This is a genomic window from Streptomyces phaeolivaceus (assembly GCF_009184865.1).
Lineage (GTDB): Bacteria > Actinomycetota > Actinomycetes > Streptomycetales > Streptomycetaceae > Streptomyces > Streptomyces phaeolivaceus.
In genome coordinates this window covers 1662299-1719969 of the sequence record NZ_CP045096.1, presented here as the reverse complement: position 1 = coordinate 1719969, position 57671 = coordinate 1662299, and the positions used below count along the sequence as shown (strand labels likewise).

Annotated in this window: 50 protein-coding genes, 1 tRNA gene and 2 pseudogenes (2 of these 53 running past the window's edge); 22 read left to right on the top strand and 31 right to left on the bottom strand. The window is 71.7% G+C overall.

The features are described 5' to 3' along the window. From F9278_RS08170 to F9278_RS08140, 7 genes are all read right to left on the bottom strand, one after another. Positions 1–656, bottom strand: the 5' portion of a protein-coding gene (locus F9278_RS08170) for a phosphotransferase family protein (RefSeq protein ID WP_152173748.1). The gene continues 406 nt to the left of window position 1, outside the view; only the first 656 of its 1062 coding nucleotides appear in the window; it begins with the start codon at positions 654–656; the stop codon falls past the left edge of the window. Between the two features lie 151 nt (positions 657–807). Beyond that, positions 808–1716 (bottom strand): MBL fold metallo-hydrolase, encoded by a 909-nt coding sequence (locus tag F9278_RS08165; protein ID WP_152167688.1) that lies wholly within the window; start codon positions 1714–1716, stop codon positions 808–810. Between the two features lie 115 nt (positions 1717–1831). Beyond that, positions 1832–2128 carry a hypothetical protein gene (locus F9278_RS08160; protein ID WP_152167687.1) on the bottom strand — a complete coding sequence of 99 codons (297 nt, stop codon included), beginning with the start codon at positions 2126–2128 and terminating at the stop codon, positions 1832–1834. 101 nt (positions 2129–2229) lie between these two features. Next, entirely contained in the window at positions 2230–2562 is a 333-nt protein-coding gene (locus tag F9278_RS08155; RefSeq protein WP_152167686.1) for a DUF202 domain-containing protein, read from the bottom strand. Beyond that, positions 2559–2951, bottom strand: a complete 393-nt coding sequence (locus tag F9278_RS08150; protein ID WP_152167685.1) for a YidH family protein — start codon at positions 2949–2951, stop codon at positions 2559–2561. Before F9278_RS08150 ends, F9278_RS08155 begins: the two co-directional genes overlap by 4 nt. A gap of 10 nt (positions 2952–2961) precedes the next feature. Next, positions 2962–3489, bottom strand: a complete 528-nt coding sequence (locus F9278_RS08145) for an NUDIX hydrolase (protein WP_152167684.1) — start codon at positions 3487–3489, stop codon at positions 2962–2964. A gap of 142 nt (positions 3490–3631) precedes the next feature. After that, the gene (locus F9278_RS08140) at positions 3632–4540 is read right to left on the bottom strand and encodes a DMT family transporter (protein ID WP_152167683.1); all 909 of its coding nucleotides are present in this window, start codon (positions 4538–4540) and stop codon (positions 3632–3634) included. A gap of 311 nt (positions 4541–4851) precedes the next feature. Here F9278_RS08140 and F9278_RS08135 point away from each other — a divergent pair, with 311 nt between their 5' ends. The 3 genes from F9278_RS08135 to F9278_RS08125 all read left to right on the top strand — a co-directional run bounded on the left by F9278_RS08135 (position 4852) and on the right by F9278_RS08125 (position 7958). After that, a complete protein-coding gene (locus F9278_RS08135; RefSeq protein ID WP_152167682.1) occupies positions 4852–6507 on the top strand; it encodes an FAD-binding dehydrogenase in 1656 nt (551 codons plus the stop codon). Positions 6508–6589: 82 nt separating this feature from the next. Then, entirely contained in the window at positions 6590–7351 is a 762-nt protein-coding gene (locus F9278_RS08130) for a molybdopterin-dependent oxidoreductase (RefSeq protein WP_152167681.1), read from the top strand. Continuing rightward, positions 7335–7958 carry a cytochrome b/b6 domain-containing protein gene (locus F9278_RS08125; protein ID WP_152167680.1) on the top strand — a complete coding sequence of 208 codons (624 nt, stop codon included), beginning with the start codon at positions 7335–7337 and terminating at the stop codon, positions 7956–7958. The genes F9278_RS08130 and F9278_RS08125 overlap by 17 nt, the downstream gene beginning before the upstream one ends. Positions 7959–7995: 37 nt before the next feature. Here the strand turns inward: F9278_RS08125 and F9278_RS08120 are convergent, their stop codons facing one another. Together F9278_RS08120 and F9278_RS08115 are read right to left on the bottom strand one after the other, a co-directional pair. After that, positions 7996–9393, bottom strand: a complete 1398-nt coding sequence (locus tag F9278_RS08120; RefSeq protein WP_152167679.1) for a GntP family permease — start codon at positions 9391–9393, stop codon at positions 7996–7998. A gap of 70 nt (positions 9394–9463) precedes the next feature. Next, complete coding sequence (locus F9278_RS08115) at positions 9464–9982, bottom strand: gluconokinase (protein WP_193241404.1); 519 nt, start codon at positions 9980–9982, stop codon at positions 9464–9466. A gap of 143 nt (positions 9983–10125) precedes the next feature. Here F9278_RS08115 and F9278_RS08110 point away from each other — a divergent pair, with 143 nt between their 5' ends. Next, complete coding sequence (locus tag F9278_RS08110) at positions 10126–10851, top strand: FadR/GntR family transcriptional regulator (RefSeq protein ID WP_152167677.1); 726 nt, start codon at positions 10126–10128, stop codon at positions 10849–10851. Between the two features lie 9 nt (positions 10852–10860). Here F9278_RS08110 and F9278_RS08105 read toward each other — a convergent pair whose 3' ends face one another. From F9278_RS08105 to F9278_RS08090, 4 genes are all read right to left on the bottom strand, one after another. After that, entirely contained in the window at positions 10861–11313 is a 453-nt protein-coding gene (locus tag F9278_RS08105) for a YchJ family protein (protein ID WP_226966670.1), read from the bottom strand. 19 nt (positions 11314–11332) lie between these two features. Beyond that, positions 11333–12727, bottom strand: coding sequence for a M1 family metallopeptidase (locus F9278_RS08100; RefSeq protein WP_152167676.1), 1395 nt, complete (start codon positions 12725–12727; stop codon positions 11333–11335). Between the two features lie 77 nt (positions 12728–12804). After that, positions 12805–16680 carry a Pls/PosA family non-ribosomal peptide synthetase gene (locus F9278_RS08095; protein WP_152167675.1) on the bottom strand — a complete coding sequence of 1292 codons (3876 nt, stop codon included), beginning with the start codon at positions 16678–16680 and terminating at the stop codon, positions 12805–12807. Between the two features lie 282 nt (positions 16681–16962). Next, positions 16963–17047, bottom strand: a tRNA-Leu gene (locus tag F9278_RS08090). A gap of 198 nt (positions 17048–17245) precedes the next feature. On the opposite strand from F9278_RS08090, the gene F9278_RS08085 reads away from it, so the two are divergent. The 3 genes from F9278_RS08085 to F9278_RS48450 all read left to right on the top strand — a co-directional run bounded on the left by F9278_RS08085 (position 17246) and on the right by F9278_RS48450 (position 20084). After that, positions 17246–18571, top strand: coding sequence for a M20/M25/M40 family metallo-hydrolase (locus F9278_RS08085; RefSeq protein WP_152167674.1), 1326 nt, complete (start codon positions 17246–17248; stop codon positions 18569–18571). Positions 18572–18737: 166 nt separating this feature from the next. Then, the gene (gene chpH / locus F9278_RS08080; RefSeq protein WP_033531632.1) at positions 18738–18971 is read left to right on the top strand and encodes a chaplin ChpH; all 234 of its coding nucleotides are present in this window, start codon (positions 18738–18740) and stop codon (positions 18969–18971) included. A gap of 132 nt (positions 18972–19103) precedes the next feature. Then, the gene (locus F9278_RS48450) at positions 19104–20084 is read left to right on the top strand and encodes a chaplin (RefSeq protein ID WP_152167673.1); all 981 of its coding nucleotides are present in this window, start codon (positions 19104–19106) and stop codon (positions 20082–20084) included. 85 nt (positions 20085–20169) lie between these two features. Here the strand turns inward: F9278_RS48450 and F9278_RS08070 are convergent, their stop codons facing one another. After that, positions 20170–20358: a DUF5703 family protein gene (locus F9278_RS08070; RefSeq protein ID WP_005485166.1), complete on the bottom strand. Its 189-nt coding sequence runs from the start codon at positions 20356–20358 to the stop codon at positions 20170–20172. A gap of 48 nt (positions 20359–20406) precedes the next feature. Here F9278_RS08070 and F9278_RS08065 point away from each other — a divergent pair, with 48 nt between their 5' ends. Beyond that, positions 20407–21102 carry a hypothetical protein gene (locus tag F9278_RS08065; protein ID WP_152167672.1) on the top strand — a complete coding sequence of 232 codons (696 nt, stop codon included), beginning with the start codon at positions 20407–20409 and terminating at the stop codon, positions 21100–21102. A gap of 112 nt (positions 21103–21214) precedes the next feature. On the opposite strand, the gene F9278_RS08060 is transcribed toward F9278_RS08065, so the two are convergent. Continuing rightward, positions 21215–23422: a helix-hairpin-helix domain-containing protein gene (locus F9278_RS08060; protein ID WP_152167671.1), complete on the bottom strand. Its 2208-nt coding sequence runs from the start codon at positions 23420–23422 to the stop codon at positions 21215–21217. Further along, on the bottom strand, positions 23419–24402 hold the full coding sequence (locus tag F9278_RS08055; RefSeq protein WP_152167670.1) for an aldo/keto reductase: 984 nt from the start codon (positions 24400–24402) through the stop codon (positions 23419–23421). The genes F9278_RS08060 and F9278_RS08055 overlap by 4 nt, the downstream gene beginning before the upstream one ends. A gap of 304 nt (positions 24403–24706) precedes the next feature. On the opposite strand from F9278_RS08055, the gene F9278_RS08050 reads away from it, so the two are divergent. Both F9278_RS08050 and F9278_RS08045 read left to right on the top strand, forming a co-directional pair. Beyond that, on the top strand, positions 24707–25762 hold the full coding sequence (locus tag F9278_RS08050; RefSeq protein WP_152167669.1) for an LLM class F420-dependent oxidoreductase: 1056 nt from the start codon (positions 24707–24709) through the stop codon (positions 25760–25762). A 294-nt stretch (positions 25763–26056) separates the two neighbouring features. Continuing rightward, on the top strand, positions 26057–26845 hold the full coding sequence (locus tag F9278_RS08045; RefSeq protein WP_152167668.1) for a ferritin-like domain-containing protein: 789 nt from the start codon (positions 26057–26059) through the stop codon (positions 26843–26845). Positions 26846–26924: 79 nt separating this feature from the next. Here the strand turns inward: F9278_RS08045 and corA are convergent, their stop codons facing one another. After that, the gene (corA, locus tag F9278_RS08040; protein ID WP_193241402.1) at positions 26925–27917 is read right to left on the bottom strand and encodes a magnesium/cobalt transporter CorA; all 993 of its coding nucleotides are present in this window, start codon (positions 27915–27917) and stop codon (positions 26925–26927) included. Between the two features lie 89 nt (positions 27918–28006). On the opposite strand from corA, the gene F9278_RS08035 reads away from it, so the two are divergent. From F9278_RS08035 to F9278_RS08015, 5 genes are all read left to right on the top strand, one after another. After that, a complete protein-coding gene (locus tag F9278_RS08035; RefSeq protein ID WP_152167666.1) occupies positions 28007–28693 on the top strand; it encodes a histidine phosphatase family protein in 687 nt (228 codons plus the stop codon). Between the two features lie 96 nt (positions 28694–28789). Beyond that, complete coding sequence (locus F9278_RS08030; RefSeq protein WP_152167665.1) at positions 28790–29380, top strand: DUF3090 domain-containing protein; 591 nt, start codon at positions 28790–28792, stop codon at positions 29378–29380. Next, the gene (locus F9278_RS08025) at positions 29344–30207 is read left to right on the top strand and encodes an SCO1664 family protein (protein WP_193241401.1); all 864 of its coding nucleotides are present in this window, start codon (positions 29344–29346) and stop codon (positions 30205–30207) included. The genes F9278_RS08030 and F9278_RS08025 overlap by 37 nt, the downstream gene beginning before the upstream one ends. A gap of 136 nt (positions 30208–30343) precedes the next feature. Beyond that, positions 30344–31573, top strand: a complete 1230-nt coding sequence (mshC, locus tag F9278_RS08020) for a cysteine--1-D-myo-inosityl 2-amino-2-deoxy-alpha-D-glucopyranoside ligase (protein ID WP_152167664.1) — start codon at positions 30344–30346, stop codon at positions 31571–31573. A 276-nt stretch (positions 31574–31849) separates the two neighbouring features. Next, the gene (locus F9278_RS08015; protein WP_152167663.1) at positions 31850–32872 is read left to right on the top strand and encodes an SMP-30/gluconolactonase/LRE family protein; all 1023 of its coding nucleotides are present in this window, start codon (positions 31850–31852) and stop codon (positions 32870–32872) included. A 120-nt stretch (positions 32873–32992) separates the two neighbouring features. On the opposite strand, the gene F9278_RS08010 is transcribed toward F9278_RS08015, so the two are convergent. From F9278_RS08010 to F9278_RS07980, 7 genes and pseudogenes are all read right to left on the bottom strand, one after another. Then, the gene (locus F9278_RS08010; RefSeq protein ID WP_152167662.1) at positions 32993–34021 is read right to left on the bottom strand and encodes a PAC2 family protein; all 1029 of its coding nucleotides are present in this window, start codon (positions 34019–34021) and stop codon (positions 32993–32995) included. Positions 34022–34205: 184 nt separating this feature from the next. Beyond that, a complete protein-coding gene (locus F9278_RS08005; RefSeq protein WP_152167661.1) occupies positions 34206–34877 on the bottom strand; it encodes a FadR/GntR family transcriptional regulator in 672 nt (223 codons plus the stop codon). 85 nt (positions 34878–34962) lie between these two features. Next, positions 34963–36261: an amidohydrolase gene (locus tag F9278_RS08000; protein ID WP_152167660.1), complete on the bottom strand. Its 1299-nt coding sequence runs from the start codon at positions 36259–36261 to the stop codon at positions 34963–34965. Further along, positions 36258–37058: a nucleoside phosphorylase gene (locus F9278_RS07995; RefSeq protein ID WP_152167659.1), complete on the bottom strand. Its 801-nt coding sequence runs from the start codon at positions 37056–37058 to the stop codon at positions 36258–36260. The genes F9278_RS08000 and F9278_RS07995 overlap by 4 nt, the downstream gene beginning before the upstream one ends. Then, positions 37055–37960, bottom strand: a complete 906-nt coding sequence (locus tag F9278_RS07990; RefSeq protein WP_226966669.1) for an ABC transporter permease — start codon at positions 37958–37960, stop codon at positions 37055–37057. Before F9278_RS07990 ends, F9278_RS07995 begins: the two co-directional genes overlap by 4 nt. A 25-nt stretch (positions 37961–37985) precedes the next feature. Further along, positions 37986–38195, bottom strand: a pseudogene (locus F9278_RS07985) (heme ABC transporter ATP-binding protein); the annotation flags it as partial. 2 nt (positions 38196–38197) lie between these two features. After that, a pseudogene (locus tag F9278_RS07980) lies at positions 38198–39150 on the bottom strand (BMP family ABC transporter substrate-binding protein); the annotation flags it as partial. Positions 39151–39569: 419 nt separating this feature from the next. Here F9278_RS07980 and mtnA point away from each other — a divergent pair. Then, positions 39570–40601 (top strand): S-methyl-5-thioribose-1-phosphate isomerase, encoded by a 1032-nt coding sequence (gene mtnA / locus F9278_RS07975; RefSeq protein WP_152167658.1) that lies wholly within the window; start codon positions 39570–39572, stop codon positions 40599–40601. A 90-nt stretch (positions 40602–40691) separates the two neighbouring features. On the opposite strand, the gene mtnB is transcribed toward mtnA, so the two are convergent. The 3 genes from mtnB to F9278_RS07960 are packed head-to-tail and all read right to left on the bottom strand — an operon-like array spanning position 40692 to position 42618. Beyond that, positions 40692–41300, bottom strand: coding sequence for a methylthioribulose 1-phosphate dehydratase (mtnB, locus tag F9278_RS07970; RefSeq protein WP_152167657.1), 609 nt, complete (start codon positions 41298–41300; stop codon positions 40692–40694). Continuing rightward, on the bottom strand, positions 41297–42022 hold the full coding sequence (gene mtnC / locus F9278_RS07965) for an acireductone synthase (protein WP_152167656.1): 726 nt from the start codon (positions 42020–42022) through the stop codon (positions 41297–41299). Before mtnC ends, mtnB begins: the two co-directional genes overlap by 4 nt. After that, positions 42019–42618: a 1,2-dihydroxy-3-keto-5-methylthiopentene dioxygenase gene (locus F9278_RS07960; protein ID WP_152167655.1), complete on the bottom strand. Its 600-nt coding sequence runs from the start codon at positions 42616–42618 to the stop codon at positions 42019–42021. The genes mtnC and F9278_RS07960 overlap by 4 nt, the downstream gene beginning before the upstream one ends. A gap of 540 nt (positions 42619–43158) precedes the next feature. Between F9278_RS07960 and F9278_RS07955 the strand changes: the two genes are divergently transcribed. From F9278_RS07955 to mtnK, 4 genes are read left to right on the top strand one after another with little or no spacing between them, the layout of a single operon-like run. Then, positions 43159–44268, top strand: a complete 1110-nt coding sequence (locus tag F9278_RS07955; RefSeq protein WP_152167654.1) for a substrate-binding domain-containing protein — start codon at positions 43159–43161, stop codon at positions 44266–44268. Beyond that, complete coding sequence (locus F9278_RS07950; RefSeq protein WP_152167653.1) at positions 44255–45802, top strand: sugar ABC transporter ATP-binding protein; 1548 nt, start codon at positions 44255–44257, stop codon at positions 45800–45802. Before F9278_RS07955 ends, F9278_RS07950 begins: the two co-directional genes overlap by 14 nt. Before the next feature lie 52 nt (positions 45803–45854). Beyond that, positions 45855–46901, top strand: coding sequence for an ABC transporter permease (locus F9278_RS07945; RefSeq protein ID WP_152167652.1), 1047 nt, complete (start codon positions 45855–45857; stop codon positions 46899–46901). A 41-nt stretch (positions 46902–46942) separates the two neighbouring features. Beyond that, positions 46943–48115: an S-methyl-5-thioribose kinase gene (gene mtnK / locus F9278_RS07940; RefSeq protein WP_152167651.1), complete on the top strand. Its 1173-nt coding sequence runs from the start codon at positions 46943–46945 to the stop codon at positions 48113–48115. 297 nt (positions 48116–48412) lie between these two features. On the opposite strand, the gene F9278_RS07935 is transcribed toward mtnK, so the two are convergent. The 4 genes from F9278_RS07935 to F9278_RS07920 all read right to left on the bottom strand — a co-directional run bounded on the left by F9278_RS07935 (position 48413) and on the right by F9278_RS07920 (position 53570). Further along, positions 48413–50029 (bottom strand): glycerol-3-phosphate dehydrogenase/oxidase, encoded by a 1617-nt coding sequence (locus F9278_RS07935; protein ID WP_152167650.1) that lies wholly within the window; start codon positions 50027–50029, stop codon positions 48413–48415. Positions 50030–50084: 55 nt separating this feature from the next. Then, positions 50085–51623, bottom strand: coding sequence for a glycerol kinase GlpK (gene glpK / locus F9278_RS07930; protein ID WP_152167649.1), 1539 nt, complete (start codon positions 51621–51623; stop codon positions 50085–50087). Positions 51624–51723: 100 nt separating this feature from the next. After that, positions 51724–52512 (bottom strand): MIP/aquaporin family protein, encoded by a 789-nt coding sequence (locus F9278_RS07925; RefSeq protein WP_152167648.1) that lies wholly within the window; start codon positions 52510–52512, stop codon positions 51724–51726. A gap of 293 nt (positions 52513–52805) precedes the next feature. After that, on the bottom strand, positions 52806–53570 hold the full coding sequence (locus F9278_RS07920; RefSeq protein WP_152167647.1) for an IclR family transcriptional regulator: 765 nt from the start codon (positions 53568–53570) through the stop codon (positions 52806–52808). A 438-nt stretch (positions 53571–54008) separates the two neighbouring features. On the opposite strand from F9278_RS07920, the gene metH reads away from it, so the two are divergent. Further along, positions 54009–57536, top strand: a complete 3528-nt coding sequence (gene metH, locus F9278_RS07915) for a methionine synthase (protein WP_152167646.1) — start codon at positions 54009–54011, stop codon at positions 57534–57536. A 129-nt stretch (positions 57537–57665) separates the two neighbouring features. Beyond that, positions 57666–57671, top strand: the 5' portion of a protein-coding gene (locus F9278_RS07910) for an HAD family hydrolase (RefSeq protein WP_152167645.1). Its footprint extends 699 nt past the window's final position; only the first 6 of its 705 coding nucleotides appear in the window; the start codon lies at positions 57666–57668; its stop codon lies beyond the right edge, outside the window.

Below are 57671 nucleotides of genomic sequence, written 5' to 3'. Positions count from 1 at the left end.
AGCAGGACGTTGTCGAGGCGGTAGTCGCCGTGCACGACCGTCGCGGCGGGGGAGTGGGGCAGCTGTCGGCCCAGGGCCGCGTGCAGCTCGTCGATACCGGCCAGCTCGCGGTTGCGGGACGCGTCCAACTGCTTTCCCCAGCGCCGCAGTTGGCGGTCGAGGAAGCCCTCCGGGCGCCCGAAGTCGGCGAGGCCCACCTCGGCGGGGTCTACCGCGTGCAGTTCGACCAGGGTGTCCACCAGGCTCAGCACGGCGGCCCGGGTGCGCTCCGGGCCCAGCGGGGCGAGCTGCTCGGCGGTGCGGTAGGGGGTGCCCTCGACGAAGTCCATGACGTAGAAGGGCGCGCCGAGCACGGCGCCGTTCTCGGGGTTCTCGCAGAGCAGCACGGGGCGCGGCACGGGCACGTCCGTCGGGTGCAGCGCGCTGATCACGCGGTGCTCGCGCTTCATGTCGTGCGCGGTCGCCAGCACATGGCCGAGCGGCGGCCGTCGTACGACCCATCGCGCGGTGCCGTCCGTGACCTCGTACGTCAGGTTCGACCGTCCGCCCTCGATCAGCCGGCCGGTGAGCGGGCCGCCCACGAGTCCGGGCCGCTCGGTGTCGAGCAGGGCGCGGAGCCGGTCGAGGTCGAGACCTGGCGGGTGGTCTGGGTGCATCATCGCTCCTACGCGCGGTTACCGGGACCGTACCCACTCATGATGCCGACCGGTCGGTATGTCGTCCAGTGGGCGACGCGAAAGTGATCGGAGTCTCGACGGGATCCGGCCGGTCGCGGCCGGATCCCGCAGCGGAGAGCCGCCCGCGCCGTCACGCGTGGCAGGTCATCATCTCCCCGCCGTTCACGGTCGCCATGTCCATGAACCCGGCGAACGGGTCGACGCCCTCGCCCTCCGGATGCCCGTCCAGCTCGGCGTACGCCCGGCGCAGATTCGCCACCAGCCGCTCGCTCTCGCGCAGTTCGGCGAACTCCCCGAGGTCGGTCCCGAGCGCCGCCTCCAGCGGGGTGAGCCCGGCCGCGTGGGACTTCTCGGCGACCTCGGCCACGAACCGGATGTACCGCTCGGCGCGGTCGAACGCCGAGGGGTCGGTGACCGGACCGTGCCCGGGTACGACGGTCTCGGCGCCCAGCTCCCGCAGCATCTGCAGCGCCCGCAGCGACCCGCTCAACGAGCCCATCAGGAAGAACGGCGTCCCGCCCTCGAAGACGAGGTCCCCGGTGAACACGATCCGGCGGTGCGGCACCCAGACGAAGGAGTCGCCCACGGTGTGCGAGATGCCCGGGTGGATCACCTCGACCTCGATGTCGTTGACATGGAGGGTCGTACGGTCCGTGAACGTGATGTCGGCGCCCAGGATGGGGACGTCCCCGTAGTCGGTCCCCGGCCACAGCAGATGCAGATGCTGTCCGCTGGCCAGCGCCTCACGACGGCAGGCCGCGTGCGAGACGATCGTGGCCGGCATGAACTCGTTGTTGCCGTACGTGTGGTCCCCGTGGTGATGGGTGTTGACCAGCAGCGTCGGCGCCGGAACCGTCGTGTCCGCGAGGGCTCGGTACAGCGCGCGGGCGCGCGTCTGGGTCGCCGCCGTGTCCACGAGCAGGGTGCTCACGCCGTCGCTCACCCATCCGGCGTTGTTCAGGCACCACCCGCCGTCCGGCTGCACATACGCGTACACATCGCTCGCGAGTTCGACGGTGTACGGCTCTTCCGCGGTCATAGTGACCCCCTTCATCCCCCCGGATCGTCGTCAACTGGTGCTCAGAGCCTGCCAGTCGGCGACGACCCGGTGGAATCCGGGGTGTACGTAAACGGTGTGGATGGTGCCGTTGCCGTCAGTGGTCGTCCCAGTGCCCGTCGTGGGCGGCGTGCCGGTGGCCGTCGTGCACATAGTCCACATGGTTCCCGTGCGTGACCGCCTGGTGCCCGCAGTCCTCGCCGTGCTCGTGGGTGTGCCCGTCGTGCGCGGTGTGCCCGCCCGGCTCGCATTCGTCCCAGTGACCGGAGTGCTCGCGGTGCAGATGCCCGTCGTGCGCGTAGTCGGTGTGGTCGCCGTGCGCCACGGCGACGTGTCCGCAGGTCGGGCCGTGGTCGTGGTCGTGAACGGGGTGTTCCTGGTGCAGGAGCGTCATCGTGCTCACCTTCGGTGGGGTGGGGGTGACATATCCAGGCTAGTCACAGAAGTCCCAGATATTCCTTTTAGAAACTCCATGCACACACCAAGATCTGCCCTTCAGAACACCAGGACCGCGCCGCACACCGCGAGGGCGACCGTGCACAGCACGGCCGTCGTGGCGGTCCGGGGCGTGAGCGCGGACGGGCGGGACGCCGTCAGGGCGCGGATGCGGCGATGCGCGAGCGCGAGGAGGGCCAGCCACAGCATCGCGCACAGGGCCGCGGCCGTCACACCGGCCACCGACGGCCCACCGTGCAGCGCGGACTTCGCGGCGAGCACGGCGATCACCGCGCCCGTGAGGGTCGTACGCCGCCAGGCGAGCCGGGTGCGCTCGGGCTGGAGCCCGGGGTCGCGGCCGGTGGCCCCGGGGCGGGCGGGTGGCGGGGTCACCCCTCCCAACCGACCAGTACGACGACGACCATCGCGACGGCGACCACGGCCACCACCAGGCTCAGCACCGCCGGGAAGCGCGACACCGGCAGATCCTCCCCGCGCCGCATCGCCCGCTCGCAGCGCACCCAGTGGTTGACCGCCCGCAGCGCGCACAGCACCCCGGCGGCCAGCAGGGCGAGCGCGAGCCCCACCCGCCAGCCCCAGCGCAGGTCCGGCAGGAACTGGTCCACCGCGAACCCGCCGCCGATGAGCGCGAGCGAGGTGCGCAGCCAGGCCAGGAAAGTCCGCTCATTGGCCAGGGAGAACCGGTAGTCCGGGGTCCGGCCTTCCTCCCGGACCCCCTCGGGAGCGAACCAGAGCTGGACGTTCCGTACAAATTCGATCACGTGCAGGACATTACCGGTCGGCCTCGGGCCGCCGGTCGCCCTCCCTCAGCCGCTCGTACGCGGCCCTCCCGTCCGGCACCCACTCCCACTCGCCCAGCCGCCGTTCCACCTCGCCCTCCGCCAGGAACGCGTGCCAGGCGACCTCCTCCGCCTGCGGGCGCACCGGCAGCTCGCAGCGGACCTCGTACACGGCCGACCACCAGGTGCGGCCGGTCCCGTCGTCGTACAGGAACTTGAACAGCGGGTCGGGCCGGGGCAGCCCCGAGACCCCCAGTTCCTCCTCGGCCTCGCGCAGCGCCGCGTCGTCATAGGACTCGCCCGCGCCGACGACCCCGCCCACGAACATGTCGTACAGCGACGGGAAGACCATCTTCACGGCCGTCCGCCGATGCACGAACACGCGCCGCTCGGCGTCCCTGACCAGCACGAACACCGCGCGGTGGCGCATTCCCCGGGCGTACACCTCACCCCTGGGGGCCTGCCCGATGACCTGGTCGTTCTCGTCCACGATGTCGAGGATCTCGTCGGAGGCGCTCATGGGTCCATCCAAGCAGCGGGGTGGGCGCCGTGTTCGTCTGCGGGTCCGGTGGGGCTTCTCGCGCAGTTCCCCGCGCCCCTGCTTTGCTTTTCAGGCAGGGGCGCGGGGAACTGCGCGACCAGCCCCACCGGACCCGCACCCGCTAAGCGACCCGAACCCCCGAGCTCTCCCGCGTCCCCCCGGCGGAGCCACCCGCGGAGCCGCACGGCATGGCCGGATGCATCCCCAGCAACACCACCCCCACCACAACCCCCGCCAACCCCGCCGCCTCCCACGCGAGCGCCCCCGCGTCCATCCGCAGCCGGTCCCCCAGAAACCCCACCCCGCACGCGATCCCCGCGAGCGGCTGCGCCGCCGTCAGCGCGGGCAGCGACATCCGCAGCGACCCCGCCTCGAACGCGCTCTGCACCAGCAGCAGCCCGGTCACTCCGAGGAGCACCACCCCGTACGGCTGCCAGGAGGTGAACAGCCCGCCCCAGCCGGTCTCGCCGAACAGCTGCCCGCTGGCCCGGGTGAGCGCGTCCTGGACGCCGTACAGGAGCCCGGCGGCGACCGCCAGGAGCACCGGCGCCGCGCTGAGCCGCGACCGCTTCGCGTACGCCGTGAGCAGCAGCGCGAGCCCCACCATCACACCGATGATCAGCCACTGCCGGAAGGGGCCGCCGACCGCCGCCCCGCCCTCCGGCTGCCCGGCGACGATGAACGCGGTGACGCCGCCCGCGAGCAGCACCAGCCCGGCCCAGCCCTGGCGGCCCAGCGGCTGCCGGGTCTGCCGGCGGGAGAGGACGAGCGCGAACAGCAGGTTCGTGGCGAGCAGCGGCTCGACGAGCGTGACCTCGCCGTGGCTGAGCGCGATCGCGCCCAGGGCCATGCCGCACACCATCAGCCCGATCCCGCCGAGCCAGCGCGGCACCCGGATCAGGTCGAGCAGCAGCCGGGGCGACAGGAAGTCGCTCAGCGGGGCGTGCGCGGCGGCCTGCTGCTGGAGTACGAAGCCGAACCCCAGACAACAGGCGGCGCCCACGGAGAGAAGGAGAACGAGAACCGACACGCGGAATACCTCGGGTCGTCGGACGGGCCGCGGCGAGTGCCCCGAGGGGGCGACCGCTCGGAGAATCCCGGCCGGGGAGCGATTTGTGCCCCGACGGGCGGCCCGATACGTATTCGGACGACTGTAGCCGCCCCGCCGGAGGCTGTCCGTAAGAGGAGACACATCTCGGCAGTTGACTAGGTCACTCCTTCTGCCGAAGGATCTGATCCCTAAGCTGCTGACCGGCCGGTAACAAAGCGCGGGGGCGGTGCCCGGCCTGTCTCGGCCTGCCCCTCCGCTTGCCTGACCCGTTCCCGAGAGGACGTCCTCCAATGTCGTACGACGCAGATGTGATCGTGATCGGGGCGGGCCTCGCGGGCCTCGCGGCGACCGCGGAGCTCGTCGACGCGGGCCGCAAGGTGATCCTCCTCGACCAGGAGCCGGAGCAGTCGATCGGCGGCCAGGCGCACTGGTCCTTCGGCGGGCTCTTCTTCGTCGACTCGCCCGAACAGCGCCGGCTGCGGATCAAGGACAGCCACGCCCTCGCCCTCCAGGACTGGATGGGCACGGCCGCCTTCGACCGCGAGGAGGACCACTGGCCGCGCAAGTGGGCCGAGGCGTACGTCGACTTCGCCGCCGGTGAGAAGCGGTCCTGGCTGCACAAGCAGGGCGTCCGGTTCTTCCCGGTGGTCGGCTGGGCCGAGCGCGGCGGCTACGACGCCAACGGCCACGGCAACTCCGTCCCCCGCTTCCACATCACCTGGGGCACCGGCCCCGGCCTGGTCGCGCCCTTCGAGCGGCGGGTGCGGGAGGGCGTGGCCCGGGGGCTCGTCCAGCTGAGGTTCCGGCACCGGGTGACCGGGCTGTCGCGCAGCGCGGGCGCCGTGGACACCGTCACCGGCGAGGTCCTGGAGGCGTCGGGCATCGAGCGCGGCCAGGCCAGCAGCCGTACGGTCACCGGCGCCTTCGAGCTGAAGGCCCAGGCCGTGATCGTCACCTCCGGCGGCATCGGCGGCAACCACGACCTCGTGCGCGCCAACTGGCCCGAGCGCCTCGGCAACCCCCCGGAGAAGATGATCTCCGGTGTGCCCGCGCACGTCGACGGCCGGATGCTCGGCATCGCCGAGGAGGCGGGCGCGAACCTGATCAACCGCGACCGTATGTGGCACTACACCGAGGGCATCCAGAACTGGAACCCCATCTGGGAGAACCACGGCATCCGTGTCCTGCCCGGCCCGTCCTCGCTCTGGCTGGACGCCCGGGGCAAGCGGCTCCCGGTCCCGCTGTTCCCGGGCTTCGACACCCTGGGCACGCTGGAACACATCATGAGGACCGGCTACGACTACACGTGGTTCGTCCTCGACCAGAAGATCATCGGCAAGGAGTTCGCCCTCTCCGGCTCCGAGCAGAACCCCGACCTCACCGGCAAGTCCGTCAAGGACGTCTTCATCCGGGCCCGCGCCGACGTCCCCGGCCCGGTGAAGGCCTTCATGGACCACGGCGTCGACTTCGTCGTCGAGAAGGACCTCAGCTCCCTGGTCCGGGGCATGAACGCGCTCACCAAGGACCCGCTGATCGACGAGGCCGAGCTGCGCCGCGAGATCGTCTCCCGGGACCGCGAGGTCGCCAACCCCTTCACCAAGGATCTCCAGGTCATGTCGATCCGGGGCGCCCGCAACTACCTCGGCGACAAGCTCATCCGCACCGCCACCCCGCACCGCATCCTCGACCCCAAGGCGGGCCCGCTGATCGCGGTCCGGCTGAACATCCTGACCCGCAAGACCCTCGGCGGCCTGGAGACCGACCTGTCCTCCCGAGTCCTCACCGACGGCGGCGACCCGCTGGAGGGCGTGTACGCGGCGGGCGAGGCGGCCGGCTTCGGCGGCGGCGGTGTCCACGGCTACCGCTCCCTGGAGGGCACCTTCCTCGGCGGCTGCCTGTTCTCCGGCCGTACGGCGGGCCGCGCGGCGGCGAAGGCGACGGGCTGACCCCGTTCCGGCGGGGTGAGGAATTCCTGCGAATTTCCGCCGTTCCTGGCACGACGGGGGCGGCGGATGTTCGAATCAAGGGGTGAACCCTGAAGTACCCCCCGAAGTACCCGACGACTCCGCGGCACCCGAACCACCGGAGCGGGGCGCCCCCATCGGCCGCCGCGTCCTCCTCGGCACCCTCGGACTCGGCGCCCTCGGCGTGGTCTCCGCGCCCGTCCTCCAGCGCGGCATGGAGGCGTTCCTCGGCGAGGCCGCCCAGAAGGACCCCACCGGCCTGACCGGTCTGCTCCCCAACGGCGGCGGCTTCCGCTACTACTCGGTGACCTCGTCCGTCCCCCGCAGGACCGCGAAGAACTACCGCCTCGCCGTCAGCGGCCTGGTCGAGAGACCCACCTCGTACACCCTCGCCGAGCTGCGGGCCCTGCCGCAGACCCGGATGGTCAAGGACGTCCAGTGCGTCACCGGCTGGCGGGTCCCGGACACCCCGTTCGAGGGCGTACGGCTCTCCGCGCTGCTGGACGCGGCCGGGGTGCGCTCCTCGGCGGGCGCGGTCCGCTTCACCTGCTTCGACGGCGCGTACAGCGAGAGCCTCACCCTGGAGCAGGCCCGGCGCGCGGACGTCCTGGTGGCCCTGCGGATGCAGGACAAGGACATCGGCCACAACCACGGCGGCCCGGTCCGGCTGTACGTCGCCCCCATGTACTTCTACAAGTCGGCCAAGTGGCTCTCCGGCATCGAGCTGACCGAGGACGTCGAGCCCGGCTACTGGGAGGAGCGCGGCTACGACATCGACGCGTGGGTCGGCCGATCGAACGGGCGGGACGATGCACCGACCACTTGACGAGCCACTCGTGCGGGAGGCGGCCCGTCTCCGCCGCTTCACGGCCGCCGAACGCTGGATCCACCGCACCACGGCCGCCCTGATGGGCGTCTGCGTGGCCACGGCCGCCTGCCTGTACGTCCCCGCCCTCGCCGAGCTGGTCGGCCGCCGGGCCCTGGTGGTGACGGTCCACAAGTGGACGGGCCTGCTGCTGCCGCTGCCCGTCCTCGCGGGCCTCGCCTCCCGCGCCTTCCGCGCGGACCTCGGCCGGCTGAACCGCTGGGGCCCGCACGACCGTGTCTGGCTCCGCGCCGCCCGCCGCCGCACCCCCGGCCCGCGCCCGGCAGCCAAGTTCAACGCCGGCCAGAAGCTCTACGCCGCCTGGATCGCCGGCGCCACCCTCGTCATGCTCGCCACCGGTCTGATGATGTGGTTCACCCACCTCACCCCGCTGATGTGGCGCACCAGCGCGACCTTCGTCCACGACTGGCTGGCCCTGACCATCGGCATCGTCCTGGCCGGCCACATCGGCATGGCCCTGGGCGACCCGGAGGCCCGCCGGGGGCTGCGGACCGGTTCGGTGAGCCGGGAGTGGGCGGACAGCGAACATCCGCTGTGGCGGCCGTAGCGCCGGACACAGCGGACGCTCCCCGGTCCCGTACGGCCTAGATCACCAGGGACAGCAGCAGCACGAGCGCGCCCGCCACCACCGAGATGATCGTCTCCATCACCGACCAGGTCTTGACGGTCTGGCCGACGGTCATCCCGAAGTACTCCTTCACCATCCAGAACCCGGCGTCGTTGACATGGCTGAAGAACAGCGAGCCGGCGCCGATGGCGAGGACGAGAAGGGCCGTGTGCGTCGTCGACATGTCCGCGGCGAGCGGGGCCACCAGGCCCGCCGCCGAGATCGTGGCGACCGTGGCCGACCCGGTCGCCAGCCGGATCGCCACCGCGATCAGCCAGGCCAGCACGAGCGCGGGGATCGACCAGTCCTCGGAGATCTGCAGGATCATCTGCCCGACCCCGGAGTCGATGAGCGTCTGCTTGAAGCCGCCGCCCGCGCCGACGATCAGCAGGATGCCCGCGATGGGCGCGAGGGACTTCTCGACGGTCGACCCCAGCCGCTCCTTGGTGAACCCGGCCGCCCGCCCGAGCGTGAACATGCCCACGAGCACCGCCGCGAGCAGCGCGATCAGCGGTGAGCCGACGACGTCGAAGACCCGCTGCGCCATGTGCTCGGGATCGTCCACGACGATGTCCACCAGCGCCTTGGCCAGCATCAGCACCACCGGCAGCAGCACGGTCGCGAGGGTGGCGCCGAACCCGGGCCGCCTCTCCAGCTCCTCCGAGGCGCGCGTCGGAATCATCCGCTCGGGCACCGGCACGTCCACCCAGCGGGCCGCGTACTTCGAGAACAGCGGCCCGGCGATGATCACGGTCGGTATCGCGACGACCAGGCCCAGCGCCAGCGTGACGCCCAGGTTGGCGTCCACGGCGTCGATCGCGACCAGCGGGCCGGGGTGCGGCGGGATCAGCCCGTGCATCACGGACAGACCCGCGAGGGCCGGGATGCCGATGCGCATCAGCGAGTAGTTCCCGCGCTTGGCGACCATCAGCACGACCGGGATCAGCAGCACGATCCCGACCTCGAAGAACAGCGGCAGCCCGATCACGGAGGCGATCAGCACCATCGCCCAGGGCATCGCCCGCCCGCCGGCCTTCGCGAGGATCGTGTCGACGATCTCGTCGGCACCCCCGGAGTCCGCCAGCAGCTTGCCGAGGATCGCACCCAGCGCGATGAGCACGCCCACCCCGGCCACGGTCGTCCCGAGACCGGCGGTGAAGCTGGCGATCGCCTTGTCCAGCGGCGCCCCGGCGAACGCGCCGAGCGCGAGCGAGCCGATGGTCAGCGCCAGGAAGGCATGCACCTTGAACTTGGTGATGAGGACGACGATCACGGCGATACCCGCCAGGACGGCGATACCCAGCTGCGCGTGTCCCGCCGAGGTGATCGGCTCGACGGGATCCGCTGCCAGCAGCTCGACGTTGAGTCTGGTCACGGTGAAGGAATCCTTGTGTGGGGGAAGTTGAGGGGGACGAGAAGAGAAGGAGAACGGAAGGGGACGGGGGCTACGGCGTCGCGGGGTCGAACTCCCGCAGCGCGGCGACCGCCCGCCCGGTGATCTCCTCGGGCGTGCCCGCCACCCCGACCGTCACACCCGCCTCGTCCGCCCCGAGCGGCTCCAGCGTGGCGAACTGCGAGTCGAGCAGCGCGGTGGGCATGAAGTGGCCCTGCCGGTGGGACATCCGGTCCTCGATGAGGGCGCGGTCCCCGGCGAGGTGCACGAAGACGACCCCGGGCGCCGCCGCCCGCAGCCGGTCCCGGTACACGCGCTTCAACGCGGAGCAGCTGACCACTCCGCCGAGCCCGTCCCGGCCGTGGGCCCACGCACCGATGGCGTCCAGCCACGGCCCGCGGTCCGCGTCGTCAAGGGGTGTCCCGGCCGACATCTTGGCGATGTTGGCCTCGGGGTGGAAGTCGTCGCCCTCGGCGTACGGAACGCCGAGCCCGGCCGCGAGCAGGGGGCCGATCGTTGTCTTCCCGGTACCTGCCACGCCCATCACCACGACGACATGAGGGGTACGCATCACTACCTCGCTGTCTTCGTCGACATCTGAGACGTCTCCCGACGTCGACGCCACTGAAACCCATTAGGTACGACGAATTCAAGCCTCGGACATAAATAAGTCTGACTTTTTCTTCACGGTCGGCTCCTCGTACCCTTCTCCCCATGAGCACAGCGGGCCGGGGGCTGCACGGCCGAGTACTGGAGACCCTCGGACCGGCGATCACGGCGGGCGACTACCCGCCGGGGAGCGTGCTGCGCACGGACGAACTCGCCCAGACCTTCGAGGTGTCCCGCTCCGTGATGCGCGAGGCGGTCCGCGTCCTGGAGTCCATGCACCTGGTCGAGTCCCGCCGCCGGGTCGGTGTGATCGTCCGCCCGTCCGCCGAGTGGAACGTCTACGACCCCCAGGTCATCCGCTGGCGGCTGGCCGGCGCGGACCGCCCCCGCCAGCTGCGCTCGCTGACCGTGCTCCGGGGCGCCGTCGAACCGATCGCCGCGGGCCTCGCCGCCCGCAACGCCACGGCCGAGCAGTGCGCCGCGCTCACCGAGTGCGCCATCGGCATGGTGGCCCACTCACGTGGCCACAAACTGGAGGGCTACCTCCACCACGACGTCGCCTTCCACCGGCTGATCCTCGACGCCTCCGGCAACGAGATGTTCGCCCGCCTCGGCGACGTCGTCGAGGAGGTCCTCGCCGGCCGCACCCATCACGCCGTCATGTTCGACGACCCCGACCCCGCCGCCGTCACCCTCCACGTCCACGTCGCCGAGGCCATCCGGGAACGCGACGCCGTCCGCGCCGAGGAACTCACCCGGCAGATCACCGCGGGCGCCCTCCAGGAACTGGACATCCTGGCCCCGGGCGGCCACTCCCCGGCCGCCGGTTGACCCGGCCCCCTAGTCCAGGAACTCCCCGTCCACGTACACCCAGGCCCCGTCCACCCGTTCGAACCGGCTCCGCTCGTGCATCGAGCCGCCCCGGAACGAGGCGCGGAAGGTGACCGTGCCGGTGGTGTGGAAGGCCGAGCCGTCCCGGGTCTCCAGGATCTCCAGACCGGTCCAGCGCATCGTCGTGTCGAAGGCGACGTCGGCGGGCCGCGTCCGGGGATGCCAGCTGCGCAGCAGATACGCCTCGTCGCGCATCACGAACGCGCTGTAGCGCGACCGCATCAGCGCCTCGGCGGTCGGGGCGGCGGTCGGCGCGGCGCCCCCGCCCGAGTGGTAACGGCCACAGCAGGCCTCGTACACCTCGGACAGCCCGCACGGGCAGGTGCGCGGGGTCGGCGTGGAGGCGGCCCGGGAAGCACCACTCTTCGACCTGGCCTTGGGACTGCTGCGGCGCGACGACATGCCCGCCATTGTGCACGCCCTACGCCGGGCCCGCGTTCGTCGGCGGATAGGTCGGCGGATAGGCCGGGCGCGCCGGGAGCACATGGCTCCTGGGAACCGGCAGCGGCGGCAGTACGGGCTCCCGCAGCCACGCCCGGAACAGGTCGTCCAGCGGCCCGTCCGCGAAGCGCCCCGCGTGGGCGGTGAAGCCGGCCGTCGTCACCGCGCCGCCGCGGTGCACGGTCGCCCAGCCGCGCAGCATCCGGAAGAACGCCTCGTCACCGAGCGCGCAGCGCACCGCGTGCACGGTCAGCCCGCCGCGCTCGTAGAGCCGGTCGTCGAACATCAGCTTCCGGCCCGGATCGGCCAGCCGCAGATCCTGGGGCAGCGCGGAGAGCTTGCGGTACGCGGCGGTGGCCAGCTGATGCGCCGTACGCCCACCGGAACGCTCCGACCACAACCACTCCGCGTACTTGGCGAACCCCTCGTTCAGCCAGATGTGCCGCCAGTCGGCGATGGACACACTGTTGCCGAACCACTGATGCGCCAGCTCGTGCGCCACCAGCCGCTCCGAACCCCGCGCCCCGTCCACATGGTTGGCGCCGAACAGCGACAACCCCTGCGCCTCGACCGGGACATCGAGCTCCTCCTCGGTCACCACCACCGCGTACTCCCCGAACGGGTACGGCCCGAAGAGCTCCTCGAACAGCTCCATCATGGCCGGCTGCCGCGCGAAGTCCCGCGAGAACTCGGTGAGCAGATGGGCCGGTAGGTGCCCGTGCTGCGGTATGCCGCCGGGCCGCGGGTCGCCCAGCAGCACCGTCTGGTACTTGCCGATCGACAGACCGACCAGATAGCTCGACGTCGGCGCCGACTGCTCGTACACCCAGGTCGTCGTGGACGCCTTCGCCGTACGGGTCAGCAGCCGTCCGCCCGCCACCACCTGGTACGCGGACGGCGTGGTGATCGAGATCTGGTACGAGGCCTTGTCGGCGGGCCGGTCGTTGCACGGATACCAGGACGGCGCCCCCACCGGCTGGCTCGCCACCAGCGCCCCGTCGGTCAGCTCCTCCCAACCGAGCCCGCCCCAGGGGCTGTTCACCGGCTTGGGGTTGCCCGACCAGTGGACCTCGACCGTGAACGCGGCCCCGGGCCGGATCGGCTTCGCGGGCCGGATCCGCAGCCTGCCGCCCCGGTGCGAGTAGTGCGGTGCCCGGCCGTCCACCCGCACCCGGCCGATCTTGAAGTCGGCGAGGTTCAGCTGGAACTCGGCGAGCGCGCCCCGGCCCGCTATGGCGTTGAGCCGCGCGGTGCCCGACAGCCGGTTCGGCCCCGGCCGGTAGTCCAGCGCCAGCTCGTACCGATGCACCCGGTAACGGGAATCGCCGTTCGCCGGGAAGTACGGGTCCGGACCCACTGACTGCTGAACCGCCACTGCCGCTTCTGCTCCCCGCTCCGCTCTCGTACGCCGTCCATCGTCCCCCGAGTCCCCGGACGCCGCACGAGCCGCGTTCAGCGACGCCATGCTTCGATCGGGTTGCCCAGCCACCGGGTGTCGTCGGGAACGGACTCCGCGGCCATGACCAGCGACGCCGGACCCAATGTGGTGCGGGCCCCGACCACGCTGCCGGGCAGGACGATTCCGCCCGGACCCAAGGTGGCACCCTCACGGAGTTCAACAGTATCCGTCCGCAAGATCCGGTCGTGGAAGAGGTGGGTCTGCAGGACGCATCCCCGGTTCACCGTCGCCCCGTCCCCGAGCGTGACGAGGTCGGTCTCGGGTAGCCAATAACTCTCGACCCACACCCCCTTGCCGATCCGCGCCCCCAGCCCGCGCAGCCACACGTTCAGCACCGGCGTCCCCGGCACCGACCCGGCCAGCCACGGCACCGCCAGCACCTCCACGAAGGTGTCCGCCAGCTCGTTGCGCCACACGAACCCGCTCCACAGCGGATGCTCACCGGTGCGGTGCCGCCCCACGAGCAGCCACTTCGCCACCACGGACACCAGACAGGCCAGCACACCCGCCCCGAGCAGGACGACCCCGCCCAGCGGCCACGCCCAGCCGTCCAGCGCGCTCAGCGCCGCCACCGTCAGCAGCGCGAGCCCCGCCGAGCAGAACACCGGCACGATCCGGCACAGCTCCACCAGCGCCCGCGCCCACAGCAGCCGCGCGGGCGGCTCGTACGTCAGGCTCTGGTCGCCGTCCGCGGCCGACCGGGGCAGCCGCACCGGCGGCAGCCCCAGATACGAGCTGCCCTTCTTGGCCTTCTTCGGCGTCGCCGACAGCACACCCACCAGCCCGCCGTCCGGCACGGACCGGCCCGGAGCGGTCATCCCGGAGTTCCCGAGGAACGCCCGCCGCCCGATCTCCGCCCGCCCGATCCGCAGCCAGCCACCCCCCAGCTCGTACGGCGCGGTCAACGTGTCGTCCGCGAGGAACGCCCCGTCCCCGACCGTCGTCAGACTCGGCAGCGCGAGCACGGTCGACACCTCCGCGCCCCGCCCGATCCGCATCCCGAGCAGCCGCAGCCACACCGGTGTGACCAGGCCCGCGTACAGCGGGAACAGCGTCTGCCGCGACCGGTCCATCAACTGCGTCACCGTCCACGCCTGCCACCCGACCCTGCTGTGCGTCGGATGCGTGCCCTCCCGCAGCCCGAGGCTCAGCAGCCGTACGGCGACGACCAGCAGCAGCGCGTACACCGCCCCGAACGCCAGCGTGGCCGGCACCAGCCCGAGCGCCGCACCCCGCATGGCCACGGCGAGCCCGGCGTCCGGGTCCACGAACAGCGTCAGCACGGCCAGCGCGGCGGCCCCGGCGAGCACCGGCAGCGCGGTCAGCCCGACCCCGGTCACGCCGTACGACACCCGCCAGAACAGGCCACGCTGCGGGCGCTCCCCCGGCCAGTTCCGCTTGGCCTTGCCCAGCTTGCCCGCCGGCGCCCCGGCCCAGCGCTGCCCGGTGGGAATCTGCCCGGCCACGGCCGACCCGGGCGCCACCTCGGCCCGCTTGCCGACCCGGGCACCCGGCAGCAGCATGCTCCGCGTCCCGACGACCGCACCCGCGCCCACCTTGACGGACCCGATCTCCAGCCGGTCCCCGTCCAGCCAGTACCCGGAGAGATCCACCTCGGACTCCACCGCCGCGCCCCGCCCGAGCTTGAGCATCCCGGTCACCGGCGGCAGCGCGTGCAGATCGACCTCGGCCCCGACCTTGGCACCCAGCGCGCGGGCGTACCGTTCCAGCCACACCCCGGTCAGCGAGGTCGCCCCGCTGAACTCGGCCAGCCGCTCCGCCGCCCACAGCCGCAGATGGACGCTCCCGCCGCGCGCGTACCGCCCCGGCGTGACCCCGCGCAGCAGCAGCCGCGCCCCGCCCGCCGCGATCGCCAGCCGCCCCGGGGGCGTGTAGAAGAGCGCCGCCCCGGCCGCCACGGCCCACCAGGACGCGGTCGGCAGCCAGGCGTACGGCGTCAGCAGATTCCCGAGCGCGGCCAGCGGCACGATCCAGCGCAGCCCCAGCAGCGTGAACAGCGGGACGAGAAGGAGAAGCTGGACGACCCGTGCCCGTACGGCCACGGGTTCCACCGCCCGGCGGGGCCCGTCCTCCTCGCCGGACTCCTCCAGATACCGGGCCAGCTTCCGGAGCGTGGGCCGCTGGTAGATGTCCACCACGGCGACGCTCGGATACCGGCTCCGCAGCCGGGTCGTCAGCTGCGCGGCGGCCAGACTGCCGCCGCCGATCGCGAAGAAGTCGTCGCTCGCGCCGCCGACCGGGATGCCCAGCACCTCGGCCCACTGCTCGGCGAGCCAGGCCTCGGTCCCGTACAGGTCCTCGGCCGGACCGGCGGTCTCCAGATCCGCCAGCGGCCACGGCAGGGCGTTGCGGTCGACCTTCCCGGACGTCCGGGTCGGCAACTCCGCCACCGGCGCCAGCAGCGGCACCAGCGCGGCCGGCAGCTCGGCCCGCAGCTTCTCCACGGCCGCCGCCTGGTCCCAGCCGTCCTGGGTGACCACATAGCCGACGAGCAGCTGGTTCCCGCTCCGCGCGGTCCGTACGGCCGCCGCGGCGCCCGCGACGCCGGGCAGCGCCTGCAACGCGGCGTCGACCTCGCCCAGCTCGATCCGCCGCCCGCCGAGCTTGATCTGCTCGTCGGCCCGCCCGAGGAAGACCAGCCCCTCGGGCTCGGCCTTCACCAGGTCACCACTGCGATAGGCGCGCTCCCAGCCCAGCGACTCCAGCGGCGCGTACTTCTCCGCGTCCTTCTCGGCGTCGAGATACCGCGCGAGCCCCACCCCACCGATCACCAGCTGTCCGCTGCCGCCCATCGGCACCGGCTCACCGGCCTCGTCGACGACGGCCAGCTCCCATCCGTCGAGCGGCAGCCCGATCCGGATCGGCTCCTCGCCGGACATCAGCGAGGCACAGGCGACGACGGTGGCCTCGGTCGGCCCGTAGGTGTTCCAGACCTCGCGGCCCTCGGTCACCAGCCGCTGTGCCAGTTCCGGCGGGCAGGCCTCACCACCGAAGATCAGCAGCCGTACGTCGTTGAGCGTCTCGGGCTCCCACAGCGCGGCCAGCGTCGGCACGGTCGACACGACCGTGATCTCCTGCTCGACCAGCCAGGGCCCCAGATCGGCGCCGCTCCTGACCTGGGAGCGCGGCACCGGCACCAGACAGGCGCCGTACCGCCAGGCCAGCCACATCTCCTCGCAGGACGCGTCGAAGGCCACGGAAAGACCGGCCATCACCCGGTCCCCGGGCCCGATCGGCTCCTCGGCCAGGAACAGCGCGGCCTCGGCGTCCACGAACGCGGCGGCGCTGCGATGGCTGACGGCCACGCCCTTGGGCTTGCCCGTCGACCCGGAGGTGAAGATGACCCACGCGTCGTGCTCGACCCCGGGCCTGGCGGCGGGGGAGTCGGACGCGCCGTTCACCGTCAGTGCGTGCCCGGCCCCGACGACCGCCCGCACCCCGGCCTCGCCGAACACCAGCTCGGCCCGCTCGTCGGGGTCCTCGGCGTCCACGGGCACATAGGCGGCCCCGGCGGCGAGCACCGCGAGGACGGCGACGTACAGCTCGTTGGTGCCCGACGGCACCCGCACCCCGACCCGGTCCCCGAGGCCCACCCCGGCCGCCCCGAGGCGCCGCCGCAGCTGCTCCACCTCGACCGCCAGCGCGCGATAGGTCAGCCGCCGCTTCCCGTCGTCCAGCGCGGGCTCGTCCGGATACGACCGCACCGACGCCTCGAAGATGTCGACGAGCGTGCGCGGGGACGCCGCCGGACCGGCCGTGAACAGCGCCGCGCCGCCGAATCCCCCGGCTCCCTCCGCCAACTCTCCGTCGAGCAGCGTCAGGTCGGGACTCTCGTATACGGCGGCCATCGGATCCTCGCCTCTCGAACCCGGACCATCCGGGGGCACCGACGGGGCCACAGGTCTGCCTGGGGATATTTCCGTATCGGCACCGAACAAGCCCAATACTCTAGTGCTCGGGTGACTACGGCCTGTCGTGACGGCCAAGCGGGGGTGACCTCCGGGCGACCCGGAAGGGCATGAGCACGGGCCTTGACCTGGGGTTTTCCTGGTGGCGAGAGACGTCGCCCACATTTCGTCAGTCTAACGCGAGAAGGCCGCGACCCTGGGGTCGCGGCCTTCGCCACTGAGTGTCCGAGGGGGGACTTGAACCCCCACGCCCGATAAAGGGCACTAGCACCTCAAGCTAGCGCGTCTGCCATTCCGCCACCCGGACAAGGTGTCTGTCGCGCGGGTCTCCCTCGCGGCGACGAAGGAAACATTACCAGGCTTTCCGGGGCCCTCGATCACACCCCGTTCCCGGGCCGGACGGGCGTGAACGGCTTGTGACGGGCCGGTCCCGGTCTTGGGGCGGGAGGCCGGGCAGGAGGAGGATGAGGGGGAACCACCAGCAGCGACAGCGGGAGGAACCAGCGTGAGTGACACGGACACGGGCAGGCACGTGACCGGTGAGGACGAGGTCGTCGACCTCTGCCGCGAGCTGATCCGGATCGACACCAGCAACTTCGGCGACCACTCGGGCCCGGGGGAGCGCAAGGCCGCCGAGTGGGTCGCCGAGAAGCTCGCCGAGGTGGGTCTCGAACCGAGGATCTTCGAGTCGCACCCGGGCCGCGCCTCGACGGTGGCCCGCATCGAGGGCGAGGACCCGTCCCGGCCCGCGCTGCTCATCCACGGCCACACCGACGTCGTACCGGCCAACGCGGCGGACTGGACCCACCACCCCTTCTCCGGGGAGGTCGCGGACGGCTGTGTCTGGGGCCGGGGCGCGGTCGACATGAAGGACATGGACGCGATGACGCTGGCGGTCGTCCGTGACCGGCTGCGCAGCGGCCGCAAGCCCCCGCGCGACATCGTGCTCGCCTTCCTCGCCGACGAGGAGGCCGGCGGCACGTACGGGGCCAAGCACCTCGTCAAGAACCACGCCGATCTCTTCGAGGGCGTCACCGAGGCGATCAGCGAGGTCGGCGGCTTCTCCTTCACGGTGAACGAGGAGCGGCGGCTCTATCTGATCCAGACGGCCGAGAAGGGCATGCACTGGATGAAGCTCACCGTGGCCGGCACCGCCGGGCACGGCTCGATGATCCACCGCGACAACGCCATCACCGAACTGTCGGAGGCCGTCGCCCGCCTCGGCCGCCACCAGTTCCCGGTCCGGGTCACCAAGACCACCCGTGCCTTCCTCGACGAACTCGGCGACGCGCTCGGCACCACACTCGACCCGGAGGGCATGGAGGGCACCCTCGCCCGGCTCGGCGGCATCGCCAAGCTGATCGGCGCGACCCTGCGCAACACCGCCAACCCCACCCAGCTCGGCGCCGGTTACAAGGTCAACGTCATCCCGGGCGAGGCCACCGCCCATGTCGACGGGCGGTTCCTGCCCGGGTTCGAGGAGGAGTTCCTCGCCGACCTCGACAAGATCCTCGGCCCGAACGTGCGACGCGAGGACTCGCACTCCGACAAGGCGCTGGAGACCTCCTTCGACGGGGCGCTCGTCGACGCCATGCAGTCCGCGCTGCTCGCCGAGGACCCGGCCGCGCGCGCCGTCCCGTACATGCTCTCCGGCGGTACGGACGCCAAGTCCTTCGACGACCTCGGTATCCGCGGCTTCGGCTTCGCGCCGCTCAAGCTGCCGCCGGAGCTGGACTTCGCGGGAATGTTCCACGGCGTGGACGAAAGGGTGCCGGTGGAGGGCCTGAAGTTCGGCGTACGCGTGCTCGACCGTTTCATCGACGCGTCCTGACGCGTCCTGACGTGTTCGGCACTTGATTCGATACTTATTCGGTCGCGCGTACGAAGATCAACCGTGACGGGTGAATCCGACCATAAGCTCGTAGCTCCATTACTCCCTCCTCGTTACAGGTGATGCGACTCGCTACTTGGGGTCGCTTTGCCAACAAGGAGGAATAATGCTCAAGAAGGTCGTCGCCGCTGCGGCTGCCACCGGTGGTCTGGTTCTCGCGGGCGCGGGTCTGGCCGTCGCCGACGCCGGGGCCCAGGGTGCCGCAGTCGGCTCCCCGGGTGTCGCGTCCGGCAACGTCGTCCAGGTGCCGGTTCACGTGCCCGTGAACGTGTGCGGCAACACGATCTCGGTGATCGGGCTGCTGAACCCCGCCTTCGGCAACACCTGCATCAACAAGTGACGTTGTGCCTCACCAGGTGAGGGTCTGAAACAGCCGTCGGCCCCGGAGTGCGCGCCATGCACTCCGGGGCCGACCGGTATCCCGGCAAGGTGTAAAAGATCAGAACATAGGGCTAAGGCAGGTAATTCAGCAATGCGACAGGTCACCCGCAAAGGCCTCATGACGGTGGCGGCCGCGTCCGGAGTGTTCGCCGCGGCGGGCGGTGCGGCGCACGCCGACGCCGGCGCGCAGGGCTCCGCCACCAATTCGCCCGGCGTGCTCTCCGGCAACACCGTGCAGGCGCCGGTGGAGGCCGAGGTCAATGTCTGCGGCAACACGGTGAGCGTGGTCGGACTGCTCAACCCGGCGGCGGGCAACAAGTGTTCCAACGGCGGAGGCGGCAAGCACGCCCGCGGCGGCCACGGCGGCGGCCACGGCGGTGGTTACGGCGATGAGGGCCATGGCTCGTCCGGCTCCTCCCACGGCGGCTCCCGGGCCTCCGGTCACGCCGGTGACTCGCCGGGCGTGGCCTCCGGCAACCACATCCAGGTTCCGGTGCACATTCCGGTCAACGTGTGCGGCAACAGCGTGGACGTCCTCGGCATCGGCAACCCCGCCACCGACAACGACTGCCACAACGGCGGCGGCGGTTACGGCGACGACGGCTACGGCTCCTCGCACGGCGGCTCCCGGGCGGACGGCCACACCGGTGGCTCGCCGGGCGTGGGCTCCGGCAACACCGTGCAGATTCCGGTCGATGTGCCGGTCAACCTGTGCGGCAACAGCATCAGCGTGATCGGTGTCGGCAACGGGGTCTTCGGCAACGACTGTGGGAACTCGGGCGGCGGAGGGGCACCCGAGACCCCGGTCGGCCCCCAGAACCCGCCGGGCGACTCCGAGGAGGCGTCCCCGCAGGTACCGACCAAGCCGGCGCAGCCGGGCAAGCCCGACGGTGAGGTCTCCCGCGGCGACACCAACACCCCGGGCACGCAGAGCGTCGGCCGGCCCGACGGTGCGGCGCAGCTCGCCCAGACCGGCGCGGAACTGCCGCTGGGGCTCGCCCTGCCGCTGGGCGCGGGCGCGCTGATCGGGGGCGCCCTGATCTACCGCAAGGCTCGGGCCGCGGCGCTCTAGCGTCCGCCCGGCACCCGCGAACGGAGCGGGCCCCGCACCAGCGGGCCCCGCACCAGCGGGGCCCGCTCCGTTTCGTTCCGCCCACTCACCACGTGGCGCGCACCTGGCGGATGATCCGTCGGCGCAACCGCACCCTGCGGCTGCCATCACGCAGCAGGCTCAGTCGGTCCAACTCCCAGTGTCCGTACTCGGCATGGTCCGTCAGCAGGCGTGTGGCGTCCTTGCGGGAAACCCCGCGCGGTACGTACACGTCGACAAATTCGTATTCCGGCATCGGTATCTATTGTGCGGGCTGGGGCCCGGTACGGATAGCGTCTGCACTATGTCTGATGCTGCGCAGCCCACCGCTGCCGAGGTACGCGCCGCCGCCGAGGCGGTCAAGACCGCGCTCGACCGCCACCTGGCCGCGGTCGAACGCCGGTCGGGGGAGGACGACCCGGCCGTCTACGAAGCGTTCAACGAGCTTGCCGCCGCCGCCGAGGAGTACGACGAACTGCTCTACGACCGCTACGACGAGGTCACTCCCTTCGAGATCCCCGGCACCGAGGACATGCCGCCGTACACCGGTCCCGAGGAGCCCGGCGCGCTCAGTGTGCTGATCCGCCGCGACTACACGGTGGCCGAGCCGCAGCGGCTGCTGGCGCAGGCGCAGCGGGTGGAGGCGGCGGAGGAGCCGGCCGCCGTGGCCTCCGGCGGGGCGGCGGACACGGTGCATGGCGCGCTGGGGCTGCTGTTCGGTGAGTTCGAGCCGGACGAGATCGCCTCCCGGCACAAGGAGTTCGGCCTCGAAGAGGGGGACTCCACGCTGTGGGTGACCGCCGCGGACGACACCGCCGAGCCGGGTGAGTGGCTGGAGGCGCCGTTCGACCAGGTCGATCCACAGCGGGTGGTCTGCCGCTTCGACGTCAGCGCGGTCTTCGACGACGACACGGAGGACGACGACCTCGACGACGACGTCCCGCTCGTGGCGGAACTGGACGAGGACGAGGATCTGGAACCCCTGGACGCGGATCGGTAGGGCGAGGTTGCGGGCAGTCGTGCCGCTGGGGCGGCACAGGTGGGCGCAGGCGGCACCTCGTAGCGCCGAGTCGCGCAGCCCACCCGTGCTCAGCCCCACTCAGCGTGCACTGTCAATCCGCCGCCGGCACCAGGGCCTTCAGCAGCGCCGGCAACCGTGTCGTACGGGGCTTCGCCGGGAGTTCGGCGACGGCGTGGGGCAGGGCCTGCTCCACCCCGTGCACCACGGACAGGTGCCGCTCGGCCCGCCCGAACGCCGTGTAGACCCAGGGACGCGTGAGGACCTGCGCCGCGTCCCCCGGCAGCACCACGACCACCGCCGGCCACCGCTGCCCGACCGCCTGGTGCGCGGTCAGCGCCCACCCGTGCCGCACGGTCTGCTCGACCCGCTCCTGGGTCACGACGACGGCCGCGCCCGCGCACTCCAGATGCAGCCCCTCCGCGTCGGCCTTCACCACCCGGCCCGGTGTCGTACGCCCCGGCGCGGGGGAGTGGACCACGCGGTCACCGGGGTCGAACCCGCCGAAGCGGCCCGGCCCGGGGTTCAGCCGCTCCTTGAGCGCGGTGTTCAGCGCACGCGTCCCGGCCGCGCCCCCGTGCCCGGGAGTGATCACCTGCACCTGCTCGGCGGGCACCCCGAACGCCCTCGGCACCGAGTCCACGACGAGCTGCGCGGTCCGGTGCACCGCCTCGCCCGCGTCCCGCACCGGCACGATCACGACCTCCTTGCCGGGCGCGTCCACCTGGTTCAGCTCCCCGATCCCGATCCCGGAGACCAGCTCGCCGATGGGCCCGAAGTCGGGGGTCCGCGAGGCGACCTGGGGGCAGGTGCGGGCGGCGAGCAGATCCGCGAAGACCCGGCCCGGCCCGGCGGACCACAGCACCCCGGGATCGCCGCTGAGCACCAGCCGGGCCCCGTCGGGCAGCGACTCGGCGAGCAGGGCGGCGGTCTCCACGTCCAGCTGGGGCGCGTCCAGCACCACCAGCAGGTCGAGGTCGAGCGCGCCGTCCGCGTCCCGGCCGGGCCCCTCGGCACCGGACAGCAGCCCGGCGACGGTCACCGCACCGGGCCGGGCCCCCTCCTCGGCGTCACCGTCCCCGGCCGAGCCCGGCTGAGCGGCGAACCGCCGTCCGCCGTCCGCGCTGTGCGTCGCCGCGTACGCCCGCAGCCCGAGCGACCGGGCGGCCGTGACCAGCGCCGCCGGTTCCGCGCGGGCCGCCTCGCCGCCGGTGTGCAGCACGAGCCCGTGCCCGGCGACGGCACGGATCAGTTCGGCGGCGGAACGCGGCGCCGACGTGGCCGCCGATTCCCAGTCGGCCGGGTCCTCCTTCGGCAGGGAGTTCACGACACGGGCGAGTCCGTCGGCGAGGCTCTCCTCGGCGAGGGCGTAACGCTCCAGGCCGATGAGGACCCGGACCGGCCGCTCCTCCTCCGTCTCGTCGCCCCCCGCGTCGGAGCCGGTGTCCGCGGGGGTTGACCGTGGCGCGTTCGGGACGTCGTCCAGGGCGTCCTGGAAGACCAGGGCCTCCCCCTCGGCGACGGTGCTCTGCACGGCCTCGTCCGGGTCGGGCACGGCACGCTGGGCGAGCGCGGCGGCCAGGGCCGGGGCCTCCAGCGCCGTGTGCCCGGCGAGCGCGGCCTGCTCCAGCAGCCATACGGTGACCGCCCGGCCCCGCCGCTCGTCGTCCGGGCCGCACTCCGCGCCGAGCAGCGCCCGCGCGAACCCGTCCGCCTGTTCCGGCCGTACTCCCGGGACCCGCAGCAACTGCCAGGGATCCTCGCGCAGCAGAGTCCCCGCGCCCTCGCCGAGCGCCTCGGCGACCTGCGGCACCAGCGCCTCGGGGGCGCCGCCCTCGGCCAGCACCGCGCGCACCGCCTCGACGGTCTCGCCCGAGGGGGCCGCCGCACCGGCCACGGGCGCCACGGGCCGGGGCTGGCGCACCGGCTCCGGCGCGGGGCGGCGCGGCGCGGGCTCCCGCTCACCGAAGGCGCTGGCCGGGGGCTTCTGGCCGCCCTCCACGGCCCGTACGGCGGCCAGCAGATCGGCGGCCGTCCCGCTGAGCTTGGCTCCGCTGGTGATCGGCGCCGCCTTCTCCGCCTTCCGCCGCGCGATCCGCTCCCGCTCCAGCCGCTGAGCCGCCAACTCGGCCTGCGCCTCGGAGACTTCGGGCGCGGCTTCGGGCGCGGCTTCGGGCGCGGCTTCGGAGGCGGTGCCGGTGGTGGCGTCCTCGGCACCGGGCGCGGTGGTGCCGTCGGCGGGCGTCCCGTCGCCCCGTCCCCCCGGCTCGTCCGGCTCCGTGGTCGCGGGCTCCGTGCTCACAGCGTGCTCCAGTCGTGATCGGGATAGCGGTGCACGGGCGCCGACACATCGTCGAGAGCCCGGCAGATCTCGTCAGGAAGACTAAGGGTCTCCACTGACAACGCCCCCATGAGCTGCAGCGCGTTGCGCGCGCCGATGATGGGCGCGGCCACGCCGGGCCGGTCGCGCACCCAGGCGAGGGCCACCTGGATCGGGGTCACGGCGAGACCGTCCGCGGCGGTCTGCACCGCGTCCACGATGCTGGTCGCCGTCTCGTCGAGATACGGCGCGACGAACGGTGCCATGTGCTCCGAGCCGCCCCGTGAGTCCGGGGGCGTGATGTGCCGGTACTTGGCGGTCAGCACCCCCCGGCCCAGCGGCGAGGAGGGCAGCAGACCGATGCCCAGGTCCAGCGCGGCGGGCAGCACCTCGCGCTCGACGCCGCGCTGCAACAGGGAGTACTCCAGCTGCGTACTGGCCAGCCGGGTGCGTATGCCGGGGGCCGCGAGCTGCCAGGTGGCCGCCTTCGCGAGCTGCCAGCCGCAGAAGTTGGAGACCCCGGCGTAGCGGGCCCGGCCGCTGCTGACGGCCAGGTCGAGGGCCTGGAGCGTTTCGTCCAGCGGGGTTTCGGGGTCGTAGGCGTGGATGTGCCAGACGTCGACGTAGTCCGTGCCGAGGCGGGCGAGGGAGCCGTCCAGGGCGGCGAGGAGATGGCCCCGGGAGCCGTCGAAACGGCGGTCGGGGTCCGGGACACTGCCCGCCTTCGTGGAGATGACCAGGTCACGGCGGGGCACCAGACCGTCCATCAACTGCCCGAGCAGGTACTCCGCCTCGCCGTCCCCGTACACGTCCGCCGTGTCGACGAGGTTGCCGCCCGCCTCCCAGAACACCTTCAACATGTCCGCGGCGTCGTGCTCGTCCGTGTCACGACCCCACGTCAGGGTGCCGAGCCCGATCCGGGACACGCGCAGGCCGGTACGGCCGAGATGCCTCTGCTCCATGAACGCCGACATTACTGGCCGGGGTTCGCCGCGTGGGGGCCTGTGGACAACGGATTTCCCCAACGAGCGTTCGTCGGCCGCGGGCCCGGTGGGGGCTGGTCGCGCGGTTCCCCGCGCCCCTGAAAGACTCCGGGCGCGACCCATGCCTTCAAGGGGCGCGGGGAACTGCGCGAGCAACCACGACCGACCTGTACTCGCCCGACAGCCTCAACCTCCCGAGCTCCCCCGCCTCGCCCAGCGGAGCGCAAGGGTAGGGTCGGCGAAACAAGGACGTTACTGATCGGTAAGGGGAAGGCTGGTCTATATGAAGCTCGGGATCAACCTCGGCTACTGGGGCGCCGGAATGGACGCGGACAACCTGGCCGTGGCCCAGGAGGCCGACCGGCTGGGCTACGCGGTGTGCTGGGCGGCGGAGGCGTACGGCTCGGACGCCGCCACCGTGCTCAGCTGGGTCGCCGCCAAGACCGAACGTATCGACGTGGGCTCGGCCATCTTCCAGATCCCGGCCCGCCAGCCCGCGATGACCGCGATGACCGCCGCCACCCTGGACTCGCTCTCCGGCGGCCGTTTCCGCCTCGGCCTCGGCGTCTCCGGACCGCAGGTCTCCGAGGGCTGGTACGGGGTCAAGTTCGACAAGCCGCTGGCCCGCACCCGCGAGTACGTGGAGATCGTCCGCAAGGCGATGACCCGCGAGCGCCTGTCGCACGACGGCGAGCACTGGACGCTGCCGCTGCCCGGCGGCCCCGGCAAGCCGCTGAAGCTGACCGTGCACCCCACCCGTGAGCACATCCCGCTCTACATCGCCGCGATCGGCCCGAAGAACCTGGAGCAGACCGGCGAGATCGCCGACGGCGCCCTGCTGATCTTCCCCTCGGCCGCGCACCTGGAGGACACGGCGATCAAGTACCTGCGGGCGGGCCGGGAGAAGGCCGGCAGGACCCTCGACGGGTTCGACGTCTGCCCGACTCTGCCGCTCGCCGTCGGCGACGACAAGGACGTCACGACGCTCGCCGACACCTTCCGCCCGTACACCGCGTTGTACGTCGGCGGCATGGGCAGCCGCAAGCAGAACTTCTACAACCAGCTCGCCCAGCGCATGGGCTACGAGAAGGAGGCCGCCGAGATCCAGGACAAGTACCTGGCCGGCGACAAGACCGGGGCGGCGGCGGCCATCCCGCACGAGCTGATCGACCAGACCACGCTGCTCGGTTCCGTCGAGCGCGTCGCCGACCGGATGAAGGCCTACGCCGAGGCCGGGGTCACCACCCTCACCCTCGCCCCGGCCGGCTTCACCCTGGACGAGCGGATCGCCTCGCTCCGGGCCGGCACGGAGGCCATGGAGCTGGCCGGACTGGCATAACCTCGCGTAACCCGAACGGCGCAGCCGCCGACGAGAGCCGGAATCGGCCGAACAGCGGGGTCGGACGGAGGCGGCGGAAAGCACTACGGCCGTGGTGGGGGCTCGGGGGTCTTCCCCGCCACGGCCGTCACGGGGGACAACGCGCGCGGGCCTGCTCGGTTACGCCCCCGCGCCGCCCCGGCATCCTTCGTTCGGCGGATTTGTCCGACACAGCTGTTGCCCGGCTCCTGGTACCCCATTTGACTCGTTTTCTGCAGGACCCCTGCCAGGCCCCCCGCAGAGAGGTGTCTTTCGATGCTTTCGGCCAAGAGTCTGTTCCAGGAGATGGTCGACGACGACGAGTCGTTCCGGCTGTTCTGTTCCATCGCCGCCAGCGGGGAGACGCAGGGCGGCTGGGAGAACGCGCGCATCGCCGCGCTCGTCCCGCCCAGCGAGCGCGCGCTCGCCCCCAAGATCACCCGCCATGGCGCCGACGAGGACAAGCACGGGCGGATCTTCAACGCCCTGATGAAGAAGCGCGGCCTCCAGCCCACCGAGGTCCCGCCCGAGACCGACTACACGATGCTGCTGGAGCGCAACGGCATCGGACTCGCGCACGAGAAGCTGAAGGCCGACCGGGCCCTCTCGGTGCGGGACATCATCGTCTATCTGTCCCACAGCCGGGTCACCGAACAGCGGGCCGCCGACCAGATGGTGATGCTCCGCAAGCACTTCGAGACCCACCCCGAGATCGGCAAGGCCGTCCGGATGATCTCCGACGACGAGGACAACCACCTCGCCTACACCCACGAGGAACTGCTGCGCTACGCCGCCGCCGGACACGGCCGCCTCATCCAGCGGACCCTGCGCGAGTGCGCCCTCGCGGAGATCGCCGTCTACCGGGACGTCAGCCTCGCCGTGATGGACCGCATGGGACGCATCCTCGGCTGGCCGAGGCCCAAGGCGGCCGTCCTCGCCGTCGGCATCCACGCCGTGTACGCGTACGAGCGGGCCTTCGGCTGGCGCCGCATGGTCACCCTGCGGATGCCGGAGCGCCGCGACGCCCTGGGCGGACCGGCGACGGCGGCCCCCGAGTTCGCCTAGCGCGGAGTTCGCGCGGCACGCGCGCGTGGAGCCCGAACGGCCGCCCTCGCGCGCGTGCCGGTGATCCGGTGCCCGGTGACTACAGCCAGCCCCGCCGCTTGAAGAGGCGGTGCAGCAGGAACTCCAGCACGACCAGCGCCCCGATCAACGTCGGATACGCCCACACCCAGTGCAGCTCCGGCATGTGGTCGAAGTTCATGCCGTAGATGCCCGCGACCATCGTGGGCACCGCGGCCATCGCCGCCCACGCGGAGATCTTCCGGACGTCGTCGTTCTGGCGGACGCTCATCTGCGCCAGATGCGCCGAGAGGATGTCGGAGACCAGCCGGTCCAGGCCCTCGACGCTCTCGTTCACGCGTGTGAGGTGGTCGTTCACATCGCGGAAGAACGGCCGCGCCTTGTCGGGGACGAACGGCACCCGGCCGCCGAGGTCGCCCCCGAGCCTGGCCAGCGGCTGCGCCAGCGGGACCGTGGCCCGGCGGAACTCCAGGATCTGCCGCTTGAAGGCGTAGATGCCGGACGCCGTGTGCCGTGAGCCGCCGCCGACCGGGGAGAACACCTCCGTCTCCAGTTCCTCCAGGTCGGTGCCCAGTTCACCGGCCACGTCCACGTAGTGGTCGACGACGGCGTCGGCGATCGCGTACAGCACCGCGGCCGGGCCGTGCCGGAGCATCTCGGGCTCCGCCTCCAGCCGACGGCGCACGGCCGCCAGCGGTGCCTGCTCGCCGTGGCGGACGGTCACCACGAACGAGTCGCCGATGAAGACCATGACCTCGCCGGCCGACACGATGTCGTTGTCCGGCTCGTACTCCACCGGCTTGAGGACCACGAACAGGGAGTCGTCGTACACCTCCAGCTTGGGCCGCTGATGCGCCTTGAGGGCGTCCTCGACGGCCAGCGGATGCAGCGCGAACTCCTCGGTGACCTGGCCGAACTCGTCCTCCGTCGGCTCGTACAGACCGATCCAGACGAACGCCTCGCCCGCCCTGCGGCACTCCGCCAGGGCGTCGGAGAGGTCGGCGGGGCCCTGTGTCCGGCGCCCGTCACGGTAGATGGCGCAGTCGACGATCACGCTGTGCATCCTCCCGCCGCACGGTCACAAACGCACCCCGGCGTACGCCCCTGCCGTACGCGTTTCCGGGTGCGCCTAGGCTGGGGCGCATGCCCACGTTGATCCTTGTCCGGCACGGACGGTCCACCGCCAACACCGAGGGAGTGCTCGCCGGGTGGACACCCGGGATCGCACTCGACGAGCGAGGCTCCGCACAGGCCGCGGCGCTGCCCGGCCGGCTCGCCGGGCTGCCGCTCGCCGAGGTGGTGAGCAGCCCGCTCCAGCGCTGCCAGGAGACGATCCGCCCGCTCCTCGACGCCCGGCCCGGACTCATCGCGCACACCGACGAACGCATAGGCGAGTGCCACTACGGCGACTGGTCCGGCCGCAAGCTCGCCGAGCTGAAGGACGAGCCGCTGATGGAGGTCGTACAGACCCGTCCCACGGCGGTCGAGTTCCCGGGCGGCGAGTCGATGCGGGCCATGCAGCACCGGGCCGCGGAGGCGGTACGGGAGTGGAACGCGCGCGTGGAGCGCGAGCACGGGGCCGACGCCGTGTATCTGATGTGCTCGCACGGAGACATCATCAAGTCGCTCGTCGCGGACGCACTCGGACTTCATCTGGACCTCTTCCAGCGGATCTCTGTCGAACCGTGTTCCATCACCGCGATCCGTTACACACGACTCAGGCCGTTTCTCGTCCGCCTCGGCGACACCGGGGACTTCTCGTCCCTGGCGCCGCGCGAGGAGCCCCCGAGCGGTGACGCGACCGTCGGGGGCGGTGCGGGGGCACCGTGATCGTCAACCGCAGTAGGGTGAAGCGGTCGCGGCGGCGCTGAACCAGTCAGCAGCCGACGCGGCCGGTCCCGACGTCGATTCCAATGGAGACAGGACGTGTCCCGTCAGGTGTTCCTCTACGACCCCCCGGACCGCTTCGTGGCCGGTACGGTCGGGCTGCCCGGACGCCGGACCTTCTTCCTGCAGGCATCCTCCGGACAACGGGTCACCAGCGTCGCCCTGGAGAAGACCCAGGTGGCCGCGCTCGCCGAACGCATGGACGAACTCCTCGACGAGGTCGTGCGCCGCAGCGGCGGCAGCGCGGCGGTCCCCGCCGTCGCCCCCACCGAGGTGTCCGACACGGCCCCGCTGGAGACCCCCGTCGAGGAGGAGTTCCGGGTCGGCACCATGGCGCTGGCCTGGGACGGCGACGAGGAACGGATGATCGTCGAGGCCCAGGCGCTGGTGGAGCTGGACGCCGACTCCGAGGAGGACCTGGCCGAGGCGGAGGAGCGGATGCTCCAGGACGAGGAGAACGGCCCGCCGATGCTCCGCGTCCGCCTCACCGGTTCCCAGGCCCGTGCCTTCGCCAAGCGTGCCCTGGACGTCGTCAACGCGGGGCGTCCGCCGTGCCCGCTGTGCAGTCTGCCGCTCGATCCGGAGGGACACGTATGTCCGCGCCAGAACGGATACCGGCGCGACGCGTGACCTCCTCCGCGTCCGCCTCCACCGGTTCGGCGGCACCCGCCGATCCGGCGGTCGTGCTGCTGGCCGAGGGCGAGTTGACCGTACGGGGGCGGGTGCGGGAGGCGTCCAACGCGGTGCTGTACTGCACGGTCTCGTACGAGGGCCGTGAGGCCGCCTGTGTCTACAAGCCCGTCGCCGGGGAGCGGCCCCTGTGGGACTTCCCCGACGGCACGCTCGCGCAGCGGGAGGTCGCCGCGTACGAGGTGTCCGAGGCGACCGGGTGGGGGCTCGTGCCGCCCACCGTGCTGCGGGACGGGCCGTACGGCGAGGGCATGTGCCAGCTGTGGATCGAGGGCGAGGCCGGGTCCGAGCTGCTGGCCCTCGTGGAGGGCGAGGAGGCCGGGGAGGGCTGGAAGGCCGTCGGGTTCGCGGAGGTCGGGGACGGCGAGACCGCGCTCCTCGTGCACGCCGACGACCGGCGGCTGCGGCGGCTCGCCGTGCTGGACGCGGTCGTCAACAACGCGGACCGCAAGGGCGGGCATCTGCTGCCGGCCGCCGAGGGGCGCCTCTACGGCATCGACCACGGGGTGACCTTCAACGTCGAGAACAAGCTGCGGACGCTGCTGTGGGGGTGGGCGGGGGAGTCGCTCACCGAGGAGGCCGTACGGGTGCTGGAGGGGCTGCGGGACGCGCTCGCCGAGGGCGGGGCCCTGGCCGGCAGGCTCGTCGCGTTGATCACACCGGCCGAGCTGGACGCCACCCGGGAACGGGTGGCCGCCCTGCTGAGAACCGGCCGCCACCCACAGCCCAGCGGCGACTGGCCGGCGATCCCCTGGCCCCCGGTCTGACACCACCCGCGCCCCGTCGGGGGCGCGGGGAACCACGCGATCAGCCACCTACCGGGGCGCGGTCGCGAAACGGGGCGTACCCCCGAGTGCCCAGCCGCCCGGCACAGGTCCGCGGCGATCGGGTTAGGCTCGTGACATGCATGCCTGGCCCGCTTCTGAGGTCCCCGCCCTGCCCGGCAAGGGCCGCGACCTTCGGATCCACGACACCGCGACCGATGGGCTCATCACCCTTGCCCCCGGTCCCGTCGCCCGTATCTACGTCTGTGGTATCACCCCGTACGACGCGACCCACCTGGGTCACGCGGCGACCTACAACGCGTTCGACCTCGTGCAGCGCGTGTGGCTCGACACCAAGCGGCAGGTTCACTACGTCCAGAACGTGACGGACGTCGACGACCCCCTGCTGGAGCGGGCCGCGCGCGACGCCATCGACTGGGTGGCCCTCGCCGAGAAGGAGACCGCCCTCTTCCGCGAGGACATGACCGCCCTGCGGATGCTCCCGCCGCGCCACTACATCGGCGCGGTCGAGGCCATCCCCGGAATCGTCCCGCTCGTCGAACGGCTCCGTGACTCCGGCGCCGCGTACGAACTCGACGGGGACATCTACTTCTCCGTCGAGGCCGACCCCGACTTCGGCAAGGTCTCCCGCCTCGACGCCGCCACGATGCGGCTGCTCTCCGCGGAGCGCGGCGGCGACCCGGACCGCCCCGGGAAGAAGAACCCCCTCGACCCGATGCTCTGGATGGCCGCCCGCGAGGGCGAGCCCAGCTGGGACGGCGGCTCCCTCGGCCGGGGCCGCCCCGGCTGGCACATCGAGTGCGTCGCCATCGCCCTCGACCACCTCGGCATGGGCTTCGACGTCCAGGGCGGCGGCTCCGACCTCGCCTTCCCGCACCACGAGATGGGCGCCTCGCACGCGCAGGCGCTGACCGGCGAGTTCCCGATGGCCAAGGCGTACGTCCACGCCGGCATGGTCGCGCTGCACGGCGAGAAGATGTCGAAGTCCAAGGGCAACCTGGTCTTCGTCTCCAAGCTGCGCCGCGACGGCGTCGACCCGGCCGCGATACGTCTCGCGCTCCTCGCCCACCACTACCGGGCCGACTGGGAGTGGACCGACCAGGTGCTCCAGGACGCCGTCGCCCGCCTCGACCGGTGGCGCGCCGCCGTCTCCCGGCCCGACGGACCGCCCGCCGAGGCCCTGGTCGAGGAGCTGCGCGAGGCCCTCGCGAACGACCTGGACGCACCGGCCGCGCTCGCCGCGGTCGACCGCTGGGCCGCGCTCCAGCAGGAGCGGGGCGGTACGGACGAGGGCGCCCCCGGCGTCGTGTCACGCGCCGTGGACGCGCTCCTCGGCGTGGCCCTGTGAGCGGACCGGCGCGACCGTTCCTGAAGTAACGACTCTGCACAAGAGGGCAGGGCAGAAGGGGCGTCTTCTCCGGCCGGAGAAGACGCCCCTTTCCCCGTCAGCCGCCCGGTTCCGGACGGCACGCCATCAATCCCCTCAGAAGCTGTCCCGGGGCTGTCAAGGCGCTGTCGGTCGATCGTCGAAGGGCTGCGGGGCCGGTCGGCATGTGATGGGGTGACAGACGTCAGTTGAAGCCGGACCGGCCAGCTGCCGGTCCCTTCGTGGAAGGGACGCACAGTGGCACCCCCGCAACCCCCGCATGCCGCGCGACCCGCTCGTTCCCCCGCCGCCCCTCACCTCAGCCGGCGAAGACTGCTCACGACGTCCGCCGCCACCGCGGGCGCCCTGCTCGTCGGTTCCTCGGCGGCCACCGCCTCGGCCTCGTCCGCCGCCTCCGGATCCACCGCCGAGGGCAGCTGGCCCGACCTCGTCCCGCTGCCCGACGGCTTCCGCCCCGAGGGCATCACCATCGGCGGCCCCTACGCCTACCTGGGCTCCCTCGGCGACGGCTCGATCTACCGCGCCGACCTGCGCACCGGCGAGGGCGGCATCATCTCGGCGGGTCCCGGTACGCCCTCGGTGGGCCTCAAACTCGACGACCGGGGGCGGCTGTTCGTCGCCGGGCGCGGTCAGGGCGCCCGGGTGGTGGACGTCCGTACCGGCGAGATCATCGCCTCGTACACGCTCACCACGAAGACGCCGACCTTCGCCAACGACGTCTTCCTCACGCCGGGCGCGGCCTGGTTCACCGACTCGTTCCAGCCGGCCCTGTACGCCCTGCCGCTCGGCCGCCGCGGCGGTCTGCCGGGCGCGGACGAGGTCGTCACGGTCACCCTCGGCGGCGCCTGGACGCAGACCCCGGGCGAGGTCGTCAACGCCAACGGCATCACCGGCACCCCGGACGGCAAGGCGCTCCTGGTCGTCCAGTCCGGCGCGGGCGGCCTCCACCGGGTCGACCCGAGGACGGGCGTCACGACGCTCGTCGACCTGGGCGACGCGGCGCCCCTCACCAACGGCGACGGCCTGCTGCTCCTCGGCCGGCGGCTCTATGTCGTGCAGAACCGGCAGAACGCGGTCGACGTGTTCCAGCTCTCCACCGACGGCCGCAGCGGCATCTTCGAGGGCCGCCTCACGGACGCCGACTTCGACGTCCCGACGACGGTCGCGGCCCACAAGAACCGCCTGTACCTGCCCAACGCCCGCTTCACCACGCCCCCGACCCCGGACACGAGCTACGCGATCGTGGCGATCAAACGCTGAGCACCTGACAACTCCCGGCCCACCACCCCGCGCCCCAAAGGGGCGCGGGGAACGGCGCGACCAGCCACAACGAACCCGCAGTGACCGCGCAGCGTCACTACAGCGGAATCCCCGGGCGAACTACTCCTCCGACGAATCCTCGTCCTCGGATTCGGCCCCGGTCTCGGCCCCAGTCTCGGTCCCGGCCTCGGTCTCCGGCCGAGGCGCCTTCGGCGGACGTGTACGCCCCCCGGGGTTCTCCTTGGGATTCCACGCACCGGCCCCCGTGTCACCCCCGTCGGCCGTGGCATGCCCGGCGGCGCCGGGCCCTCCGTCCCGCCGCCGCAGATACCGCTCGAACTCCCGCGCGATCGCCTCCCCCGACGCCTCCGGCAGCTCCGCCGTGTCGCGGGCCTCCTCCAGCGTCTGGACGTACTCGGCGACCTCGCTGTCCTCCGCGGCCAGCTGGTCCACACCGACCTGCCAGGCGCGCGCGTCCTCGGGCAGCTCGCCCAGCGGGATGCGGACGTCGATGAGGTCCTCCAGCCGGTTCAGGAGGGCCAGCGTCGCCTTCGGGTTCGGCGGCTGCGACACGTAGTGCGGCACCGCGGCCCACAGCGAGACCGCCGGGACGCCCGCGTGCGTGCACGCCTCCTGGAGGATGCCGACGATGCCCGTGGGGCCCTCGTACTTGGTCTCCTCCAGATCCATCCGCTGCGCCAGGTCCGGGTCGGACGTGACACCACTGACCGGGACCGGACGTGTGTGCGGGGTGTCGCCGAGCAGCGCGCCCATGATGACGACCAGCTCCACACCCAGCTCATGGGCGAAGCCCAGCAGTTCGTTGCAGAACGAGCGCCAGCGCATCGACGGTTCGATGCCCCGGACGAGTACGAGATCGCGGGGCTTGTCGCCGCCGACCCTGACCACCGACAACCTTGTCGTCGGCCAGGTGATCTTCCGTACGCCGCCGTCCAGCCACACCGTGGGACGGTTCACCTGGAAGTCGTAGTAGTCCTCGGCGTCCAGCGCCGCGAACACCTCGCCCTTCCATTCCCGGTCCAGATGCGCGACCGCGGTGGAGGCGGCGTCGCCGGCGTCGTTCCAGCCTTCGAACGCGGCCACCATCACTGGGTCGATCAGCTCGGGAACCCCCTCCAGCTCGATCACCCAGCGCCTCCTTCCGACGTGCCCTCGCGTACGCCCCAACCTTACGGCGTGCCGAGGGGCCCTCCGCAGCCCCCTTGCACGGGGGAGTGAACGGATCAATGCCCCGATCACGCGACCGAAACACGCGCCGGCCACCGGGGACGTGATCGGGGCGGCACGTGATCGACTTTCCCGGCGCCGACTTTCAGAGCGTCGACCGCAGCCACTGCTCCACGCTCGCGATGTGCACCGTCGCCCAGGAGCGGGCGGCGTCGGCGTCGCGGTCGCGGAGGGCGGCCAGGATGGCGCGGTGCTCGTGCAGGGTCCGGCTGACCGCGTCCTCCTGGGTCAGGCCGCGCCAGATCCGGGCGCGGGTCGTCGGACCCGACAGACCGTCAAGGAGCGAGCAGAGCACGGAGTTTCCGGAACTCTGCACGATGCCCTTGTGGAACTCCAGGTCGCAGGCGACCAGCTCCTCCACCGACGGCTCGGTGCCGAGCTTGTCCAACTGGGACGCCAGCGCGTCCAGTTGCTGTTCACTGATCTTCAGCGCGGCCATCGCCGTGGCGGCCGGCTCCAGGATGCGGCGCACGGCGAGGAACTCCAGGACCGTGTCGTCGCGATGGAAGTCGACGACGAAACTCAGTGCTTCCAGGAGCAGTTGGGGATCGAGGCTGGTCACATAGGTGCCGTCGCCCTGCCGTACGTCCAGGATGCGGATCAGCGACAGGGCGCGCACGGCCTCGCGCAGGGAGTTGCGGGACAGTCCGAGATCCGCGGCCAGCTCGCTCTCCTTGGGGAGGCGGTCGCCGGGGCGCAGCGCGCCGGAGACGATCATGCCCTTGATCTTCTCGATCGCCTCGTCGGTGACTGCCATGGCGGCCCCTCCCTGTCGTTCCTGGTCGTTCCTGCCGTACAGACATCCGATGTCTCAGGCCATTATGGGGGTTCCAGGGCCTCTATCAGGCCAAAGCCTCCAGATCGGCCAGCGCCGCGGCCTCGTCGAGGGTGGTGAGGACCCGCCCGCGCATCAGCACCCGCCCCTCGACGACCGTGTCCCGTACGTCCGTCGAGTGCGCCGCGTAGGCGAGGGTGGACCACGGGTCGTGGCGCGGTCGCAGATGGGGTCCGCCCAGGTCGAGCACGATCAGGTCGGCCCGCTTGCCCGGCTCCAGCGAGCCCAGGTGGTCGCCGAGCCCCAGCGCGCGGGCGCCCTCGATCGTCGCCATCCGCACCGCCTGCTCGGCCCCGACCGCCGTGGGGTCGCCGGCCGCCTTGTGCACCAGCGCGGCCTGCCGTACGGCACCCAGCACGTCCAGCGTGTTCGAGCTGACCGCACCGTCCGTGCCCAGCCCGACCGTCACGCCCGCGCTCAGCAGCCGGGGCACCGGGGCGATCCCGCAGCCCAGCTTCAGATTCGACACCGGGCAGTGCGCGATCGAGGTCCCGGTGCGGGCCAGTGCCGCGATCTCCGGGCCGGTCAGGTCGACCGCGTGGGCGAGCAGCAGATCCGGGCCGAGCAGTCCGAGCGAGTCCAGCAGCTCCACCGGGCGCTTGCCGTACCGCACCTCGACCGTGGCGACCTCGGTGGCGTTCTCCGCCGCGTGGATGTGCAGCAGCGCCCCGAACTCCCTTGCCAGCGCGGCTATTTCGAGCAGCTGGTCGGGGGCGAGCGTGTACGTCGAGTGGGCGAAGAGCACCGGGCGCGTCCCCGGCCGCCGGGAGCGGTCGGCGAGGTCCCGCCGGGCCCACGCCAGCCGCTCCCCGTACGCCAGGCCGTCGGCGGGGTCGGGGACGTCCATGAAGGTCGGCCCCGTGTGCAGCCGCCAGCCCGTCTCCCGCGCGACCCGCTCGGCCGCCTCGTGGAACCAGTACATGTCCAGCGCGGACGTCACCCCGGCCCGCAGGCTCTCGGCGATCGCGACCCGTACCGCCGCCGCCACGTTCTTCGGCGACAGCAGCTCCGCCTCCCACCGCAGCACCCGCTCCAGGAACCCCTGGAGGGTGACGTCGTCCGCGCGCCCCCGCAGCAGCGTCATCGCGAGGTGGGTGTGGGTGTTCACGAGCCCGGGGAGCACGAGACAGCCCTCGGCGTCGATCGACTCCGCCGCCGTGTAGGCCGTACCGACCTCCGTCGCGGGTCCGACCGCGACGATCTCCCCCTCGCGCACGGCGACCGCCCCGCCCCGTACGAGGGTTCCGGCCTCGTCGACGGTCAGGACGTCACCGCCGTGGACCAGCAGATCGACGTGCTCGCTCACGCGGCGTCCCCCTCGAAGCCGTCGCCGTCCTCGAACCCGTACTCCTCGGCCAGCAGCCGCAGCGCCTCCAGCGACACGACCGCCCCGCGCTCCACCCCCAGCGCGACGACCTCGCGGTGCGGGTTGTAGCCACCCGTCGAGAAAGGCGACTCCGCGTCGACCAGTTCGTCGGCGTTCGCGCCGTCCACCACGAGCACCCCGCCCGCGACCAGACCACGCAGCGAGGCCGCCACATAGAGCGCGGACAGCTCCATCTCGATGGCCGCGAGCCCGGCACGGTCGTACGCGTTCAGCGGGATCAGTCCGGGCTGGAAGGCCGCCCTCGTCCATACGATGCCCCGATGATGCGGCGCTCCCACCTCGCGGGCGGCGCGCTGGAGCGCGAGGACCGCCTCGGGGGCGGCGACGGCCGGGTACTCGGGCGGCAGCAACTGCTGGGTCACCCCGTCGTCCCGTACGGCCGCCTCCGCGATCACCAGGTCGCCGTCACCGATCCCCGGCCGCATCGCGCCCGCCGTGCCGAACCGCAGGAAGGTGCGGACCCCCGCGTCCGCCAGCTCCTGGAACAGCAGGATCGCGCCCGGACCGCCCACCCCGTGCGAGGCGACGACGACCGGCACACCCTTCCAACTCCCGCTGAACACCCGGTACTCACGGTGGTACGACACCTCCTCGGCCCCGTCCAGCAGCGCGGCGACGGCCGCGGCGCGCGCCGGGTCGCCGACCACGACCGCGCGCGGCGGCAGCCCGCTGCGGGGTATTCGGGTGACGGGCAGGAGGCCGAGGTCCTGTGTCATGTGGTGGCTCCAGTGCTGTCGGTACGGGTGGTGCTTCTGGTGCGGCGGCGGGCCGTGGTCAGGAAGAGGGCGCCGAGCGTGACGACGTACGGCGCGGCGTCCGTCGCCTGCTGCGGCAGACCGAGCCCCTGCAGGCGGAAGCCCGCGGCCTCGGCGACACCGAAGAGCAGCGCCGCGAGCAGCACGCCGAGCGGCAGCGCGCGGCCGAGCATCACGGCGACGACGGCGATCCAGCCCCGGCCCGCCGTCATGTTCTCGGAGAACAACGTGACGTTACCAAGGGCCAGTTGGGCCCCCGCGAGCCCGCACAGGACACCGACCGCCGCCGGGACCACCAGCAACAGCCCCACGGTGACCGTCGACTCGCCGAACGCGGGCAGTGCCACGCCCTCCGGGAGCCGGCGGGTCCGGGGGAGGCTGGAGCCGGGCTCCTTGAGCGGGTAGCGGGCCAGACAGGAGGCGAGCGACACCGCCGGATAGCTCAGCAGCAGGCTGCTGACCAGCAGCGGAACGCCGAGCCGGTTCTCGCAGAGCGCGGCGAGGGCGGCGTACGCGGCACCGGCCGCCATGCCCGCAAGGAGGGCGAGGACAACAGTGAGGGGTGCCGGGAGCGGCGAGTACAGGCCGGTGACTGCCGCGCTGACACCGCCGAGGACCAGTTGTCCGTCGCCGCCGAGGTTGATCAGCCCGGCGCGCAGCGGGATCGCGAGCGCCAGGGCCATGCCGAGCACGCTCGTGCCGGTGCTCAGCGTCGAGCCGATGCCGTCGGCGCCGAGCGAGCCGGTCAGGACGGCGCCGTACGCGGTGACCGGGTCGGCGCCCGTGCCGAGCAGGAACAGGGCGCCGATGAGGACACCGGCGAGGACGGAGAAGGCGACGGGGGAGCGGAGGGCCGCCGTCACGCGGTCCCTGGGTATGCGGTTCGTGTCAGTCTCCGGCCTCCACCGGTCGCGCCGCACCGCTGTCGCTGCCAGTGCCGCTGGTGCCGCTGTCGCTGCCGTCGGCGCCGCCGCCCGCCATCGCGAGCCCGAGCACGCTCTCGTCCGCGTCCGCCTTGTCGTACGCGGCGGTCACGCGGCCCTCGTACATGACCAGCACCCGGTCCGCGAGGCCCCGGATCTCGCTCAGTTCGGCGGAGCGTGGTCGGCGATGACGCACGGGGACGAGTCCACGCCGTCCTCCAGACCCGTCAGGGTGATGCCGCCCTCCTTGAGGCCGTACGACACCGTGCCCGTCTCGCCGTCGAGGACCCGCTCGATGCCCTTCTCCACGGCCACGTCCGTCCGCTTGACGACGTTGTCGACGACCGTGCCGGGCGCCGAGGGGCACTGGTTGACGTCGACGCCGTACGCGAACGCGCCCTTGGCCTTCGCCGCCTCGAACACGCCGTAGTTGCCGGCCGCGGCGGCGGCCATCAGCTGGTCGTAGCCCTTGGCGAGCAGGGAGTTGGCCTGCTCCTTGGCGCGGGCGGAGTCGTCGAACGGGGACTGGCCGCCGACGAAGCGCGTCGAGGTCTCCGTCTTGGCGGCGACATGCTTGGCACCGGCCGCGAACGGGTCGCTGAAGCGGCGGAACTGGGGCGTGTCCAGCACGTCCACGGCACCCACCTTGCCGCTCTCGCTCAGCAGGCCCGCCTCCGCGCCCGCGAGGAAGACGCCCTCGTGCTCACGGAACACCGCGCACGACACGTTCTTGAAGGTCTTCTCCGTGCACGCGTCCACGAGCAGGAACTGCTGCTTCGGGTGGGCCTCGGCCTGCTGCGCGACCAGATCCGCGAACTCGAAGCCGACCAGCACGATCACATCCGGCTGTTCGTCCACGGCGGGCCCGCACGTTCTGCTGCTGCGAGGCCGAGTCCGTCGACTCGTAGACCTTCTGCGAGCCGTCGTGCGCCTTCGCCGCCGCCTTCACCCCCGCTGACGGCGGCCTTCAGGAACTCGTTCTGGCCGACCGCGTCCGGGGTGACGAGCGTGAAGCTCTTCCCGCCGCCCCCGCTCGCGGCGGCGTCGTCGGCCGAACCGTCCTTCTTCGCCGCCGCGTTGCAGGCGGTGGCCGGCAGGACGGTGCCGGTGGCGAGGGCGGCCAGGCGCAGGGAGCGGCGGGATCTACCGGTGGTGCGGGCGGTGCGGGACACCGGAAGACCTTCCGGAGGGTGCGGCAAAGGCCGGGACCGTCGACGCCGACGAGCCCTGGGGAGGGGGGAGCAGGGGGATGAAGCGGGGATGGAGCGGGTGTGGATCCGTGTGAGGGAGGAGCGGCGGGGCGCCGACGCGGTCTTCGCGACCGGGTCAGCGGCGACAGCCGTCGCTCGCGCAGCGGCCGTGGTCGAGGAAACGGCGCATGGTGAGCAGCACGGTTCCTCCTTCACATCGGCCTACGGGCTGCGGGCGGTGCTGGACTGTAACACCGCTTTCCGGACGCACGCCCCGCCGTCTTGAACTGTGGTTCCCGACGGTTCTTCGAGGTCATGTACGGTGTCGGGCACCTTCGGAACACCAGGAGTGCCCTGCCATGCCCCAGGAACTGCGCGCCGTCGACTGGACCGGAAACAGTCTTGCGCTCATCGACCAGACGGTTCTGCCGCACCGCACCGAGACGGTCGAGATCCGCGACGTCGACGCCCTGGTCTCCGCGATCCAGCGCCTCGTCGTCCGGGGCGCCCCCGCGATCGGGGCGGCCGGCGGATACGGGGTGGCGCTCGCGATCCTGGAGGGCGCGCGCGAGGGCTGGTCGGCCGAGGAGGTACGGGCCGCCGTCGCCCGTGTCCGTGAGGCCCGGCCCACCGCGGTGAACCTGATGGTGTGCGTGGACCGGGTCATGACCCGCTTCGACGAGGGTCTGGACGCGGTGCTGGAAGAGGCCGCCGCCGTCCAGCGCGAGGACGTCGAGGCGAACCGGGCGATGGGCGCGTTCGGCGCCGACTGGCTGCTGAAGCGGGTGGGCGTCGACCGTCCGCTGCGCGTGCTGACCCACTGCAACACGGGCGCCCTCGCGACCGCCGGATGGGGCACGGCACTTGGCGTGATCCGTGAACTCCACGCGCGGGGCCGCCTCGAAGTCGTCTACGCCGACGAGACGCGTCCCCTCCTCCAGGGATCCCGGCTGACGGCCTGGGAGTTGGTCCAGGAGGGCATCCCGCACTACGTCCAGGCGGACGGCGCCGCCGCCGGCACGATCCTGCGCGGCGAGGTCGACGCGGCCGTCGTCGGCGCGGACCGCATCGCCGCGAACGGCGACACCGCCAACAAGGTCGGCACGGTCGGCGTCGCCCTCGCCTGCGCCGACGCGGGCATCCCCTTCGTCGTCGCCGCACCCACCACCACGGTCGACCTCGCCACGGCTTCCGGCACCGACATCCACATCGAACTCCGGGGCGAGGACGAGGTGTTGGAGTGGGCCGGCGTACGGACCGCTCCTGCCGAGTCGCGCGGCCACAACCCGGCGTTCGACGTGACTCCGGGCAGGCTCGTCACCGGACTGGTCACCGAACGAGGCGTGTTGGAGGTCTCGGCGGGCGAACTGCCGGGCGAGCGCCTGCGTTAGCCCCGCGCCACACCTCCCCGCAACTTCCCCGTACCTCGTGCGCGAAGAGGCGGCCCGGTCACCTCGACCGGGCCGCCTCTTGATGTGCCGTCAGCGCTGGGTCAGCTCCAACTCCAGCAGCCACTCCACCACTTCGGTGTGGTGGCGGGCCTGGCGGGGGGTGTCCCCCCACACGTACAGGCCGTGGCCGGCGACGACCACGGCGGGCATCCGCGGGTCACGGGCGGCTTCGAGGCGGTCGCCCAGCACCTTCATGTCCTGGCTGTTGGTGATGACCGGGAGGGTGACCTCGACGTCGTGGGCGGGCTGGCCGACGCCCTTGAGCATCTCCAGGTCCTTGAAGACGATGCCCCCGGGCTCACGGCGGCCCATCGCCACGGAGGCGACGGTGTGGACGTGGACCACGGCGCCCGCACCGGCCAGCGCGGCGACGCGCGCGTGCAGCTCGGCCTCGGCGGACGGCCTGCCGCCCTGGACCGCGGCCCCGTTCCCGTCGACCAACACCACGTCCGCGGGCGTCAGTTCACCCTTGTCGTGACCGCTCGCGGTGACCGCCAGCCGCAGCGGATCGCGGGCCAGCACCACCGACAGGTTGCCCGAGGTGCCGCGCATCCAGCCGAAGGAGGCGAAGCGGGCCGACTCGGCGGCCAGGACGGCGCCCGCCTCCTCCAGGTCGAGTGCCGAGATCTCGGTGGTCATGCGGTGCTCCTCATGATGGTGATCTCGTCGAACGCCCCCGCCTGCGCGTGGTCGCCGACGCCTTGCTCGTAGTACGGCTCCCCGGGCCGCCGGACGCCGACGGTGTGCCAGCCGGCCGCCCGCGCCGCGTCCAGCTCACCGGGCCGGTCGGAGAGGAAGAGGACGCGCTCGGGGGTGGCGGCGAGACCGAGGGCCGTCGCGATCGTGCGGTACGAGTCCGCCTCCTGCTTCGGCCCCGCGTTCTCGGTGTCGTACAACCCCTCGACCAGCGGCAGCAGATCGCCCTCGGGGCTCGACCGGAACCAGGCGCGCTGGGCGGCCACGGAACCCGAGGAGTACACATGGAGGCGTACGCCCGCCGCGTGCCAGGCGCGCAGGGCGGGGAGGACGTCGTCGTAGAAGTGGGAGACGAGGTCGCCGCGCGCGAAGCCCTCGGACCAGATGAGGCCCTGGAGGGTCTTCAGCGGGGTCGCCTTGCGGTCCTCGTCGAGCCAGGCGTTGAGCGCCTTCTCGACGCGCGCGTCGTCGGCGTCCGGCTCGGCGATGAGTTCGCGTACCTGCGCGACCGCCCGCACCACCTCCGGGTCACCGCCCCGCTCGGCGAGCAGCGCGCCGAAACGGGAGCGGGAGTACGGGTAGAGCACGTCCACGACGAACCCCGTGGCGCTCGTGGTGCCCTCGATGTCGAGCACCACGGAGTCGATGTCGAAGACCTGGCTCACACCGCTGCCTTGTCCTGCTGGTACCCGGCGTCGATCGTGTCGTAGTCCGGGAAGCGGGCGGCGATCGTGGAGCCGGTGAAGCTGCCGATCCAGCCGTCCTCCTCGTGGAAGAACCGGATCGCGGTGAACGAGGGGTTGGTGCCCATGTCGAACCAGTGGGTGGTGCCGCGCGGCACGCCCAGCAGGTCGCCCTTCTCGCAGTAGACCGCGTGCACCTCGCCGTTCACATGCAGGTAGAAGATGCCGGAGCCGGAGACGAAGAAGCGGACCTCGTCATCGTCGTCGTGCGTGTGCTCCTGGAGGAACTTCTCGCGGGCGGCCTTCGCCTTCACCGGGAACTCGGGGTCGTCGCTCGGGTGGAGGCCGAGGACGTCCACCGTCGTGAAGCCCTCCTCGGCGTTGAGACGGTCGATCTCCGGGCCGTACGCGGCGAACACGGTCTCGCTGTCCGCGTCGAAGGGCACGTCCTCACGGATCGGCCACTGCTCGTAGCGCACCCCGAGCGGCGCCAGCGCGGCGGCGATCTCGACGGGGTCGGACGTACGACGCACCAGGGTCTCCGGTCCGGACTCGGGCCAGGTGGTCAGCAAGGTCATGAGAGCAACTCCAGGAGTCTGGAAGGGGTGTCCGGATACCGAGACGAGCACCCGGACGGCTGGGAAGGGGAAGGGGCAGGGAGACGCGAGGGGCGAGCGGCCGGTCAGCCGCGACAGCGCGCGCCGGGACAGCGGCGCATGCCGGGCATACGCTGCGCCGTCGCGTCGGGTGTCGTCATCGGGGCCTCACTGTCGTGCCGGTCGGGTGCCGGTACCGCGATGGTAACGCCGGTCCATGTACGGACATGTGTGACGTAGTCGCTGTCTCACCTGGTGAGAAACCGCTCTCATTGCTTTGACGCATGGCTGAAATCGTTCTCATGATCTGTGTATGAAGACGCTGCTGCTCGTCCGGCGGCTGTACGTGGACCTGCTCCGGTCGACCACGGCCAGCTGTCGCTGACCACTCCCGGAGCCCCGACGCGCCCTGACGCGCACTGCCGTCCCGGGCGTTCACCGTGCACCGCACGGTGGCGCGTTTCCGCCCCCGCTCCGGGTCGAGTACTTCCTTCCTCCCTTCGCACCGCACCTGGAGCCGCCATGTCCCGCTCGTCCCGCCGTACCCGCCTGCCCCTCGCCGCGCTGTCCCTTGCCTCCGCCTCGGCCCTGCTGCTGTCGGCCTGCGCGCAGTCCACCGACGCCTCCAAGGACACCGGCGACACCGCCGCCTCGGCCTCCGCCGCCACCGGCGAGAAGCCCGCCCCCTTCAGCGACGGCGCCGTCAAGGTCGCGCTGGTCAGACAGAGCGGCGCCGGCGACTACTTCGAGCAGTGGGGCAACGGCGCGAAGGCACAGGCCAAGGCCCTCGGCATCGACCTGACCGTGTACGACGCCCAGGCCGACAACGCCAAGCAGGCCACCGACCTGTCCTCGGCGATCAACTCCGGAGCCAAGGCGATCATCATCGACCACGGCTTCCCGGCGACGATCCAGCCGGAGATCGACAAGGCCGTGAAGAAGGGCATCAAGGTCGTCGTCTACGACGTGGAGACCGACACCAAGGGCGTCGTCTCCACCAAGCAGAACGACGCGAGCATGGCGCAGGCCGTCCTCGACGTGATGGCGAAGGAGGTCGGCAAGGACGCCAAGGTCGGCTACGTCAACGTCGCCGGCTACGCGGCCCTCGACAAGCGCGACACCGTCTGGAAGTCCACGGTCGACGCCCAGGGCTGGAAGCAGGCGTTCAAGGTCGGCAAGGTCACCGACTCCACGGCCACCGACAACGTTCCCCTCGTCTCCGCCGCCCTCACCCAGAACTCCGACGTGGCGGGCGTCTTCGCCCCCTACGACGAGCTGGCCAAGGGCACCGTCCTCGCCGTGCAGAACAAGAAGCTCCAGGACAAGGTCAAGGTCTTCGGCGCGGACGTCTCCAACGCCGACATCCAGGCCATCACCGCCGAGGACAGCCCCTGGGTCGCCACCGCCGGCACCGACCCGTCCGCCGTGGGCGCCGCCGTGGTCCGGACGACCGCGCTGGAGCTGGCCGGTCAGCTGAACAAGACCTCCGTCGAGTTCCCGGCCGTCGCCATCACCCAGGACTTCCTGCGCGAGAAGAAGATCGAGAACATGGACCAGCTGCGGAAGGCGCTGCCCGCGCTGAACCTGTCGCAGGTCTCGACCGCCGACTGGATCTCGAATGTCGCCCACTGACACCGGCGACACCGGCCGGGCGGAGGCGCAGGCAGCTGTCGGTCTGACCGATGTCAGCATGGCCTTCGGCGGCAAGACGGTGCTCGCCTCCGTCTCGCTGGACATCGCACCGGGCAGCGTGGTCGCGCTGCTCGGTGCGAACGGCGCCGGCAAGTCCACCCTCATCAAGATCCTGTCGGGCGTGCACACGGACCACGGCGGTCAGGTGCGGGTCGCAGGGGAGCCCGCGGCTCTCCAGTCGCCGCTGGCCGCCCGGCAGTTGGGCATCCAGACCGTGCACCAGCGCATCGGCGAGGGCGTCGTCCCCGGCCTCACCGTCGCCGAGAACCTGGTCTTCGAGGAGCTGGCGCAGAGCCGCGGCAACCCGTTCCTCAACGGCGGCAAGCTCCTCGCCCGCGCCCGCGAGATCCAGGCCGCCCTGGGCCTCGACTGGAGCGACGCCGTCCTCAAGCGGGACGTCACCGAACTCGGCATCTCCGACCGCCAGTTGCTGATCCTGGCCCGCGCCCTCGCCACCCGCCCCCGACTGCTGATCCTCGACGAGCCCACCTCCGCGCTCTCCGCAGCCGAGGCCGAGCGCCTGTTCGCGCTCGTCGAGCGGATGCGCGCGGACGGCATCGCCGTCCTCTACGTCTCCCACCGCCTCGGCGAGATCGACGCCCTCGCCGACCGGCTGGTCGTCCTGCGAGACGGCCGTCTCACCGAGGACCAGGTCCGCCCCTTCGACTGGGACGCCGCCCTGCGCGCGATGCTCGCCCAGGCCCAGGAGACCACCACCGCCCGCCCGGTCCGTGAGAGCGACCGGGGAGACGTCGTCCTCTCCCTGCGCGGGGTACGGCTCTTCGACGGCCGCACCCCCCTCGACCTCGACCTCCGCACCGGCGAGGTCACCGGCGTCGTCGGCCTGCTGGGCGCCGGCAAGACCGAACTGGCCCGCGGCCTCTTCGGCGCCGAACCCTTCACCACCGGCACGGTCGAGCTGGACGGCAGGGCGTACGCGCCCCGCCGCCCCGCCGACGCCATCCGCGGCGGCGTCCACCTCGTCCCCGAGGACCGGCACGCCGACGCCCTCGTCCCCGGCTGGTCCGTGGCCCAGAACGTCTCCCTGCCGTTCCTCAAGTCCCTGTCCAGGCTGGGCCTGATGAACACGGCCAGGGAGAACGCCCTCGGCCGTGACACCATCGACGCCCTCGGGGTCGTCACCCGCGACGAGCACAGCACCGTCGAGGAGCTGTCCGGCGGCAACCAGCAGAAGGTCGTCGTCGGCCGCTGGCTCGCCGAGACCCCCCGCGTCCTCATCCTGGACGAACCGTTCCGAGGGGTGGACATCGGCGCCCGGCGCGACATCGGCCGCCGTGCCCGCGCGCTCGCCGCCGAGGGCGCCGCCGTGCTCGTCCTGTCCGCCGACGTCGACGAGGTCCTGGAGGTCGCCGACCGGGTCGTCGTCCTCGCCGCCGGTGAGATCCACCTCGACGCGTACGGCGAGGACGCGGAACGCGACCGCGTCATCCAGACCATCTCGGCGTCCGTGTGACCCCGGCCCACCCCGAGGAAGACCCAGGACCAGGAAGTCCGAGGAAGCACCCATGACCACCACCCAGAGCACCGAGGTCCCCACCAAGGCGGCGCTCCCGCCCGAGACCTCCACGGCCGTACGTGCGCAGAACGCCGTCATCAAGTACGGCTTCATCTTCGTCACGGTCGCGCTCTTCGCGTACTTCGCGCTGACCGAGGGCTCCTTCCGTGAGTCGGCGACCCTCCTCGACACCCTCCGCTATGTCTCCGTCGCCGCCATCCTCGGCCTCGGCGTCACCCTCACCATGGCCGTCGGCGGCATGGACATGTCCGTCGGCGCGGTCGCCGGGCTCGGTGTCTCCGTCGCCGCCCACACGATGGTCGTCCACAACCAGATCGGCACGGTCGCGATCCTCGCGGTCCTCGTGGCGGGCGCCCTCGCGGGCCTCCTCAACGCCCTGCTGATCGTGGTGATGAAGATCCCCGACATGCTGGCCACGCTCGGCACGATGTTCGTCATCCAGGGCACCAAACTGATCCTGGTCGACGGCCAGTCCATCACCCCCGGCATGACGCTGGAGGACGGCACCACCGCCCCCGGCAGGTTCACCGCCGGCTTCCTGAAGATCGACCGGGGGACGGTCCTCGGCATCCCGATCTCGGTTCTCGTGTTCGGCGCGCTGACGGTCGCCGCCTGGGTCTTCCTCGCCCGCACCCGCTGGGGACGCGTCTTCTACGCGATCGGCGCCAACCCGGAGGCCTCGCGCCTGGCAGGCATCCGCGTCGGCGCGTACCGCGCGCTGGCCTACGTCCTCTCCGGCGTCCTCGCCTCCGTCGGCGGCCTGATCCTGGCCTCCCGGATCGGGCAGGGCGATGTGTCCGCCGGAACGTCGCAGCTGCTGGAGGCGGTCGCCGTGGCGCTCGTCGGCACATCGGTGCTGGGCCGGGGCCGCCCCAACGTCTGGGGCACCGCCCTCGGCGCGGTCCTCATCGGCATCATCACCACCGGCCTCACCATCAAGGGCCTGCCGTACTACACCCAGGACGTCGTCGAGGGCGCGGTCCTCATCCTCGCCCTGGTCTTCAGCTTCACCCTGTCCAAGCGCCGCACCGCATGAAGCGCCGCACCGCGTAAGCCGTACGAGGGAGTTCACCGACCATGGGCTACCGCATCCTGGAGACCGACGACATCCCCGCGTACCTGCGTGAGCGGGGGCACTGGGAGGACGGGGACGACATCACCGTCCGCGAGGTGTCGGACGGCAACGTCAACCGTGTGTTCCTCGCCTCGAACGCGGACGGTACACGGGGGCTTGCCCTCAAGCAGGCGCTGCCCTGGGTGCGGGTGGCCGGGCCCTCCTGGCCGCTGAGTCCCGAGCGGGCGCACGCGGAGGCCCGTGCGTACGAGCAACTGGGGAAGGTCGCCCCCGACGAGATCCCCGGGATCCACGGGTACGACCCCGAGAACTACGCCCTCGTCATGGAGGACCTGTCCGACCTGGAGGTCCTGCGTACGCTGCTCAACGAGGGCGCGTCGTACGGGCCGCACACCTCGCCGCAGATCGGGCGGCTCGTGGCCCGGCTGTCCTTCGCCACGAGTGACTTCGGCATGGAGTCCGGCGACCGCAAGGCGCTGCTGGCGGCGTCCGTGAATCCCGAGTTGTGCAAGATCACCGAGGATGTCGTGCTCTCGGAGCCGTACATCGAGCACGAGCACAACCACTGGGATGCGGGGCTGGACGATCTGGCGGCGGAGTTCCGGGCGGATGCTGTGTTGCGCACGGAGGTCGCCGACCTTCGGCACGTGTTCATGACGAGTGCGCAGGCTCTGCTCCACGGAGACCTCCACTCGGGCAGTGTGATGGTCGGTGAGCGTGAAGGCGCCCATGTCGTACGGGTCTTCGACCCCGAGTTCTCGTTCGTGGGACCCATCGGGTTCGACCTCGGGCTGTACTGGGCCAACGCGCTCGTTTCGGAGGAGCGGGCCCGTGCGCTGGGCACTCTGACGGACCACGGCGATCAACTGCGGCTGTCCTGGGAGGCGTTCGAGGGCGAGTTCCGGCGGCTGTGGCCGACGCGGGTCGACACGTTCTTCGACGACGCGTATCTGGAGCGGTTCCTCGCACGGGTCTGGACGGAGTCCCTGGGCTTCGCCGGTACGGAGATCGTCCGGCGCATCATCGGCTTCGCGCACCTGACCGATCTGACGACACTGCCCGATCCGGTGCCGGCGTCGCGGCGGGCGCTGCTCCTCGGGCGTGAACTGATCGTACGGCGAGGGGAGTTGGGGAACGTCGACTCCGTACGAGCCATGGTGACGTCGCTGTCCTGACAGCGCGGACGGCGGCGGGCTCCTCGCGCGGTTCCTCGCGCCCCTGAGGCCGTACGGGTGCCCCGTACTGGTCTCTCCCCCCTGCCTCGGCTGCGGGCAATCGTGCCGCTGGGGCGGCACGGGTGGGCGCAGGCGGCGCCCCGCGAGCGCCGGGTCGCGCGAACCCCGCCCGGTCCAGCTCCGGCCGCCGGGTGCCGTGACAAGAAGAGGCGGGCCCCGGTGCCGTATCGGCGTGGGGCCCGCCCTGGTGCGCTCGGGCCGGCCCCGGTCACGGGGTGGGGCCGGCCCGAGAGTCGGTCACGTCTTGTCGAGGACGTCCTGGACCTTGGTGCGGATCTCGTCCGTGGCCAGGCCTCGTATCGTCAGGGTCGTGCGGCGGCGAAGGACGTCGTCGGGGGCCTCGGCCCACTCGGTGTCGCGGGCGTAGACCACCTGCGCCCAGATCTCCGGCGCGTCGGGGTGCACCCGCTCGGCCAGTTCGGGGTTCTCGTTGGCGAGGCGGGCGATGTCGAAGGCCAGGGAGCCGTAGTGCGTGGCCAGATGACGGGCCGTGTCCGCACCCATACGGGGGCCGGGCGCCGGACGGTCCACCAGCAGGCGGTGGGCGACCGCGCGCGGATTGGCGACACCCGGCAGCGGCAGCTTCTTCGGCAGGGAGGCGACCGGCTCGAAGTCCTCGCCCAGCGGGTGACCGGGGAGCGCCTCCAGCTTCTTCATGATCGTGCGGCCGATGTGCCGGAAGGTCGTCCACTTGCCGCCCGCGACGGACAGCATGCCGCCCCGGCCCTCGGTGACGACCGTCTCCCGCTTGGCCTTGGCGGTGTCGCCGGGCCCGCCCGGCAGCACCCGCAGGCCGGCGAAGGAGTAGGTGATCAGATCGCGGGAGAGCTGCTGGTCGCGGATGGAGAAGGCGGCCTCGTCCAGGATCTGGGATATGTCCTTCTCGGTGACCGAGACGTCCGCCGGGTCGCCCTCGTACATCTCGTCGGTCGTGCCGAGCAGCAGCATGTCCTCCCAGGGGAGGGCGAAGGTGATGCGGTACTTGTCGATGGGGGTGGCGAGCGCGGCCTTCCACGGGGACGTCCGCTTCAGGACCAGGTGCGCGCCCTTGGAGAGGCGGATGGAGGGCGCCGCGTCGGGGTTCTCCATGCGGCGCAGGTGGTCGACCCAGGGGCCGGTCGCGTTGAGGACCAGACGGGCGCTGACACCGAACTCGTCGCCGGAGAGCCGGTCGCGCAGCTCGGCACCGGTCACCCGGCCCTTGGTGAAGCGCAGGCCGGTGACCTCGGCGTGGTTCAGGACGACGGCACCCGACTCCACGGACGCGCGGACCGCCATGAGGGCCATCCGGGAGTCGTTCATCTGGTCGTCGCCGTACACCGCCACGGCCTTGAGGTTGTCGGTGCGCAGTTCCGGTACGTCCTGCGCGGCCTTCGCGGGGCTGAGCAGATGACCCACTCCGTCGCCGAACGCGGAGAGCGCGGAGTAGGCGAAGACGCCCGCCCCGAGCTTCGCCGCGCCGTGCGGCCCGCCCTTGTACACGGGGAGGTAGAACGTGAGCGGGTTCGCCAGGTGGGGGGCCACCTGGCGGGAGACCGCACGGCGCTCGAAGTGGTTCTCCGCCACCAGCTTCACCGCGCCGGTCTGCAGATAGCGCAGACCGCCGTGGAGCAGCTTGGAGGAGGCGGAGGAGGTGGCACCGGCGAAGTCGCCGGCGTCGACCAGGGCCACCCTGAGCCCGGACTGCGCGGCGTGCCAGGCGGTGGAGATGCCCAGAATGCCGCCGCCGATCACGAGGAGGTCGTACGACGCCTTGGAGAGCTGCTCCCGGGTCTCGGCACGGCTCGGGTTCGAGCCGGACGCCGGGCGCGTCCCCAGGGCAGGCAGGGTCTGCAGGGTGGTCTGACTGGTCATGTGGGGTTCTTACTCCTCATCAGAGCCGACGGACGGAGCCCTTCGCGGCTCCGGCTCAGCTCTCGTCCTCGAGCCAGCCCATGGTCCGCTCGACGGCCTTGAGCCAGCTCTTGTACTCACGGTCGCGGGTCTCCGCGTCCATCCGGGGGGTCCACTCGGCGGCCCGCCGCCAGTTGGCGCGCAGATCGTCGGTGTTGGTCCAGAAGCCGACGGCGAGACCGGCGGCGTAGGCGGCGCCGAGGCAGGTGGTCTCGGCGACCATCGGGCGCACCACGGGGGCGTCCAGGAAGTCCGAGAGGGTCTGCATCAGCAGGTTGTTGGAGGTCATACCGCCGTCGACCTTGAGGGCCGCGAGCTCGACGCCCGAGTCCTTGGTCATGGCGTCCGTGATCTCACGGGTCTGCCAGGCGGTGGCCTCCAGGACGGCGCGCGCGAGGTGCGCCTTGGTGACGTACCGGGTGAGACCGGCGATCACACCGCGGGCGTCGGAGCGCCAGTACGGGGCGAAGAGTCCGGAGAAGGCCGGTACGAAGTACGCGCCGCCGTTGTCCTCGACCGAGAGCGCCAGCGTCTCGATCTCGGCGGCCGTGGAGATCAGGCCCATCTGGTCGCGCATCCACTGCACCAGCGAACCGGTGACGGCGATCGAGCCCTCCAGGGCGTAGACCGGCTTCTGGTCGCCGATCCGGTAGCCGACCGTGGTCAGCAGCCCGCTGTAGGAGTTGATGATCTTCTCACCGGTGTTCAGCAGCATGAAGGTGCCGGTGCCGTACGTGGACTTGGCCTCGCCCTCCTCGAAGCAGGTCTGGCCGAACAGCGCCGCCTGCTGGTCGCCGAGCGCGGAGGCGACCGGGATGCCGCCGAGCAGCTCGCCGAGACGGCCGCCGCTGACCTCGCCGTACACCTCGGCGGAGGAGCGGATCTCCGGGAGCATCGACAGCGGGACACCGATGGACTCGGCGATCTTGTCGTCCCACTGGAGCGTGTGCAGGTTCATCAGCATGGTGCGGGAGGCGTTGGTGACGTCGGTGTAGTGCTTGCCGCCGTCGACACCGCCCGTCAGGTTCCAGATGACCCAGCTGTCCATGGTGCCGAAGAGGATGTCGCCGGCCTCGGCGCGCTCCCGCAGGCCCTCGACGTTGTCCAGCAGCCAGCGGGCCTTCGGACCGGCGAAGTAGCTCGCCAGCGGCAGACCGGTCTCGCGGCGGAAACGGTCCTGGCCGACGTTGCGGCCCAGCTCCCGACAGAGGGCGTCGGTACGGGTGTCCTGCCAGACGATGGCGTTGTGGACGGGCTCACCGGTGTTCTTGTCCCAGAGCAGCGTGGTCTCGCGCTGGTTGGTGATGCCGATGGCCTTGATGTCGTCGCGGGTGATGCCGGCCTTCTCGATGGCCCCGGCGACGACCTCCTGGACGTTCGTCCAGATCTCGGTGGCGTTGTGCTCGACCCAGCCCGGCTTCGGGAAGATCTGCTCGTGCTCCTTCTGGTCGACGGAGACGATGCGTCCGTCGCGGTCGAAGACGATGCAGCGGCTGGAGGTGGTGCCCTGGTCGATGGCCGCGATGAACGGTCCGGCGGTGTGGGCGTCGGTCACGGTGTGCTCCTGAAAGTTCACTGGGTACGGGGCTGTACGTACGGCGCGTGCTGAGCGTTCCGCGAATTCACGGGATTCCGGAAGACGGCGGCTAGTGCTTCTAAGCGAAAGCGACGTTGTAGATGCCTGCAGCGATGGCGGCGCCGATCAGGGGACCGACCACCGGGACCCAGGCGTAGCCCCAGTCGGATCCGCCCTTGTTGGGCAGGGGCAGGAGGGCGTGCACGATACGCGGACCGAGGTCACGGGCCGGGTTGATCGCGTAACCGGTCGGGCCACCGAGGGACAGACCGATCGAGACCACGACGAGCGCGGTGATCAGGGCGCCCAGGGTGCCGAGACCCTTGCCGTCGCCGTTCAGTCCCTGCGTCAGGACCGCGAGGACGAGTACGACGGTGCCGATGACCTCGGTGGCGACGTTCTGCCAGGCCACGCGGACCTCGGGGCCGGTGGAGAAGATGCCGAGCACGGGGCCGGCGCCGGCCTCCCGGGCCTCCACGGACTTGGCCGGGGCCGACTCGCCGACGATCTCCCGGTCGGTGAGGTGGGCGCGGAACTGGCCGTAGTAGGCGACCCAGACCAGTGCGGCGCCGATCATGGCGCCGAGCAGCTGCCCGCCCCAGTAGATCGGGACGTCGCTCCACTCGATGCCGTTCTTCTTCAGCGCGAGCGCGAGGGTCACGGCCGGGTTCAGGTGGGCGCCGGAGAGCGGCGCGGAGGTGTAGACGGCCGTCAGAACGGCGAAACCCCACCCGAAGGTGATGGCGAGCCAACCGGCGTTACGTGCCTTGGAGGCCTTCAGCGTGACGGCGGCGCAGACGCCACCGCCGAGCAGGATGAGTATGGCGGTACCGATGGTCTCGCCGATGAAGATGTCGGAGCTGGACACCCGCGACTCCTTTGTCCTTCGTCCAGGGGAAAGGTTCGGCCCTTGGCTTGTCACACTCTAACGCGTATTGCCGGTAGGTGTTCGACAATGTCGACCGATGGACGGGAGTCTTGCTCCGGTGTTACGCGTGCGTCAAGAGCTGTGTTGCGGGAAGTGCGATCGTTATTGATCGAACGGTCCGTGGATCTCGGTGTGGCCGCCCAGGGTGCCCACCCGGGCACGCGGCGCACGCGCGCGTACGGCGAAGGCCGGGACACCGTGGGGTGTCCCGGCCTTCGCCGTGTCGGCCGCCGTCAGAACCGGGCCGCGCCCAGGTCCCGGGAGACCGCGCGGGCGCAGTCCCGTACGGCAGCGATCAGCTCGGGGCGCAGCTCGCCCTCGCGGCACAGCCGCTCCACCGCGCCGGTGATGCCGACCGCGCCCACCGGCATGCGCCGCCGGTCGTGGATGGGGGCGGCGATGGACGCCACGCCCTCCCACGTCTCCTCGACGTCGGCCGCGTACCCGCGCGCGCGGGTGATGTCCAGGACGCCCTCGAAGTCGTCCAGGGTGTGCACGGTGCGGTCGGTGAACGCCTTGCGCTCGCCCTCCAGGACCTCGCTGTGCGCCACCGGGTCGTAGGCCGCGAGGACCTTGCCCAGGGCCGTGGAGTGCAGCGGCTGCATGGCCCCTATCTCCAGGACCTGCCGGCTGTCGTCGGGCCGGAAGACGTGGTGCACGATCAGCACGCCCTGCTGGTGCAGCACCCCGAGATGGACGCTCTCCCCGCTGGAACGGGCCAGGTCGTCCGTCCAGACCAGGGCCCGCGCCCGCAGCTCGTGGACGTCCAGATACGTGGTCCCGAGGCGCAGCAGCTCCGCCCCCAGCTGGTAGCGCCCGGAGGCGTCGTCCTGCTCGACGAACCCCTCCTGCTGGAGCGTGCGCAGTATGCCGTGGGCGGTGCCCTTGGCGAGGCCCAGCGAGGAGGCGATGTCCGACAGGCCGAGTCGCCGTTCGCCGCCCGCGAGCAGGCGCAGCATCGCGGCCGCCCGTTCGAGCGACTGGATGTTCCGTGCCATCGCCGTCCTGCCTCCGTCCCCTTCGGCCGCCGTACGCGACTGAACTACCATCGTTCGGCAATGCCGAACACTACCGGTCGTTGCCGACCTCTCGCCAATGGCCGTCACCGGCTTTTCGGCCACGGCCGCCGCCCGGTGACGTTCCCGTGCCCGGCCGGTGCCCGGCCGGTGCCCGTCCGGTGCCCGGCCGGTGCCCGTCCGGTGCCCGTCCGGTGTCAGTCCGGCGATCATGTGAGCATGGGGTGTACGCGCGGTGCCCGAGTGGTGTCCGTGGTTCGTTTTCGTCGTCGGAGTAAACCGCACTCGGCCGCGTACGCCACGCCCGTCCGTCCCGTGGACTCCCCTGACCATCCGTGGCGCTCCGGGCTACCCTTGCCGCGTGCGGCTTCCACGGGAGGCCGCAAAGCCGACAGCCGTCGCACCCCAGGGAGCAGCTCCATGGCCTCGTTGCCGAATCCGTCCCCTTCGTCCGCCGCCGCAGGCCGGGCCCGATCCGAGGCCCTGCGCGAGGCCCTCGCGACCCGTGTGGTGGTCGCGGACGGTGCGATGGGCACGATGCTTCAGGCACAGGACCCCACACTGGAGGACTTCCAGCAGTTGGAGGGCTGCAACGAGGTCCTGAACGCCACCCGCCCCGACATCGTCCGCTCGGTGCACGCCGCGTACTTCGACGCGGGCGTCGACTGCGTCGAGACCAACACCTTCGGCGCGAACCTCACCGCACTGGGTGAGTACGACATCCCCGAACGCACCGCCGAGCTGTCCGAGGCCGGCGCCCGGATCGCCCGGGAGACGGCCGACGAGTACGCCGCCCGCGACGGCCGTCAGCGCTGGGTGCTGGGCTCCATCGGTCCGGGTACCAAACTCCCCACCCTCGGCCACACCACCTTCACCGCCATCCGCGACGCCTACCAGCAGAACGCCGAGGGCCTGCTGGCCGGCGGCGCGGACGCGCTCCTGGTGGAGACCACCCAGGACCTGCTGCAGACCAAGGCCTCCGTCATCGCCGCCCGCCGCGCGATGGAGACGGCCGGTTACGACGTCCCCCTGATCGTGTCGGTGACGGTCGAGACGACCGGCACCATGCTGCTGGGCTCGGAGATCGGCGCGGCGCTGACCGCGCTGGAGCCGCTCGGCATCGACATGATCGGCCTGAACTGCGCGACCGGCCCGGCCGAGATGAGCGAGCACCTGCGCTATCTGGCCCGCCACTCCCGCATCCAGCTGTCCTGTATGCCGAACGCCGGCCTGCCGGTGCTGACCAAGGACGGCGCCCACTACCCGCTGACCGCGCCGGAGCTGGCCGACGCGCAGGAGAACTTCGTCCGCGAGTACGGCCTCTCCCTCATCGGCGGCTGCTGCGGTACGACCCCCGAGCATCTGCGGCAGGTCGTCGACCGCGTCCGCGACCTCACGCCCACCGTCCGCGACCCGCGCCCCGAGCCCGGCGCCGCCTCCCTCTACCAGACGGTCCCGTTCCGCCAGGACACCTCGTACATGGCGATCGGCGAGCGGACGAACGCCAACGGCTCGAAGAAGTTCCGCGAGGCCATGCTTCAGGCCCGCTGGGACGACTGTGTGGAGATGGCCCGCGACCAGATCCGCGAAGGCGCCCACATGCTCGACCTCTGCGTCGACTACGTGGGCCGCGACGGCGTCGCCGACATGGCCGAACTCGCCGGCCGTTTCGCCACCGCCTCCACCCTCCCCATCGTCCTGGACTCCACCGAGGTGGACGTCATCCGGGCCGGGCTGGAGAAGCTCGGCGGCCGGGCGGTCATCAACTCCGTCAACTACGAGGACGGCGACGGCCCCGAGTCCCGCTTCGCCAAGGTCACCCGGCTCGCGCAGGAGCACGGCGCCGCGCTGATCGCGCTGACCATCGACGAGGAGGGGCAGGCCCGCACCCCCGAGAAGAAGGTCGAGATCGCCGAACGGCTCATCGACGACCTCACCGGCAACTGGGGCATCCACGAGTCGGACATCCTCATCGACACCCTGACCTTCACCATCTGCACCGGTCAGGAGGAGTCCCGGGGCGACGGCATCGCGACGATCGAGGCGATCCGCGAGCTGAAGCGCCGCCACCCCGAGGTGCAGACCACCCTCGGCCTGTCGAACATCTCCTTCGGCCTCAACCCGGCCGCCCGTATCCTCCTCAACTCCGTCTTCCTCGACGAGTGCGCGAAGGCGGGTCTCGACTCGGCGATCGTGCACGCGAGCAAGATCCTCCCGATCGCCCGCTTCAGCGAGGAGGAGGTGCAGACGGCCCTCGACCTGGTCTACGACCGCCGTGCAGAGGGCTACGACCCGCTGCAGAAGCTCATGGCGCTGTTCGAGGGCGCCACCGCCAAGTCCCTGAAGGCCGGCAAGGCCGAGGAACTGGCCGCACTCCCGCTGGAGGAGCGCCTCAAGCGCCGCATCATCGACGGCGAGAAGAACGGCCTGGAGGCCGACCTCGACGAGGCCCTGCTGACCCGCGCCGCCCTCGACATCGTCAACGACACGCTCCTGGACGGTATGAAGGTCGTCGGCGAGCTGTTCGGCTCGGGCCAGATGCAGCTGCCGTTCGTGCTCCAGTCCGCCGAGGTCATGAAGTCCGCGGTGGCCCATCTGGAGCCGCACATGGAGAAGTCGGACACCGAGGGCAAGGGCACCATCGTGCTGGCCACCGTCCGCGGCGACGTCCACGACATCGGCAAGAACCTCGTCGACATCATCCTGTCCAACAACGGCTACAACGTCGTCAACCTCGGTATCAAGCAGCCCGTCTCCGCGATTCTGGACGCCGCCGCCGAGCACCGTGCCGACGTCATCGGCATGTCCGGCCTCCTGGTCAAGTCCACGGTGATCATGAAGGAGAACCTCCAGGAGCTGAACCAGCGCGGCCTGGCCGCCGACTACCCCGTCATCCTCGGCGGCGCCGCCCTCACCCGCGCCTATGTCGAACAGGACCTGTACGAGATCTACGAGGGCGAGGTCCGCTACGCCCGCGACGCCTTCGAGGGCCTGCGCCTGATGGACGCCCTCATCGGCGTCAAGCGGGGCGTGCCCGGCGCGGTCCTGCCCGAGCTGAAGCAGCGCCGGGTCCGCGCCACCGCCACGGCCACCGCCGTCGAGGAGCGCCCGGAGGAGGGCCACGTCCGCTCCGACGTCGCCACCGACAACCCCGTGCCCACCCCGCCGTTCCGGGGCACCCGCGTCATCAAGGGCATCCAGCTCAAGGAGTACGCGACCTGGCTCGACGAGGGCGCCCTCTTCAAGGGCCAGTGGGGACTGAAGCAGGCCCGCACCGGCGACGGACCCACCTACGAGGAACTCGTCGAGACCGAGGGCCGGCCCCGGCTGCGCGGTCTGCTGGACAAGCTCCAGACCGACAACCTCCTCGAAGCGGCCGTCGTCTACGGCTACTTCCCCTGTGTCTCCAAGGACGACGACCTGATCATCCTGGACGACGACGGCAACGAACGGACCCGGTTCTCCTTCCCGCGCCAGCGCCGGGGCCGCCGCCTGTGCCTGGCCGACTTCTTCCGCCCGGAGGAGTCCGGCGAGATCGACGTCGTCGGCCTCCAGGTCGTCACCGTCGGCTCCCGCATCGGCGAGGAGACCGCCAAGCTCTTCGAGGCCAACGCCTACCGCGACTACCTCGAACTCCACGGCCTGTCCGTGCAGCTGGCCGAGGCGCTCGCCGAGTACTGGCACGCCCGGGTCCGCTCGGAGCTGGGCTTCGCCGCGGAGGACCCGGACGCCGTCGAGGACATGTTCGCCCTCAAGTACCGGGGCGCCCGCTTCTCCCTCGGCTACGGCGCCTGCCCGAACCTGGAGGACCGCGCCAAGATCGCCCGGCTGCTGGAGCCCGAGCGGATCGGCGTCCAGCTCTCGGAGGAGTTCCAGCTCCACCCCGAGCAGTCCACGGACGCGATCGTCATCCATCACCCCGAGGCGAAGTACTTCAACGCTCGGTAACGCCTTCGCGCAGTGCTTCAGCCGGACCGAAAGGCGCTCGTCCGCGCGGCGTCGTACACTGGTCGGTCCACCGCAGGCCGGTTCCCCACCCGGGAACCGGCCTGCTCGTCCCACAAGGAGGTGCGCCGGATGACC

Coding starts and splice junctions, on each gene's coding strand:
- F9278_RS07955 (WP_152167654.1), top strand. CDS start 43,159: ATGTCCCGCTCGTCCCGCCGTACCCGCCTGCCCCTCGCCGCGCTGTCC.
- F9278_RS07950 (WP_152167653.1), top strand. CDS start 44,255: ATGTCGCCCACTGACACCGGCGACACCGGCCGGGCGGAGGCGCAGGCA.
- F9278_RS08065 (WP_152167672.1), top strand. CDS start 20,407: ATGTCTGATGCTGCGCAGCCCACCGCTGCCGAGGTACGCGCCGCCGCC.
- F9278_RS08125 (WP_152167680.1), top strand. CDS start 7,335: ATGCACCGACCACTTGACGAGCCACTCGTGCGGGAGGCGGCCCGTCTC.
- F9278_RS08160 (WP_152167687.1), bottom strand. CDS start 2,128: ATGACGCTCCTGCACCAGGAACACCCCGTTCACGACCACGACCACGGC.
- F9278_RS08035 (WP_152167666.1), top strand. CDS start 28,007: ATGCCCACGTTGATCCTTGTCCGGCACGGACGGTCCACCGCCAACACC.
- mshC (WP_152167664.1), top strand. CDS start 30,344: ATGCATGCCTGGCCCGCTTCTGAGGTCCCCGCCCTGCCCGGCAAGGGC.
- metH (WP_152167646.1), top strand. CDS start 54,009: ATGGCCTCGTTGCCGAATCCGTCCCCTTCGTCCGCCGCCGCAGGCCGG.
- F9278_RS08110 (WP_152167677.1), top strand. CDS start 10,126: ATGAGCACAGCGGGCCGGGGGCTGCACGGCCGAGTACTGGAGACCCTC.
- F9278_RS08115 (WP_193241404.1), bottom strand. CDS start 9,982: ATGCGTACCCCTCATGTCGTCGTGGTGATGGGCGTGGCAGGTACCGGG.
- F9278_RS08165 (WP_152167688.1), bottom strand. CDS start 1,716: ATGACCGCGGAAGAGCCGTACACCGTCGAACTCGCGAGCGATGTGTAC.
- F9278_RS48450 (WP_152167673.1), top strand. CDS start 19,104: ATGCGACAGGTCACCCGCAAAGGCCTCATGACGGTGGCGGCCGCGTCC.
- F9278_RS07945 (WP_152167652.1), top strand. CDS start 45,855: ATGACCACCACCCAGAGCACCGAGGTCCCCACCAAGGCGGCGCTCCCG.
- F9278_RS08050 (WP_152167669.1), top strand. CDS start 24,707: ATGAAGCTCGGGATCAACCTCGGCTACTGGGGCGCCGGAATGGACGCG.
- mtnA (WP_152167658.1), top strand. CDS start 39,570: ATGCCCCAGGAACTGCGCGCCGTCGACTGGACCGGAAACAGTCTTGCG.
- F9278_RS08070 (WP_005485166.1), bottom strand. CDS start 20,358: ATGCCGGAATACGAATTTGTCGACGTGTACGTACCGCGCGGGGTTTCC.
- F9278_RS08055 (WP_152167670.1), bottom strand. CDS start 24,402: ATGGAGCAGAGGCATCTCGGCCGTACCGGCCTGCGCGTGTCCCGGATC.
- mtnB (WP_152167657.1), bottom strand. CDS start 41,300: ATGACCACCGAGATCTCGGCACTCGACCTGGAGGAGGCGGGCGCCGTC.
- mtnK (WP_152167651.1), top strand. CDS start 46,943: ATGGGCTACCGCATCCTGGAGACCGACGACATCCCCGCGTACCTGCGT.
- F9278_RS07995 (WP_152167659.1), bottom strand. CDS start 37,058: ATGACACAGGACCTCGGCCTCCTGCCCGTCACCCGAATACCCCGCAGC.
- F9278_RS08105 (WP_226966670.1), bottom strand. CDS start 11,313: ATGTCGTCGCGCCGCAGCAGTCCCAAGGCCAGGTCGAAGAGTGGTGCT.
- F9278_RS08145 (WP_152167684.1), bottom strand. CDS start 3,489: ATGAGCGCCTCCGACGAGATCCTCGACATCGTGGACGAGAACGACCAG.
- F9278_RS07935 (WP_152167650.1), bottom strand. CDS start 50,029: ATGACCAGTCAGACCACCCTGCAGACCCTGCCTGCCCTGGGGACGCGC.
- chpH (WP_033531632.1), top strand. CDS start 18,738: ATGCTCAAGAAGGTCGTCGCCGCTGCGGCTGCCACCGGTGGTCTGGTT.
- F9278_RS07920 (WP_152167647.1), bottom strand. CDS start 53,570: ATGGCACGGAACATCCAGTCGCTCGAACGGGCGGCCGCGATGCTGCGC.
- F9278_RS08135 (WP_152167682.1), top strand. CDS start 4,852: ATGTCGTACGACGCAGATGTGATCGTGATCGGGGCGGGCCTCGCGGGC.
- F9278_RS08005 (WP_152167661.1), bottom strand. CDS start 34,877: ATGGCAGTCACCGACGAGGCGATCGAGAAGATCAAGGGCATGATCGTC.
- F9278_RS08025 (WP_193241401.1), top strand. CDS start 29,344: ATGTCCGCGCCAGAACGGATACCGGCGCGACGCGTGACCTCCTCCGCG.
- F9278_RS08095 (WP_152167675.1), bottom strand. CDS start 16,680: ATGGCCGCCGTATACGAGAGTCCCGACCTGACGCTGCTCGACGGAGAG.
- F9278_RS08045 (WP_152167668.1), top strand. CDS start 26,057: ATGCTTTCGGCCAAGAGTCTGTTCCAGGAGATGGTCGACGACGACGAG.
- F9278_RS07960 (WP_152167655.1), bottom strand. CDS start 42,618: ATGACCTTGCTGACCACCTGGCCCGAGTCCGGACCGGAGACCCTGGTG.